Below are 56,828 nucleotides of genomic sequence, written 5' to 3'. Positions count from 1 at the left end.
CCGTATTCTCCGCGACCCGCCGCTGTGGTTACAAGGAAGATATCACCCGCTGGGGCCAGCTCGGTATGACCGGTGCCTGGGCATCGCGTGACATGACGCTCTACAGCCGTAATGCTGTATCCGGTACCTACGGTTATTTCAAGAAACATGCCCTGTGTGATGGTGATTACAAGGCTTCCATCAATGAACAGCCGGGCTCAGCATCTGTTGTGCAGGGTGTGACCGAGTCCCTGAACGGTATCGGCTATTCCGGCATCGGTTATATCACTTCCGGTGTGCGTGCAGTGCCGCTTGCAGAGAAAGACGGTAACCCCGCCTATGGAGCGACTCCGGAAAATGCAGCCAACGGCAAGTACCCGCTGGCCCGCATGCTGTATGTGTATGTCAACAAGAAACCCGGTCAGCCGTTGCCGCCGTTGGAGCGTGAGTTCTTCAAGATGGTGCTCTCCAAGCAGGGTCAGGAAACCGTGATTCGTGACGGTTATATCCCGCTGCCGGCTGCTGTTGCGGAACGCGAGCGTAAAAAGCTCGGAATCGAGTAACGCGATTGCTAAACAACCATCCCGCCGCGCGGGAGGGTTGTTAGCCAAAACTCTACGAGCCAAGTATAAACAGGAGCACAAATCATGAATCCGTTAAGAGCAATTACGCTCATTACCGTTATCGCCGTGGCGGCACTGTCCAGCAGCGCATGCGTGAGCCAGGAAGGCAACAAGGCAGAGACGTCGGCCACTACAGCAAAAGCCGCCGAGAAGTCCGGAGTGCGGGAACTTTTCACCGTATTTCACAAGGATGGTCGATTCTATGCTTTCGGTGATCGCAAGATATACAACAACTTTCTCAACCATATGGAACCGGCCTATATCCTGACCCGGATCGGTGCGGGACCGCAACGCCAGACGCTGACCTTCGGCATGACCAAGGCCGACACCAAAATGAAGGTTGACGAAGTCGATTATATCAACCTTTATACAGGTAAGGCCCAGCCCGCCGACAGTTTCTATGGTGAGGTGGTCAGGGATGGCCGTTTTTATGTGTTCGATGACTGGCATGATATGCAGGAATACATCAAGACAGGCGAGGCACCCTATATCTTCACTTATATCGGTAAGGGGCCGGAAGGGGCGACAGTCACCGTCGTGCGCAACAAAAAGACCAAGGGCGACAAGGCCAAGGTTGATGCGCTGATGGAGCGCTTTCGCGAAGTACATGGAATTTAAGAGAAAAATCTGACAGAGCCGCTCCGGCGGCTCTTGTCATTTTAGTGTCATATTTCGGTAATATATTCACCCCGCGAATTCCAGATTTTACACGCCACGCATAACAACGAGGTGACGGCACATGCAAGACCCCACCACGCAGCCTTTGCCGGCTGACTCCGCAGCCCCTGATCTGCTGCCGAGCAAGGAACGCCGTCTGCGACTGCGCCGCTGGCGCAACCTGAAGGACGGCCTATCCCGTTACAGCGTGGGGATCGGCGGTGGCGGCGTCGTGTTCGCCCTGGCGCTGATGTTTATCTATCTTTTCAGTGAAGTGGCACCAATGTTCAGCGGCGCTGATATTGAGCTGCGCAAGGAACTCAATATTTCCGGTCTCACCGGTGCCGCCCCCGCCGATATCGGGTATGCCGCCGTTGAGCGCTATGAAGAGGTCGGCGTGGTATATGGCCTCAACGGCAAGGCGACGCTGGTTGACATGGTCAATGCGCGCACGCGTAGCCATATCGACCTGCCTCTGCCGACGGATACCACGATTACGAGTTTTGCCGCCGGCGAGCCCCGCAGTAATGTGGTCGCATATGGTCTGTCCGATGGTTCGGCATTGATTGCCGAACATGCTTTTGGACTTGAGTTCGAGGGCGATGTGCGCCATATCAACGGTGAAATCGAGTATCCCCTGGGCAAAGAGCCTGTTGTCGTTGATGACAAGGGCTATGCCCTGACATATCTCGCAGTGCAAAAAAGTGATACGGGTTATGCCATCGCTGCCAGGACCGCCGACGGTCGATTGCTCATGAAAGTACTGGAAACCTCATCGAATTTTATGACCGGTGAGGTCGAGGTCACGCCCTATGACGTCAAGCTTTCTCTCCCGCCGGGTGAAATCGCCCACATGCTGGTGGACAATCGCCTGCTCAGTCTGTTTGTGTTCGACAAGCAGGGCCAGATGCACTATTACGATGTCAGCGAGCGCGATCCGGCACCGTTGGTCGAATCAGTCCGCGTGGTTCCGGAAGGAGAGCAGGTAACGGCAGCCGAGTTTCTGGTTGGTACGGTGTCCCTGATTGTCGGCGGCTCCGATGGCAGTGTGTCTCAGTGGTTTCTGATCCGTGATGACAAGAATATTTATCATCCGACCTTCGTACGCGATTTTCCGGCGCATTCGGCCGCGATAACCGCGATTGGGCCTGAACATCCGCGCAAAGGTTTTGCTACCGGCGATGCCAACGGCAACCTGGCCATTCATTTTGCGACATCCGAGAACACGGTGTTGGAACGCAAGTTGTTTGATGAGCCGATCCGGCATATTAGCTTTACGCCGCCGAACAAGGCGATGCTGGTCGTCGATGATCACGGCAAGGCCGAGTTCTACTCGGTGGATAATGAGCATCCCGACGTGTCATGGAGCGTACTATGGGAGAAGGTATGGTATGAGGGGCGATCCGAACCCGAGTATATCTGGCAGGCTTCGTCAGGGACGGATGAATTTGAACCAAAATACAGCCTGGTCCCCTTGTCGCTGGGGACTTTGAAGGCGGCGTTTTACGCCATGTTGTTTGCCATGCCGCTGGCGATCCTTGCCGCGATCTACACGGCCTATTTTATGAGTCCGAAACTGCGCGGTTACGTCAAACCTACGATTGAGGTGATGGAGGCGCTACCGACGGTGATTCTGGGCTTCCTCGCCGGGCTGTGGCTGGCGCCCTACATGGAGAACAATCTGCCCGCGATATTCAGTATTCTAATCCTGATGCCCTTGGCCTTTCTGATCATTGCCGGACTTTGGCAGCATATGCCGGTGCTGGTACGACGTACTTTTCCGCCGGGCTGGGAAGCCGTCGCCCTTATTCCGATTATTTTTCTGGTCGGTTGGGTGTGTGTAGTGATGAGCCCCTACGTCGAATTATGGTTTTTCGATGGCAGCATGCGGCAATGGCTGACTGATGTGGGTATCACCTATGACCAGCGTAACGCCATGGTTGTGGGTGTGGCGATGGGTTTCGCGGTGATACCAACCATTTACTCGATAGCCGAGGATGCGATATTCAGCGTACCCAAACATCTCACCCAGGGCTCGCTCGCGCTCGGTGCCACACCCATGCAGACTGTCGTTGGCGTGGTGCTGCCGACCGCCAGTCCCGGCATTTTCTCCGCGCTCATGATCGGCTTTGGTCGCGCCATCGGCGAGACGATGATCGTATTAATGGCGACGGGTAACAGCCCGATCATGAACTTCAATATTTTCGAGGGTATGCGTACCCTGTCGGCAAACATTGCCGTGGAGTTGCCGGAGACCGCCGTGCATAGCAGTCACTATCGAATCCTGTTTCTCGCGGCGCTGGTGCTGTTTATATTTACTTTTATTATCAATACGGTTGCCGAAGTCGTGCGGCAACGGTTACGCCGCCGCTATGCGTCGCTTTAATGGCTCGGGGGAAATCAGGTTATGAAAAATTGGTTTAAAAGCGATACGCCCTGGGTATGGCTCAATGCCGGTGCGCTGAGCCTGAGTATCGTTATGGTGGTTGGACTGCTCGGATTGATTGCCGTGAATGGCTTTGCTCATTTCTGGGCATCACCAGTCATCGAGACGAACTGGAGCGAACCCGGTGGCAAGGTGCAGCGCGTGCTTGGCGAGGTAGCTGATGAGGAGGTACTGACTGCCGCGGCAGCGAAGTCGGCGGGTATCCCTGTTGCGGAAGATAAAAAATTTGTCCGCCGCTATCTGTTCAAACAGGGAAATCGCGATATAGCAGGGCGTGACTTTGTCTGGTACCTGGAATCCCGGCTGGATCCCGAGTGGAAGACACCCGACAACGTGATCATGCTGGAACGCCGCGAATGGGGTAATTTCTACGGATATCCTGTCGAGCTACTCGAGGCCGGTCAGAGCGTTGCGCAGGGCGAGGCAGTCTGGACGGAACTGCTGGAGCGACTGGAGCGTAGTAATGATTTGTTTGCACGTATTCGTGAGATCGAACGTGATGACATCGGCGATATAAATTACCGTCAGGAACAATTGCGTCTGGAAGAGCGGCGAGTCGAATTGAATAACGCACTGTCAGATCAGGAAAAACGCGAACTCAAGGCGGAGATTGAAGCGAAACGCAAGCCGCTTACTGAACAGTACGATGCTTTACGTGCTGAACTTGCCGAATTGGATAAGAAAGTCTCTCGCGATGTCCTGGTGGCGGAAGTCATGGATGGTAACCAGGTCAAAATACCGCTGAAAAATATCGTGCGTGCGACACAGCCCAATGCTATGAGCCTGTTTGACAAGATTGGGTATTACATAGAGCGTTTTGTTGAATTCATCACTGATGAGCCGCGTGAGGCCAATACCGAGGGCGGAATTTTTCCCGCCATCTTTGGTACGGTGACGATGGTCTTGCTGATGACCGTATTTGTGACCCCCTTCGGCATATTGGCCGCGCTGTATCTGCGCGAGTACGCCAAACAGGGGCCGATACTGCGGATCATCCGCATCTCGGTCTATAATCTCGCGGGTGTGCCATCGATTGTCTTTGGCGTATTCGGCGTGGGATTTTTTGTTTACTTTCTCGGGGGGAATATTGACCAACTGTTCTTCCCCGAAGCCCTGCCGGCGCCCACTTTCGGGACCCCGGGGCTGTTCTGGGTATCGTTGACTCTTGCGCTGTTGACCTTGCCGGTCGTTATCGTGGCAACGGAAGAGGGGCTGGCACGTATTCCGCGTACCCTGCGCGAGGGCAGTTTTGCACTCGGGGCCACCAAGGCGGAGACGCTCTGGAAGGTCGTGGTGCCATTGGCTACGCCGGCGATGATGACCGGGATGATTCTCGCAGTGGCGCGTGCGGCTGGTGAGGTGGCGCCTCTGATGCTGGTGGGTGTCGTCAAGCTGGCACCCAGCCTGCCGGTCGACAGTTATGCGCCGTTCGTCCACCTGGAACGCAAGATAATGCACCTGGGCTTCCATATTTATGACGTCGGATTCCAGAGTCCGAACGTGGAGGCCGCCCGGCCGCTGGTTTATGCTACAGCGCTGATATTGGTCATGCTGATCCTGGTACTGAACCTGACTGCGATTGGCATCCGTAACCATCTGCGTGAAAAATACAAGAGCGCGAATGATTAAACCGAAACGATACTGACGCAATGACTATGAGAAATGCTGATATGAATGACAACACTACCGCTCAGGATGAAGATCAAACCAGGACCCATGGTCTCGGTACTGATTTGTTTACGAACGAGGCAGACGAGAGGCTCAGTTTTGATGATGAAGAAATCATCATTAACGTCAGGGACCTGAACCTGTTTTACAGCCAGGAACAGGCACTCAAGGATATCAATCTGCGCCTGCCGAAGAATCGGGTCACTGCATTTATCGGGCCCTCCGGTTGTGGAAAATCCACGCTGCTACGATGCTTTAATCGTATGAATGATCTGATCGATAACTGTCGTATCGAGGGGAATATTACTCTTGATGGGAAAGATATTAATGACAAGCTGACGGATGTGGCTGAATTGCGCCGACGGGTTGGTATGGTGTTTCAGAAGCCCAACCCGTTCCCCAAATCCATTTACGAAAATATCGCATACGGTCTGCGTCTGCAGGGTGTTAATAATCGGCGTGTGCTTGATGAAGTGGTCGAGCGTTCTCTCAAGAGTGCGGCACTATGGGACGAAGTCAAGGATCGACTGGACCAGAATGCCTTCGGACTGTCAGGTGGCCAGCAGCAACGTCTGGTTATTGCCCGGGCAATTGCCATCCAGCCCGAAGTCATCCTGCTTGATGAGCCGGCCTCGGCGCTGGACCCCATCGCCACGCTGAAGATCGAAGAGCTGATTTACGAGTTGAAGGAAAAATATACTATTCTGATTGTTACGCATAATATGCAACAGGCGGCGCGTATCTCCGATTATACCGCCTTTATGTATCTGGGTGAGATGCTCGAGTTTGACGACACCAATACGCTGTTTACAAATCCTTCGGTGAAGAAGACCGAGGATTACATTACCGGACGTTACGGTTAGCATGCGGGCCCGGTCTCACCTTATGGGCAGTGTTTTTGCAACTTTATGCCGCGCGCGGGAATATTACAGAGGATTCTAACATGGATAAAGCTGATCTAGGTCATCATATTTCACACCAGTTTGACGAAGAGCTGGAAGATATACGCAACCTCGTCATGCAAATGGGCGGCATCGTCGAGCAGCAACTCGGTGATGCCATCAAGGCTCTGACGGATCGGGATGAAGCACTGGCCGAACTCGTTGTTACCAGCGATTACAAGGTCAATGCCCTCGAAGTCCAGATTGACGAGGAATGTACCCGGATTATCGCCAAGCGCCAGCCTGCTGCCAGCGATCTGCGTCTGGTCATCGCGGTTATCAAGACTATTACCGACCTGGAACGCATCGGTGATGAAGCCGAACGCATCGGCCGCATGGCAATGCACTTTGCCGAATCCGGCAGTGATAATAAAATGATTACGGGTCTCATCCATATGGGTGAACGGGTGCACAAGATGCTGCATGACTCGCTGGATACCTTCGCCCGCATGGATGCGGATATGGCCATTGATGTTGCGCGCCAGGATCTCAAGATTGACAAACAGTACGAGAGCATTCTGCGCGAGCTGATGACCTACATGATGGAAGATCCCCGTTCCATCCCCGAGGTCATCAACATGATGTGGTCCGCCCGCGCCCTGGAGCGCATCGGCGACCGCGCCCGGAACATCTGTGAATACGTCATTTACCTGGTCAAGGGCAAGGATGTGCGTCACATCAGCCTGGAGCAGGTCGAGCGGGATGCGAGAAAAAAATAAGTTGGCAGAAGACAGTTGGCAGATGGCAGAAGCAGGGTGTGTTCCACGCACAGCCTCGTCACTCGGCCCTCGTAACTCGTCCCTGTTCCGGGAGTAGGCCGGACAAAGCGCCGCGGTGTCCGGCATCCGCCGGGGACATAACCCGGCTTGAGGATCGGCGCCTGCTATCGGTTTTCACCGTTCTGGTGGGAGAAGTAGAGTAGGTCAGGTTGCGCGCAGCGCTACCTGACATTCTCTGTATCGGTGAGGTGTCACGCAGGCTAACGCCAGCGTGAGCTACGCGTTTATTCTGCCTCGTTGCCCGGCCCTCGTAACTTGTCCCTGTTCTATACGGGAAAGACGACCATGTGATCCAGCGCCAGATCGACGGTGACGTTTTCACCGACGGCGAAGTCATGATGACTGGGGAACAGCGATAACACCTCGGTGTCGTCTTCCAGCTTTAAGGTATAAAGGATCTCGGCGCCCTTGAAAGCCCGTTGCAGGACCTTGCCCTGTAACGGACCCTCCGGGTCATAGACGATATCATCCGGACGCAGTAGCAATTCCACCTCCGTGCCGGGATCCCATTCATAGGCGCGATCGCCGCTGATTGTCCCCAGGGTGGTTTTGACCGTATCCGGGCTCACCAGGGTGCCCCGAACAAACACCCCCTGGCCGATAAAATCGGCCACGAAACGATTGGCCGGGGAGTGATAGAGGTTATAGGCCGTATCCCGTTGCAGGATGTGCCCCTCGCTCATCACGCCGATCTGATCGCCCATGGCAAAGGCTTCATGTTGATCATGGGTGACGAGAATGCCACTGATGCCCTGTTGCTTGAGAATCTCACGCACCTCGTTGCTCAGACGCTCACGCATATCGATGTCCAGGTTGGAAAACGGCTCATCCATCAGGATTAGCTCGGGGTGGGGTGCGAGAGCGCGGGCCAGGGCGACCCGTTGCTGCTGTCCGCCGGACAGTTCATGGATGTAGCGATGGCCCATGCCGCCCAGACCGACCACCTCCAGCATTTCATCGGTGATGCGCTTGCATTCACTCTTGCTCAGGTTGCGCAGCCCGAAGGTAATATTGCCGCAGACGTCCAGATGCGGGAACAGGGCGTAGTCCTGAAACACCATGCCGATGCGGCGCTTTTCCGGGGAGAGCGTATAGCCTGGATAGGAGATACGCTGATCCCGTAGCCGGATTTCCCCGGCATGCAGCGGTTGAAAGCCGGCGATGGCGCGCAGTACCGTGGTTTTGCCACAGCCGCTGGGTCCCAGCAGACAGACCAGATCCCCCTGATTGACGTGCAGATTCAGATTTTCGACTGCGGCAACGCCGCGATGCCGGCATTCAATCTGTTTGAGTTCGAGCAGGGGATGTCCCACGCAACACCTTGATATGCAATCGATTCAGGTCTGAATCATATCAGATTCGCCGCGGAGCGTAAGCCTCCGTCTGCGCATGCGGGGCTTTTGTCCGCCAATGGTCACAAAAACTTCACCGACTTTTAACGTTACTGTAAGACACCACGCACAAACTCGCCTTTGTCATTTTGCACACAACACGTGTTGCGTTGTTACCACAAACTTTTTGGGGAAGAGATATGAAAAAGAAACTGATTGCACTGGCCGTTACAGGCGCATTGATGACTCCGATGCTGGCTCAGGCCGCACCGACCGTTTACGGTAAAGTTCACCTGTCCTATGGTAACGTTGAAGATGGTACTGCTGGTGGTAACGACAACTGGCAGTTGCGCAGTCACGCTTCTCGCGTCGGCGTCAAGGGTGATCGTGATCTGGGCAATGGCCTGTCAGCCATCTACAAGTTCGAATGGCAGGTGGATTATGAACAGGGCACGGATGCCGGCTTTGATCGCCGTAACATGTATGCCGGTCTGAAGGGCGGCTGGGGCGAAGTTCGTTTTGGTCGTCATGACACGCCGCTGAAAATGGCCCAGGGCAAGTTCGACCAGTTCGGTGATACCGATGCGGATCTGAAGAACGCCGGTGACGAAGACGGTGAAAATCGTCTGGATAATGTCCTGGCCTATCTCGGCAAATCCGGTAATATCAAGTATGCCATTGCGCTGATCCCGGGTGAAGGCGACGGCACAACCGCTGGCGACGGTCCGGCTGATAGCATTTCAGCTTCTATCGCCTATGAATCCGGCCCGCTGTATGTGGCTCTGGCGCAGGATTCCTACGATGATACCGGTGCTGTTGCCGGCTCTGAGAACAGTATTACTCGCGTGGTTGGTACCTACAAGATGGGTAACATGCAGCTGGGTCTGCTGTATCAGACTGGTGTTGAAGGCGTATCTCCGTCTACTGACGAAGAAGACTGGCTGGGACTTAGCTTTAGCACCAAGTTCGGTGGTAAGAACAAGTTCAAGGCTCAGTACATCACGACTGAAGATAACCAAGCGTCAGCGGTGGAAAGTACTCTGATGGCCATCGGTGTCGATCACAAATTCGACAAGAAGACCAGTGGTTATCTGATGTACTCCAACCTGGACGAAGAACAGGGCGGTGCCACTATCACGGATGACACCTTCCTCGGCGCCGGCCTGGTTCTGAAATTCTAAAGCGGATTCAACAGAATAAAAGAGCAGGGAAAGTCGGCAACAGGGACGTTGTCGCCCGCTCCGAGAGTTGTTATGTGTGCTTAAGTACCCTGACGTCTGAGAGCGTCAGGGTTTTTTTGTGTCTGTTTTTCATAAAAAGAGAAAAACGCTGAGGCGTTTATGCCCGTTGTCTGGGTGCAAAGGGTCGCTATCGTCTTCCTGACTCACGTGACACTAGTACATCCCTGTACGTCGCGCAGAGGACCGCAGAGAATGAAAATTAATCCGTCCGATCATGAAGATTATGCAGTGGTAGGCCGGACATAGCAACGCGGTGTCCGGCAATCGGCGGTGTTGCCCGATGCCGCTTCGCTTTATCGGGCCTACGACTGCCTTTGGCGGCGAGACACAAAGCGGCTCTGCCGTTGCGGCGTGCTTTGTTAGAAAATGGTTTTTTATGAATTGGCGGGTTTCATAAGGGGGCGGCAATGTTGAGTGTGGCAAAATCGGATAGGGTGCGTTCTATGCACCGATCTTCTGCCTCGGAGCGGGTAATGGTGCGTAGAACGCACCCTGCATAGCTTTTCATGTAAATAATTCTACTTTGCGTTCTCCGCGCCTTTGCGCCCTCTGAGGTATTTCCAGTGCGGTTAATAAATGGTTTAACCCTATCGCCGTTGCGGCTCCAGCTCGGTCGGCACGGCCAGCAGATATTCGAGTAGTGCCTTTTGACTGTGCAGGCGGTTTCCCGCCTCTTCCCAGACTACGCTGTTGGGGTCGTCGATGATCTCGGTGGTGACTTCCTCCCCACGATGTGCGGGCAGGCAGTGCATGAAAAGTGCATCCTTGTTGGCCAGTGACATCAGTTGGGCATTGACCTGAAAGGCGGCGAACTGTTGCATGCGCAGTTCCTGTTCCTCTTCCTGACCCATACTGGCCCAGACGTCGGTGGTGATCAGATCCGCCCCACGCGCGGCGGCTTCGGGATCGTTACTCACAGTAATCCGATCGCCTGCCGCGGCGACGATCTCCGGCTCCGGTTCGTAACCGGGCGGGGTGGCGATCTGCAGCTGAAAATCGAACTGGCGCGCGGCATTGATATAGGAATGGCACATGTTGTTGCCGTCCCCGATCCAGGCCACGGTCTTGCCCTTGATGGCCCCGCGATGCTCGCGAAACGTCTGCATGTCCGCCAGCAGCTGGCAGGGGTGATAGAGATCGGTCAGGGCGTTGATCACCGGCACCCGCGAATATTCGGCGAAGCGTTGTACCGTGTCATGGGCAAAGGTGCGGATCATGATGATATCCACCATGCGCGACAGTACCCGGGCGCTGTCCTGCACCGGCTCGCCACGGCCGAGCTGGGTATCCCGGGGCGACAAAAAGATCGCATGCCCGCCAAACTGGACCATACCGGTTTCAAAGGAGACACGAGTGCGGGTGGAAGACTTGTCAAAAATCATCCCCAGTACCTTGTTCTTCAGCGGCTCATAAATCGCGCCGCGCTGCTGCATCTGTTTGAGTTCGATGGCTCGATCGATCAGTTGATCGAGGACATGTGCTTCGAAGTCCAGCAGCGTCAGAAAATGTTTTACCATGTTCGAATTCCTCTTTGGGAACCTCAGGCAAGAAAGGCCTGAATCAGTTCGCTAACGTCGGTGACAATCTGTTCGGCCTGTTCATCGCTGAGAATCAACGGGGGCAGCAGGCGCACCGTGTTACCGGCGGTGACATTGATCAGCAGCCCCTGGTCGAGCGCCCGGGTCATCAGTTCGCCGCAGGGCCGATCCAGCTCTACCGCCAGCATCAGCCCCTTGCCGCGGCATTCCACCACCCCGTCGGTATTCGCCAGGTTGTGATAGAGGCCGTTGAGCATGTGCTGGCCCAGCCAGCCGGCGCGGGCGGCCAGTTGCTCCTGTTCCAGGGTGTCGATCACCGCCAGGGCGGCGGCACAGACCAGCGGATTGCCGCCGTAGGTGCTGCCGTGCTGACCGGGCTGGAACAGCCCGGCCGCCTTGCCGCGCGCCAGGCAGGCGCCGATGGGCACGCCGTTGCCCAGCCCCTTGGCCAGGGTGATGATATCCGGCTGGATGTCGCTGTGTTCAAAGGCGAACCAGCGGCCGGTGCGGCACATGCCGGTCTGGATCTCGTCGACGATCAGCAACCAGTCCTGTGCATCGCACAACCGGCGCAACTGTGGCAGGTAGTCGTCGGCGGGAATGCGGATGCCGCCTTCGCCGGTGATCGGCTCGACCATCACCGCGACAATGTCGTCCCGCAGGGCGGCCAGCTGTTCGATCGCGTCCACATCGTCATAGGCGACATGCACAAAACCGGGAACCAGCGGCTCGAAGCCGGCCTGGATTTTCGGGTTGCCGGTCGCGCTCAGGGTGGCCAGGGTGCGGCCGTGGAAGCTGCCGTCCATGACCACAATGGTCGGATTCGCGATCTGTTTTTGCCGACCGTGCAGGCGCGCCAGCTTGATCGCCGCCTCGTTGGCCTCGGCGCCGGAATTGCAGAAAAAGGCCCTGTCCATCCCGGCCAGATCGGTCAGCCGCGCGGCCAGGGTTTCCTGCCTGGCGATGTGGTACCAGTTGGAGGTATGTACCAGGGTGCGCGCCTGCTCGGCGAGGGCCTCGGCGACCGCCGGATGGGCGTGGCCCAGGCCGCAGACCGCCACCCCGCTCAGGGCGTCGAGATAACGCTTTTCGTCGGTATCCCACAACCAGGGCCCCTCGCCACGGACAAAAGTCACGGGCAGCGGCGCATAATTGTGCATCAAATGATCGGCCATGTTTCAGGTTCCGCTAATTTACCGGTCCAGGAAAATAAAACGGCAGCCCTGCGCGGACTGCCGGAAAACCGTTAATTCTAGCCCCCCACGGCCCGAAGTCAACAAAACCGTTGACTTCGGGAGGGCCGGGGGACGAGGTACGAGTGACGAGGCGGGTTTGCCGCGGCCGGGATTTAAATAAAAACGGCCCGGTTGTCAGGGACAACCGGGCCGTTTTGTTTTGCTGTCAGGTTCAGTCAGGAAAGAGAGGAAAGAGTGGGAGGGGTGGAAGCTGTTTGCCTCGTCCCTCGTCCCTCGTCCCTGTGTTTTAGAACGGCATCCCGTGCATATGCCCTGTCATGCCGAGGATCATCGGAATGGACAGCAGGGTGTTGGTGCGCGAGGCCATCAGGGCGATGAACTTGGCCTTGGCTTTTTCGGCGTCGGAGGCTTCCACCAGGCCCAGTACCTTCTTCTGGTTCGGCCAGATCAGGACCCAGACATTGAACAGCATGATGGTGCCCAGCCAGGCGCCCATGCCGATAACCTGGTAACCCTGCTGGAAGGTAAACGCGGCAACAAAGCCGGAGCCGTCCGCCGTGTGCAGGGCTTCCAGCGCCAGCGCACCGGTGATCCAGGTGGCAACGGCCGCCCAGCGGAACCAGAGCAGCGCGAGCGGTGCGACATACTTGCCAATGGCCGCCGGTCCGGGGCCGTCAGAGTCCGCGGTGGCAACGGCCTGTGCCGGAACCTGAACGAAGTTAAAGTAATAGAGCAGACCAATCCAGGCGATCCCGACGAGGACGTGGACCCAGACCCAGAATTCCAATGGATTGACGGCACCGCCGCGTCCCATCACAAAGATGATGATGATCGACAGGATGATGCCCGAGACGATCGTTCCGGTAATCGACTTGAGTGGATTCATAACGGTTTTTTCCCCTCTGATATTGATGTGTGTTGGTTAGATTGTTCTGCGGATCTTATTTTGAGTATTTTACTATAGTATTCTCCTGGCGGTCACCCCTGTTTAAGGCCGCTTCCGGTCAGGATTCGCCGTGGGTGCTACAATCGCCAACTTGCGAAATAGGGTAGTGTGTTTCATGGATGCTGTCGACCTGAGTATTTTTTCCAGCCGACTGGATGCGGTATGCGACGAAATGGGCGCCGTGCTGCAGCGTGCCGCCTTTTCACCCAACATTCGGGATCGGCTCGATTTCTCCTGTGCCATCTTCGATGCTGGCGGCCAGCTCTGTGCCCAGGCGGCGCATATCCCGGTGCACCTGGGTAGCATGGCCTATGCCATGGCGGATATTGTGCGGCAGATCGACTGGCAGCCGGGCGATATGGTGATCGTTAACGATCCTTATCTGGGCGGTACCCACCTCCCCGACGTGACCGTGATCGCGCCCCTGTTTGTGGCCGGCGAATGTCTCGGCTATGTTGCCAATCGCGCCCATCATGCCGACATCGGTGCCGAGTCCCCCGGTTCCATGCCCATCTCCTCAACCCTGGAAGAAGAAGGGCTGGTACTGCCCCCCACCAAACTGGTGGTGGCCGGCGAGCTGGACAGCGCCTTGCTGGAGCGGATTGTCGGCCAGGTGCGCAGCGGTGCCACCGGGCGCGGCGACTTTGCCGCGCAGATGAGCGCCAATCGTGCCGGCCTCGGTCGCCTGGCGGAACTGATCGCGCCGTTGGGCAAGGCGGCCTTTGTCAGCGGCCTGGTACAACTGAATGCCTATGCCGAGCGTCTGGCTTGCAGTGCCCTGGCGGCGATTCCCGAGGGGGACTACGCCTTTGTCGATTATCTGGATGATGACGGCCTGGACCACACCGATCTGGCTATCGCGGTGAATCTGCAGGTGCGGGCGGGCCAGGTGAGCGTGGATTTTCAGGGCACCGCAGCGCAGACGCCCGGTAATGTGAACTGCCCGTTGTCGGTGGCGGCTGCCGCGGTCTATTACGTCTTCCGCTGCCTGATGCCGTCGCAGACCCCGGCCTGTGCCGGCAGTTTTCGGCCCATTACCCTGCAGGCGCCCGAAGGTTGTCTGGTGAATGCCCGGCGTCCGGCGGCGGTGGCCGCCGGTAACGTGGAGACCAGTAGCCGCATCGTTGATGCGGTCATGGGTGCCCTGGCGCAAGCCATTCCCGAGCGCATTCCCGCCGCCAGCCACGGCAGCATGAACAACCTGGCTATGGGATATGCGGGGGGCCATGCCGGGGAGCACGAAACGCCGGCCTGGGATTATTACGAGACCGTCGGCGGCGGCATGGGCGCCGGCCACGCTGGCGGCGGGCTCGACGGTGTGCAGACCCACATGACCAATACCCGCAACACGCCGCTGGAAGTCCTCGAGTCCAACTACCCGGTGCGCCTGCGCCGCTACGCCCTGCGCACCGGCTCCGGCGGTGCCGGACAACGCCGCGGCGGCGACGGCCTGATCCGCGAATTCGAATTCCTCGCCCCCGCCTCGGTCACACTCCTCACCGAACGGCGCACCCACGCCCCCTGGGGCCTCGAAGGCGGCGAGCCCGGGCAGCCGGGCATCAATCGCCTCAACGGACAGTCGTTGCCTGGCAAGATCAATATCAGCGTCAAGACTGGAGATATTCTCACCATTGAGACGGCCGGCGGGGGTGGATATGGGCAACGAAGGGACGAGGGACGAGTAACGAGTGACGAGGAAAAACATTAACCATTAAGACGCGAAGACACGAAGGAAAACAAATCGTTCTCTATATCCACGAGCTTTCGGATTTTCTGATCATGTGTGAGCAGAAGAGACATACTGTTATTCTGGCAGATGGTCTTTGGGAAGCGTCTCTGATAAAAAGATATTGATTTTAATTGAGGGTCGGGAATGTGGTGTTTCCTCGTCACTCGTCCCTCGTAACTCGGACCTGTTTTTGAGGGACGAGGTAAAGTATTAACCACCAAGTCACGAAGACACGAAGAATAACAAGCTTTTTGAAACTTTGTGGAATGGTACGATGCGCAGCTTCGTGCCGTGTTAGTCTCTGGCAGTTGTTTATGGTGACAAGGCACTGACTTTAATTTGAGCAGGGCGTGAATGAGTTTTCCTCGTCACTCGTCCCTCGTAACTCGGACCTGTTTTTATATGTGTGGCATTTGCGGCGAATTAAGACTCGACGGTCGACCGGCGCAACCGGCGACGGTCAAGCGGATGCTGCCGGCATTGGCGCGGCGGGGGCCGGATTTTGAGGACAGCTGGTCGAATGATCAAATCGCGCTGGGGCATCGGCGGCTGGCGATCATCGATCTCTCCGAACGCTCCAATCAACCGCTGGTGGATCGCGAACTGGGTCTGGTGCTGGTGTTCAACGGTGCCATCTATAATTACCGTGAGCTGCGCGCTGACTTTATCCGTGAAGGGTATTCATTTTCTTCCGACGGTGATTCGGAAGTCATCCTCAAGGCGTATCACAAGTGGGGCGAACGCTGTCCCGAGTATCTGCACGGCATGTTCGCCTTCGCTATCTGGGATTTGAATCACCGGACGTTGTTCCTGGCCCGGGATCGCATGGGCATCAAACCGCTCTATTATTCGCTGGATAATCACCGCCTGTTGTTTGCCTCGAACCTGCAGGCGGTTCTGGCGGCCGGTGGCGTGGATACCGATGTGGATCCGGTCGCGCTGCATCACCAGTTTACCCTGCACGGCGTGGTCCCGGCGCCGCATACTATTTTAAAGGGTGTGCGCAAGCTGGTGCCCGGCACTTCCATCACCTTCGCCCATGGCGAATCACCACGCGAGCGCCGTTACTGGCATCTGCCGGCGCAGCGGCCGGCGCAAGCGTTGAGCGAAGCCGAGTGGACCGGTGTGATTCACGATGCGCTGCGCGATGCCGTACGCAAGCGGCTGGATGTGGCCGATGTCCCGGTCGGGGTGTTGCTCTCCGGCGGGCTGGATTCCAGTTTGCTGGTGGCGCTGCTGGACGAGGCGGGGGTGAAGGATCTGCGCACCTTTTCGATCGGCTTCGAGGATCAACCCGAAGAGAAAGGCAGCGAGTTTGAATACTCGGATCAGGTGGTGGAACGCTACCGGACCCGGCACAAGCAATATCATATTCCCAACGAAGAGGTCCTGCCGCGCCTGCCCGAGGCGGTGGCGCAAATGGCCGAGCCGATGTTCGGCCAGGATGCGGTAGCTTTTTACCTGCTCGGCGAGCGGGTCTCGCAGGAGGTCAAGGTGGTACAGAGCGGCCAGGGTGCGGACGAGGTGTTCGCCGGCTACTTCTGGTATGGGCAGATGCAGCAGGATACGGAAGGCACGGACGTGGAGCGCTTTGCCCGCTACTACTTCGATCGACCGCACAGCGAGTTCAACGAGATGGTCACCGAGCCCTGTCGCGGGGCGGATGTTACCTCGCAGACCATTGCCGCGTTGCTGGGCGAGCCCCAGGCCGACGAGTTCATCGATCGGGTACTGCGCATGGATGTCACCACCCTGATCGTCGACGATCCGGTCAAACGGGTGGACAATATGACCATGGCCTGGGGCCTGGAGGCGCGGGTGCCGTTCCTCGATCATCAGCTGGTGGAACTGGCCGCGCAAATGCCACCCGAGCTCAAACTGGGCAATGGCCCCGGCGGCGAGGGGCCCAAGCACATTCTCAAGCGGGTCGCCCGCGGACTGGTGCCGGATGCCGTGATCGATCGGCCCAAGGGCTATTTCCCCATGCCGGCACTCAAATACGTGCGTGGCGAGTTTCTCGATTTTATGCGGGATTGGGTCAATTCCGACGCCTGCCGGGCGCGGGGAATCTACCAGCGGGAGTACGTGGACAAGCTGCTGGCCGCGCCGGATCAACACTTTACGGCCCTGCGCGGCAGCAAGCTCTGGCATATGGCCCTGCTGGAACTGTGGTTTCAGACCCACGTCGATCCCTTGAAAAACGGCTGAGCCGGCAGCATTTACAAGAATACAGCGCCCCTTTTATACCAGAGTATTTTGCTATGGTATTTGCCTGGCAAACCGGGTATATTAGGTATTACTGATTTTAGTGGCGCGTCCCAGGCGGCGTGGCCGACCACAAACGCCAATATCGAGGTGCGAGTAATGGATGCATTGGAACGAATCGACGACATTGTCAAAAAGAACCCGGTTGTGATCTTTATGAAAGGTACACCCACCATGCCCCAGTGCGGCTTCTCCAGCCGGGCGGCCCAGGCGCTGATGGAATGCGGCAAGGAATTCGCCCACGTCAACATCCTGACCGATCCCGAAATCATGGAAAACCTGCCCAAGTACCAGAACTGGCCGACCTTCCCGCAGATCTACATCAACGGCGAACTGATCGGCGGCTGCGACATCACCCTGGAAATGTACCAGAAGGGTGACCTGCAGAAGGCGGTGGGTGAAGCCGCACAGTAAACGGCAAGCGCCTTGCGCACGACCCGAAACCCGGCCCAGGCCGGGTTTTTTGTGCCTTTTTCTTATGCTCTGGGAAACAACGCGGAGGACGCGGAGGCGCGGAGACGCAGAGTTCGCAAAGATATAATGTTGAATGTTGAATTTTAAATTTTGAGTTGCAGAGCCGGGCCCATTCAAAATTCAACATTCAACATTCAAAATTATTACTTTCTCCGCGCCTCTGCGCCTCCGCGTCCTCCGCGTTTATTTAGATAGTCTCTCTACTATTTTCAGCCTGATTTCAGCTTGACCGCCTAGACTGTGTCCCCAGAGTCAGGAGGTGGTTATGATGAAGACAGAGAAAGAAGTCCGGGTCTGGGACATTTTTGTACGGTTTTTTCACTGGGCGCTGGTGCTGAGCTTTACACTGGCCTACCTCAGCAGCGAGGATGAATGGCTGGGAGTGCATACCTTCGCCGGTTATAGCGTGCTGCTGCTGATCAGTTTGCGGCTGATCTGGGGCCTGATCGGCACGCGCCATGCCCGCTTCAGTGATTTTGTCAAACGCCCCGCCGAGATCAAGCAGTATCTCAAAGAGGTGTTCCTGTTGCGACCCAAACGTTATCTGGGCCACAACCCGGTTGGCGGTGCCATGATTGTGCTGATGTTGATCGCATTGCTGGTGACAACATTGAGCGGACTGGCAACCTATGCGGTGGAAGAGGGCGCGGGGCCGCTGGCCGGCTGGATCGCGCAGGAAGCCGCGGCCTGGGAAGTGGTCGAGGATGTCCATGAGTTTTTCGCCAACTTTACCCTGTTGCTGGCGTTGATCCATGTGGCGGGCGTACTGCTGGAAAGTCTGCTGCATCGGGAGAATCTGGTGCGCGCGATGTTCACCGGCAAAAAATCATTACATAGTGAACAATAGAGAAGGAGAGAAATGATGCGTTATAAATCAGTACTGTTCAGCCTGTTGGCGGCCGGTGGTATCGGCATCCTCGCAAGTCAGGGGATTGATGTGATGGACTCCGCCCGGGCGGATGATAAACTGGATTACCGGGAGGCCCGGGAATTGCGTCAGCAGGGTAAAATCCTTTCCCTGCAGGAAATTTTGAAGCAAGTCGAAAAAGACTATCCCGGCCAGGTCATCGAGACCGAGCTGGAGCGTGAAGACGGCAGCTATATCTATGAGCTGGAGATTCTGACCGACAAGGATCGGGTCATGAAACTGGAAGTGGATGCCGCCAGCGGCAAGATTCTGGAAATCGAGGAAGAGGACTGAGACTTGCGACTGCTACTGGTCGAGGATGAAACGCAACTGGCCGAATCGCTCAAGGCGAAACTGGTCGACGCCGGGTATGTCGTCGACCTGGCCCATGACGGGGTCGAGGGTGAATACCTGGGCCGGGAGTTTGAGTACGACACCATCATCCTCGATCTGGGTCTGCCGCAGCGCAGCGGTCTGGACGTCTTGCAAAACTGGCGCGAGGCCAGAATCAGCACGCCGGTGTTGATCCTGACCGCGCGGGACAGCTGGCAGGACAAGGTGACCGGACTGCAGAGCGGTGCGGATGATTATCTGACCAAGCCGTTTCACAGCGAAGAGTTACTGGCCCGGGTACAGGCCCTGATCCGCCGGCGCTATCAGTCGGCTGGCAGTCAACTCGAAGGCCGGGGCTGGCTGCTGGATGAAGAGACCCAGACCGTGAGTAACGGTGAACAAAGCTTCCAGCTAACCGGTACCGAATACCGCTTGCTACGTTATTTCATGCTCAATCCGGGCAAGGTGCTGTCCAAGACGCGACTCACCGAACACGTGTATGAAATGGATACGGATCGGGACAGCAATGTCATCGAGGTTTATGTCCGTCGCCTGCGGGATCGACTGGGCAAGGACATTATTCAGACCCGGCGTGGTCAGGGCTATATCTTCGCGCCATGATATTCCGTTCCCTGCGCGCCAATCTCAATCTCGGTCTGCTGGTGACCATCATTGTGCTGGCTGTTGTGCTCTGGGCCCTGATTGGTCTCGCGGCCGAAAAGATCACCGGTGAATATATCCAGAGCCGGCTGGAACATGATGCCGAGAGCCTGCTGGTTGCCGCTAATTTCGATAACGACGGGCAACTGGTACTGGATGAGAAAAAAATCCAGAATATCTATCATCGGCCCTTTTCCGGCCACTATTTCATCATTCAGGCCGGCAATAACACGCACTATTCCCGTTCGCTGTGGGATGAAACATTAACCGTCCCGGATATCGGTAATACGAACAAGGTGGCAATCAGTCAGCAGAGCGGTCCACGTAATCAATCATTGCTCGTTCGCCAGCAGCGTTATGAAAAACAGGGTCAGGATTTATTGATTGTGACCGCCGAGGATGTCTCGCACATCTACGCGGAAATACACGGGTTTCAGAAACAGTTCGGTGCCTCGATTCTGCTGATTATTATCGTCTTGCTTGCGGCACAGAGCGCGATTATCCATTTTGCCATGCGACCGGTTCGCCAGGCGCAACAGGCCATTGGCCAGCTCGAATCCGGGCAGGCCAGCCAGCTGCCCGAGAATGTCCCCTCCGAAGTGTTGCCGCTGGTCAGGGAAGTCAACCGGCTGTTGCAGCGTCAGCAACAGCGACTGGAACGTTCCCGGCATGCCATGGGCGATGTGGCGCATGCCATCAAAACACCCCTGGCCCTGATTCATCAGTGGTATGAATCCCTCGATGATTCGGAACAACAACGCCATGCACGGGTGTTGCAGCAGATCCGGCAAATCCAGCAACGGGTCGACAGCGAACTCAAACGGGCCCGTCTGGCCGGTGACAGGCGCAGCCACAAACGATTTGATCTGCAACAGGATCTGCCACCGCTCCTCGATACGCTGCAGCGCCTGTATCAGGACAAACCGGTCGAACTCGAGCTACAGAACGCCGAGGATGCTCTGCTGCCGCTGGAGAAGGAAGATGCCACCGAACTGCTGGGTAACCTGCTGGACAATGCCTGGAAATGGACCCATAGCCGTATTCGTCTTGAATTTTCCGAACAGGATGACAACCTGCGTATCAGCGTCGAAGACGACGGCCCCGGCATCGATCCGCAACAGGCCGCCACCCTGCTGCAACGCGGACAACGCCAGGACGAAACCGTCAGCGGCCACGGCATCGGCCTGTCCATCGTCAAACAGGTCGTCGAAAGCTACCACGGCACCCTGCAACTGGATCATAGCGAACAGCTCGGCGGCCTGCGAGTAGTAGTAGAACTACCTTTATCCAATGAAGTGAATGGTTAACCGCAGAGACGCAAAGAGCGCGGAGCTAAAATAATTTTGAATTTTGAATTTTGAATTACAAGTTCATTACGAATTTAACATTCAAAATTCATCATTCAACATTATCAAGTCCTCTGCGTCTCTGCGGTGAAAGCTTTAATATTATTCAGACGTGTTCATGTCATCCCAGCGGTTGACGATGTCGCAGAACAGCTCGGCGGTGCGTTCGGCATCGTAGACGGCGGAGTGGGCTTCGTTGTTGTCCCATTCGATCCCGGCGGCTTTGGCGGCGCGGGCCAGGACGGTCTGGCCGAAGGCGAGTCCGCCCAGGGTGGCGGTGTCGAAGGTGCTGAACTGGTGAAAGGGGATTTTCTTGAAACCCTGGCGGTTGGCGGCCGCCTTGATGAAGCCGAGATCGAAAAACGGGTTGTGCCCGACCAGAATCGCCCGGCTGCATTGCTGAACCCGGACTATCTCGGCGATCGGCTCAAAGATCAGTTCCAGCGCCTCGGCTTCCGGTTTGGCCATGCGAAACGGATGGTAGGGATCGATACCGGTGAACTCCAGCGCCCTGGGGTCCAGCTGTGCGCCTTCAAAGGGCTCAACATGACAGGCGATGGTTTCGGCCGGTTTGACCTTGCCCTTACCATTCATAATGATGGGCACGGCGGCGATTTCAAGCAGGGCATGGCTGTGACAATCGAACCCGGCGGTTTCCACGTCGACTACGACGGGCAGAAAACCACGAAAGCGTTTGGAAATACGGGACATCGGACAGCCTTGAACATTGCAGGGTAATAGCGGCAGTGCGTATTATCACAGTTTCGTTGCAGCCAGGAAAGAGACGGGGCGGGTTTTTCATGAAACAGGTCTATTTCGGTATTTCGCGTATTGTTACGGCGGCTATGCTGTTGTTGGCACTTGGTGTTGCTCAGGCCGGGGAACAGCAGGGTATATTGTGGGAAATCGCTCCCGAATCGGGCCAGGCGAGCTATCTGCTTGGCACCATTCACAGCGAGGATCCCCGGGTAACCCGGTTACCTCCACCGGTACAGAAGCGTTTTGATCAGTCGGACATCTTTTGTGCCGAAATGCAACTGGATCCGGCAACCCAGATCCAGATGAGCCAGGGGATGATGTATCTCAATGGTCAGAAACTGGATCAGCAGATCGGCCCCGAGCTTTATCAACAAACCGTCACATTGATCGCCGATTACGGTATTCCCGAACAGCTGGTACCCATGTTCAAACCCTGGGCGGCCGGTTTGCTGCTGAGTGTTCCCAAACCCGAATCGGGCATGTTTCTCGATTATGTGTTGTATCAAACCGCGCAGGAACAGGGTAAGCAATTGTGTGGTCTGGAAACCCCGGAAGACGTCATTGAGTTATTCGATAACACGCCGCTGAAAACCCAGATCAACCTGTTGCGGGTCGCGGTTCGCGAACACCGCCATCTGGAAGAAATGGTCGAGGAAATGCTGCAGATTTACCTGGCGCGCGATCTCGATGGCCTGCTGGCATTCAGCGAACGGGAACTGGAAAAATCGGGTAAGGATGTCAGTGCGCTGGTCAACGACAGTCTGATCGAACAACGTAACCGCAACATGCTGGAAACCATGCAGGCGCAGCTGGCAAAAGGTAATGCCTTTATCGCCGTCGGCGCCCTGCATCTGCCCGGCGACGTCGGCCTGTTACGCATGCTGGAAGAACAGGGCTATCGGGTCAAAGCCGTCTATTAACCCGGGCCCTTCGGGCAGGGCCCAGGGACGAGGTACGAGTGACGAGGTGCAGCTGTAGGTCAGGTTGCGCGTAGCGCTACCTGACATTCTCTTGACCCCGGTTCCGGTTTTTAACGGTTGGTGGGAGCGCCCCACGGGCGCGATTGCCGGGCGATGGTGGGGTCGCGGTCGTCGTCGCTCCCGGCGTCCTGCCTACCGCGACATTAGCACTTCCCTGTGCGTCGCCCGCTCCCACAGGTAAAGGCAGTTCTTGGTACTTAGTACTTAGAACTCAGCACTCAGCACTAATCTTTCATTCGCCAGTGAACAACCTCGCCGGCACGCAGCGGAATCAGCTCTTCCTCGCCAAACTTCATGCCGCTGGCCACTGTCCAGTCTTCGCGGATCAGGGTGATGCGATCGCTGTTGCGCGGCAGGCCGTAAAAATCGGCGCCGTAGTGGCTGGCGAAGCCTTCCAGTTTGTCCAGTGCACCGGCCTCGTCGAAGGCTTCGGCATACAGCTCCAGCGCGGCATGGGCGGAGTAAATCCCGGCACAACCGCAACCCGACTCCTTGGCGTGGCGCGGATGCGGGGCGCTGTCGGTGCCGAGAAAGAACTTGCCCGTGTCACTGATCGCCGCCTTGAGCAGCGCCTGGCGATGTTGTTCCCGCTTGAGGATCGGCAGGCAGAAGTGGTGTGGATTCATGCCGCCGCGGAACATGGCATTGCGGTTCATCAGCAGATGATGCGGGGTGATGGTCGCGCCCAGGTTATCGGGGCCGGCATGGACGAACTCGGCGGCCTGACGGGTGGTGATGTGTTCCAGCACGACCTTGAGCGGCGGGAACCGTTCGAGTAACGGCCGCAGGGTGCGGTCGATATACACCGCCTCGCGATCGAAAATATCGATCTCCGGTTCGGTGGCCTCACCATGAATCAGTAACGGCAGGCCGGCCTGGGCCATCGCCTCGATGGCGTCCCAGGTTTTCTCGATTGCCGTGACACCCGCCGCCGAGTTGGTGGTGGCGCCGGCGGGATAGAGTTTCACGGCATGCACGTGCGGATGCGCCGCCGCCTTGCGGATTTCCTCCGCCGTGGTGTCATCGGTGAGGTACAGGGTCATCAGGGGATTGAACGACGTCCCCTCCGGCAGCGCGGCCAGAATCCGTTGCCGGTAAGCCAGGGCCTGCTCCACGGTGGTCACCGGGGGTTTGAGATTGGGCATGATGATCGCCCGGGCGAAGCGTCGGGCAGTATCGCCCAGCACGTCAGCTAAAACCGCGCCGTCGCGCACATGCAGGTGCCAGTCGTCCGGGCGGGTAAGGGTAATCTGATCCATGACGGTATTATGCATCTTATCCGGTTGGTGTTCTAGCGAAAGGCAGGTCGGGGTAACGAGGACATTCAAACCCTTTATTCCCCGGTCCGTAGGAGCGGCTCAGCCGCGATAGCCCTATCCGTGCGACAAGGCCTGTCGCGCCGGAGGCGCTCCTACCTTTCATGCGTTCCGGGAAGCAGTGCGCAGGACGTCGAGACGCCGGGTTAAAAGGGAAGAGATCATCTCATGGTGCAACGACTGAATACGCCGGCGTTTTCCCGGGTTCAGGCTGTCGGATCGGACTCGATGGTTCCCCCGGCCCGGACCCAGTCGTTTTCCTGCTGCTCGACTTCATAGCGCGCCCAGTAGGCGAATTCTTCCCGAGTCGCGGTGCCGGTAGTGTAACGGTTGTGACCGCTGACGATCTTGTAGATCACCTTGTCACGGGTCGGCTCTTCGTGCGGGGATTCGTCGATGATCTGTCGCACCTGCCAGAGGCTGCCATACAGCCCGTTGCTGTAATAGTGGCCGAGCTTGATGTCTTCCGGTTGCAGGTGCCTGGTTTCGGAATACTTTGAAGCCAGTGAATAGAGCTGCACCAGGTCGTCAGCGGTCATATCCACCAGCAGATCCATTTTACGCATTGCGTAATCGAGATCGTCCTGGGACAGTCTCGGAATATTGTATTCCTGTTTTTGCGTCGGGCCGCCTTTTGAAACAGATTTCATCAGACTGGCCGGGTAGCGCCGCCAGGGGAACAGGTAGTTAAAGCCGATGGCGACCAGGAAAATGATAAAGGCATTGAGCAATACTGGCGTAAGAACATATTGATAACCCAGGGCATGGATGGCGTCGCCGCCAATCACCGCAGCCAGCGCGGAAGCACCGCCCGGTGGATGAATGCAGGACATGTAATGCATCAGGGTAATTGCGATACCCACCGCCAGGCCGGCGGCAAGAAATACATCGGGAACATACAGGTAACAGGTCATTCCGACTACGGCGGAAATACCATTACCGCCCAGTACGTTCCAGGGCTGGGACAACTTGCCGTGTGGTACCGCGAAGACCAGCACCGCCGAGGCACCCATGGACGGTACGATCATGGCGGCGCCTTCGAAGCCGGTGAAATAGTAGCTGACGACCGCGATCAGAAAGATACCGACAAAGCCGCCGGCGCCGGAGGCGAGTCGTTCGGCATGACTGACCTGTTCAGGTGAATAACCAAAAAAATCTCTGATACTCATCCATCAATTCCCCAATTTTTTAACCTGGGTGTGACGATAACAGGTGGTAATGTGATCGTTGACCATTCCCGCCGCCTGCATATAGGCGTAACAAATGGTCGGGCCGACAAAACAAAAACCATGTTTTTTTAAATCACGACTCATGGCTTCTGATCGTTTTGTCGAGGCCGGTACCTGTCGATCGTCCTTCCAGTAGTTTTGAATCGGTCGTCCATCAACGAATTGCCAGATGTAGTCACTAAAGCTGTCGTATTGTTCGCGTAACAGCAAAAACGCCCGGGCATTGTCGACCGCTGATTCGATTTTGAGTCGGTTGCGGATGATAGCGGAATTTTGCAGTAATTGCTCTATTTTGGTGCGAGAGAAACGGACGATCTTTTCCGCGTTAAAATTGTGGAAAGCCTCGCGATAGGCGTCGCGTTTTTTCAAAATGGTGATCCAGCTCAGCCCCGCCTGCGCGCCTTCGAGGATCAAAAACTCGAACAGCAAGCGGTCATCGTAAACCGGCACGCCCCATTCCTGGTCGTGGTAGTCGATATAGATCGGATCGGGCCCGGCCCAGCCGCAGCGGTGTGGCATGGTGTTGTTCCATAGAGAATAATTTTCAAGCTAAAAACTCTCGCAGAGACGCTAAGGCGCAGAGCATTATCAAACTGATTTTTTGCCAATCAAATTGGTATTCCGTCGTTATCTGACTTTGCGAGCTCTGCGACTCTGCGAGAGTCACGTAGACGTTGTCAACGTGACCTACCGGTGATCGAGTGACGGATCCAGCAGGTCAGGTTGTGCGCAGCGCTACCTGATACTTCCAACTGTGTCTCTCTGTGTCCTCTGTGATGAACAGAGGTTTACTCAGTCGTGGATCCCGCCCCGGGTCAGCGCGGCCGGGTCCAGCAGTTTCTTCAGTTCATCCTCGCTCAGATCGGTCATTTCCATGGCGACCTCGATCACCGGGCGGTTCTCGGCGTAGGCGCGTTTGGCGATCGCCGCGCCTTTTTCGTAACCGATGACCGGGTTGAGGGCGGTGACCAGGATCGGGTTGCGATCCAGCGCGCTTTTAATCTGTTGTTCGTTGACCTTGAAGCCGGCAATGGCGCGATCGGCCAGCAGGCGGGCGGTGTTGCCCAGCAGCTGGATACTCTGTAACAGGTTGTAGGCGATCACCGGCAGCATGACATTCAGCTGAAAATTACCGGACTGGCCCGCGACGGTGATGGTGGTGTCGTTGCCGATCACCTGGGCGCTGACCATGGCGGCGGACTCGGGGATCACCGGATTGATCTTGCCCGGCATGATGGAGCTGCCCGGTTGTAATGCCGGTAATTCGATCTCGCCCAGCCCCGCCAGCGGGCCGCTATTCATCCAGCGCAGATCGTTGGCGATCTTCATGATGCTGACGGCGACGGTCTTGAGCTGGCCGCTGACTTCCACGGCCGTGTCCTGACTGGCCAGTCCGACAAAGGCATTGGGCATGGCGCAAAAATCAATGCCGGTCTGTTGTTTCAACGCGTTGGCCACGCCCTTGCCAAAATCGGCGTGGGCGTTGACCCCGGTACCCACGGCCGTGCCGCCCTGGGGCAGCGCCTGCAGACGTGGCAAGGTGGATTCGAAGCGCGCAATGCCATCGCGAATCTGATCCCGCCAGGCATGGAGCTCCTGTTGCAGGGTAATCGGCATGGCATCCATCAGGTGGGTGCGGCCGGTCTTGACCACGTCCTTGAGTTCGTTGCCCTTGTGATCGATCGTCTGGGCCAGGTGCTGTAACGCCGGCAACAGTTGCTCGTGAAGTTCCAGCGCGGCACTGACCTGCAGGGCCGTGGGGATCACATCGTTGGAGCTCTGGCTCATGTTGACGTGATCGTTGGGATGTACCGTCAGCGTGCCATCACTGGCCAGGTGCGCGATCACCTCGTTGGCGTTCATGTTTGTGCTGGTGCCCGAACCGGTCTGAAAGACATCGATGGGAAACTGATCGTCAAACTCGCCGGCGGCGACCTGCAGGGCCGCTTTTTTTATGGCCTCGGCCCGGGCGCTGTCCAGCAAGCCGAGTTGCCGGTTGGCTTCGGCGCAGGCATGTTTGATCAGCCCCAGTGCGCGGATAAAGGCGCGCGGCATGACCAGTCCGCTGACGGGGAAGTTATCCACCGCGCGCTGGGTCTGCGCGCCGTACAGGGCATCGGCCGGGACCCGCAGTTCACCCAGGCTGTCTTTTTCGGTTCGGTAGTCTTGGCTCATCGATTTTCCTGTCAGGCTGATTCGCGAACTTCCCAGTCGCGGATTTTCTCTTCCACGACACGCCATTTTTCATCCGGCTCCAGCTCCAGCATGATGTCCTTGTTCAACACCACCGATTTGCCATTGCGGGCGGACAGGGTTTCCTCGACCTCGAAAGCGAGTCGGCGCAGGGCCTGGGTCTTGATTCTAACCACTTTATAGCTAAGGCGGGCGAGCAGGTCGTGCTCGAATTCGTTTTTGCGCCGCTGGCACCAGCCGTCATAGTCGATGGTCTCGTGGCCGGGCACGCCATAGACCCGGACATAGGGCGAGACCAGGGCCATATGTTTTTCCAGATCCTGCAAGGCCACGGATTTGCTCATGTTGTCGAGCCACTGATAGATCGCTTGTTCCTGAGACATGCTAAAACCCGATTTGTCTGACTGTGTGACTGTCTGCCCGGGTCGGGTCTATCCCCTTGCGGGATGCCAACCGGTCCACAGTTTTTAATTTTAGTTGCTGATTTTAAAGAATAATTATGCCTTTGTAATCCGTCCGCCGACGGGATTTTTCTTGACCTTGTCGCGTAAAACGTCGATCATACGCGGCTTTAAATTGGGGGATGGGGTAGAATACCCGTAACATCTTCATTTAGCTGCAAAAATATAGACAAGGATCCCTATGAAAGACGCGGACAAAAAACGCCTGTTGCGGGAAATGATGTTCTTCCGCCGCTTCGAGGATCGCACGTTCGAAGCCTATATGGAACGCAAGGTCGGTGGCTTTTTGCATCTCTACTCGGGCCAGGAAGCCGTGGCCACCGGGGTACTGGAGATGGCCAATGTCGGCAAGGGCCAGGAAAACGATTACGTCATCACCGGCTATCGCGACCATGTTCATGCCATCAAGACCGGCGCCCAGCCGCGTGAAGTCATGGCGGAGCTCTACGGCAAGGAGACCGGTTCCTCGAAGGGCCGCGGCGGCTCCATGCACATCTTCGATGCCAGTCAGAATTTCATGGGCGGTTACGCCCTGGTCGGTCAGCCGTTTCCGCTGGCCGCCGGCCTGGCGCTGGCCGCCAAGCACAAGGGCACCAAACAGATCGCGATTTGTTTTCTGGGTGACGGCGCCAACAACCAGGGCACCTTCCACGAGACCCTGAACATGGCCTCGGTCTGGGAACTGCCGGTGCTGTTCGTGTGCGAGAACAACCTCTACGCCATCGGCACCCACATCGATCGTTCCACCGCCGTGCGCGATCAGTACAAGCGCATCTGCGCCTATGACATGAAGGCCAGCCAGCACGACGGCATGGACATCGACACCGTGATGGACGCGGCCAAAGAAGCGGTCGATTACGTGCGCAAGGAACAAAAACCCTATTTCATTGAATTTATGACCTACCGCTATCGCGGCCACTCCATGTCCGACGCCAAGGGCTATCGCACCAGGGACGAGGAAGAAGAGTGGATGCAGCGCGATCCCATCCGCCTCTACAGTGAGCGGCTGATCGAGGCCGGCGTCGTTACCGATGATGAGATCAAGGCGATGGACAAGGCGATCGATGACGAAATCGAAAACGACATCATCAAGTTTGCCGAAGAGAGTCCGGAACCGAAGGTCGAGGATCTGAACAAATACGTACTGGACGATAACCCGGATCCGCGCTGGGTCGGGCCACTGCATAAATAAGAGGATTGACAACAATGGCAGAAACGGCATATTGGGAAGCGATCCGCCGGGCCCACGATGAAGAGATGGCGAACGATCCGATGGTCATCGCCATGGGCGAGGACATCGGCGTCGTTGGCGGCACCTACAAGGCCACCTACGGCCTGTACGACAAGTATGGTCCGCAGCGCATCATCGACACCCCCATTTCCGAGAACTCCTATACCGGGATCGGTATCGGCGCTTCCATGGCCGGCATGCGCCCGGTGATCGAGATCATGTCCATCAACTTCGCGTTGCTGGCGCTGGATACCCTGATCAACGCGGCCGCGAAAATTCGTTACATGTCCGGCGGCCAGATCGCCTGCCCGATCGTCATGCGCACCCCGGGCGGCACCGCGCATCAGCTGGCGGCCCAGCACTCGGCCCGCCTGGCGCGCATGTTCATGTCCACTTCCGGCCTGCGCGTGGTCACCCCGCGCGGCCCGCTGGACGCCTACGGCATGCTCAAATCGGCGATTCGCTCCAACGACCCGGTGATCATCATCGAGCACGAGCAGATGTATAACCTCAAGGAAGACATTCCGGATGAGGAATTCTTCCGTCCGCTGGAAGGCGCCGAGGTCGTGCGCGAGGGCAGTGATATCACCTTAATCGGTTACAACTTCAGCGTGCACCTGTGCCTGGAAGCGGCCAAGCGCCTGGAAGCCGACGGCATCAGCGCCGAGGTCGTCGACCTGCGCGCCCTCAAGCCGATCGATCGCGAAACCATCCGCACCTCGGTGGAGAAGACCCACCGCGCGGTGGTGGCCGAGGAAGACGAAGCCCCGGTCGGCGTCGGTTCGGAGATCATCACCGGCATCATCGAGGACTGCTTCTTCGCCCTCGATTCCCAGCCCGTGCGGATCCACGCCGCCGACGTCCCGGTGCCGTATAACGCCAAACTGGAAAAAGCCGCGATCCCGAGCGCCGACGACGTCTACCACGGCGCCCTCAAGGCCCTCGGCAAGATCTAATAAAAAAGGGCCGAGGGACGAGGGACGAGTGCCGAGGAAAAGACCTGTGTTAATGCACAAGCCGGTCGTTTCTGACAGACTCCATCGTGCCGTTCCTCGTCCCTCGTTACTCGTTACTAGGAACTAGTGGTTATGGCTGAAGCTTATACGATTAAAATGCCCCAGCTCTCCGACACCATGACCGAAGGCGTGGTGGTCAGCTGGGAGAAGAACATCGGCGACAAGGTCGAGCGCGGCGATATCGTCGCCACGGTCGAGACCGACAAGGCCATCATGGACGTGGAAGTGTTCCGCGCGGGTTACCTGTCCGGGCCGCTGCAGCCGGTGGATGCCACCATCCCGGTCGGTGAGGCGATGGGTTACCTGGTCGCCAGTGCCGACGAGGTGCACTCCGAAGGCGACGCCCCGGTCGCCAGTAGCGGTGGCGAAGCCGCCCCGGCCGGGGAAGCCGCCGCCCCCGAGGCCGAACAGGCCGCCGCGCCCGCCGAAGCTGCGAATGTTGAAGTGGCCCCGGCCGAGGACGCCCACACCATTAAAATGCCCCAGCTCTCCGACACCATGACCGAGGGCGTCATGGTCAGCTGGGAGAAAGCCATCGGCGACAAGATCGCCCGTGGCGACGTGGTCGCCCAGGTCGAGACCGACAAGGCGATCATGGACGTGGAAGTGTTCCGCGACGGCTACCTGTCCGGCCCCATGGCCGAGACCGACGCCACCATCCCGGTGGGCGAGGCGATCGCCTACCTGGTCAACGAACCGGACCAGGTCGTCGACAGCAAGAAAGCCGCCAGCAGTGCCGCCCCGGCGGCCGCCGCGGCCGCGAGACCCAAATCCGAGCCGGCCGGCACCGCCAAGGCCAAGACCCGCATCGCGGCCCAGCCGCACGGCGCCACCCCGGCGCCGCGGCCGAGCAACAAGAACGCGACCCCGTACGCCCGCCAGCTGGCCGGCGCCCACGGCATCGATCTCAACAGCGTGCCGGGCAGCGGCCCGGGCGGCGCCATCGTCGCCGCCGACGTGCTCAACAGCAACATCCAGAAGTCCACCACCCAGCGCATCTACCAGGTGCCGGGCGAAGGGCGGCCGATGACCGCGATGGAAAAGGCCGTGGCGCACAACATGGAATATTCGGTTTCCATGCCGCTGTTCCGCGTCACCAGCCACATCGATCCGAGCGCGCTGAAGACCACCTCCAAGGCCAAGGGCTTCTCGCTGACCGTGACCCTGGCCAAGGCCGCCGCGCTGGCCATCGACAAGCACCCGGTGATCAACGCCGTCTACCAGCATGAAGATCGCATCGTCGAGCGCGAGCAGATCGACATCGGCCTGGCGGTGGAAACCGAAGGCATGGGCCTGGTGGTACCGGTGCTGCGCGATGCCGGCAACCGCGAGGTGGCCGACCTGGCCGCCGGCTGGAAGGATCTGGTGGACCGCGCCCGCGCCCGCCGCCTCAAGCCGGACGAATACTCCAACCCGACCTTCACCATCTCCAACATGGGGATGCTGGGCGTCAGCCAGTTCGACGCGATTCCCTCGCCGGGCACCTCGGCGATCTTCGCGATTGCCACCGTCGGCCCGCAGGGCATGCCGGTGACCATCACCGCCGATCACCGCATCGTCAACGGCGCCGACGCCGCCAAGTTCCTCGGCACCTTCAAGGAACTGGTCGAGAACCCGACCTGGCTGGATGCCGCCGCCGCGCCGGCAGCGGGTATGGCGGCCAGTACCGGCAGCGCCAGCACGACCGCCGCCGCCCCGGCCAGTGAACCGAGCTTCAAGCTGCCCGAGGGCGACTGGGATTACGACGTGGTCGTCATCGGCGGCGGCCCCGGCGGCGAGGACTGCGCCCGGGATCTGAAAGACCACGGCTACAAGGTCGCCATGATCAACGACTCGCCGTTCCCCGGCGGCGAATGCCTGTGGCGCGGCTGCATTCCCTCCAAGGCGTGGCGCGCGGCGGCGGACAAGATCCGCGATCGCGCCCACGACAAGCTGCTCGGCATCAAGGGCACCGCCAAACCCGAGCTGGATTTCCCCAGCCTGGAAAAACACCGTCGCGGCGTGCTCGAAGAGCGCGGCAAGATGGCGCTCAACACCGACAAGGGTGTGAAGATCGACGTCATCCAGGGCTTCGCCCGCTTCGAGGACGATCACACCGTCAGCGTCGACACCGGCGGCAACCAGAAAGACCCGCACACCCGCGCCCCGATGGGCGACGGCAAGAACACCAAGAAGATCACCTTCGGCGCGGCGGTCATCGCCACCGGCGCCCCGCCGTTCGTGCCGCCAATCCCCGGCGCCGACACCGGCGTGGACAATGGCGGTGTGCTCACCTCCGACACCGTCTGGGGCCTCAAAGACGCGCCCAAACGCCTGGGCGTGATCGGCGGCGGCGCCATCGGCGTCGAGATGGCGCAGATCTTCCAGGACTTCGGCGCCAAAGTGCTGCTGCTCGAAGGCAACGACCGCATCCTGGCCGAAGTCGAGTCGGAAGTGGCCAAAAACCTCACCGCCGTATTGAATGACGACCCGCGCCTGAGCATCGAGACTTCCGTCAAGGTCAAGGAACTCAAGGGCGAGCCGGGCAAGATGAAGATCGTCTACGAAGGCAGTGACGGCAAGGACCACACCTACAGCTGCGACTACGTGATCATGGCCACCGGCAAGCGCCCGGTGCTGGATCCGCTGCAGCTGGACAGGGCCGGCGTCGAAACGGACAAAGGTGTCATCAGCGCCGATGCCCAGTGCCGCACGAATGTGCCGCACATCTTCGCCGTCGGCGATGTCATCGGTGGGTTAATGCTCGCTCACACCGCCGGCCAGCAGGGCCGCGTCGCCGCCATGACGATGGCGGGTGAATCTGCTGCCTACGACCAGGCCAGGGACTCGGGCGTCATCTTCACCCGCCCCCAGGCCGCGTTCGTCGGGCTGTCGTCGGACCAGGCCAAAGAGCAGGGCATCGACGCCGCCGAGATCAAGGTGCCGATGAGCGTCGACGCCAAGGCCATGATCACCGGCGAGACCCAGGGGCTGATCAAAATCGTCGCCGAGAAGACCAGCCACCGGGTCATCGGCGTGCACTTCCTGGCCGATCACGCCGACACCCTGATCGGCGAGGGCGTGATGATGGTCGCCGGCGACCTGACCCTGGAACAGGTCGGCCAGGCCATCCACCCGCACCCGACCCAGACCGAGCTGTTCGGGGACCTGGCGCGGCGGCTGTCTTCACGGCTCAAGCGGGCTGAGAAAAGGGCGGCGAAGAAGAAATAGTCCTCTCCTGATCCCTCTCCCGAAAATATATCCCCCTCCCTCAGGGAGGGGGCCAGGGGGAGGGGGTAGGAGAGGGGATATTCAACCCCCCACACACCTGCAGTACAGAGGGACGCTTTGGCGTCCCTTTTGTTTTTGTGTCTCCGTCATTCCGGCGCAGGCCGGAATCTATTCCTCGAAATCCCGCAAATTTTGTCTAGTATTAGGGAATACCCTGATTTTCTTCGTGGATTGGGTGGGGTAGGGTTTGGTGAGGGAAGAGAAGAGAAGAGCGTATCTGATAGTAGTGTAAAACCTCGTTGTTATTCACTCCTGTAAATAATTTTACTCTGACACCAAGTGTCGCAACCTTAAAGCAAACAGATAGATAAAAGATAGAAAAATGACATCATCAATTAGCCATTCAATCAATGCTGCTGTTGTATATGATTTTGATGGAACTCTAGCTAAAGGGAATTGTGCTGAACATGGATTAATGAATGAGCTTGGAATAACGAATGCCAAAAAATTCTGGGAAAAAGTCTCGGATGAGACGGAAGACAGAGATGCGAGGGTGTTCAAAACTCTGTGTCACCGAAGCACTTATAGCTCAATATGTTTTTCCAGCCTGCCCTCAAAATGGATCGCCAGTTGCGAGAGGGTCAGGTTCCAGTTTTTCACCGGGTGCGTCCAGCGCTCGGACGCCTTGAGTATACCGGCATAGAGTAATTTGAGTAAGCTGTTTTCATTGGCGAACCCGCCCTTGGTTTTGGTCAGCTTGCGGAACTGACGATGCACGGCTTCGACGGCATTGGTGGTGTAAATGGCGGTGCGCACGTAGTCCGGATATTTGAAATAGGCCGATAGCGTAGGCCATTTACTGCGCCAGGACTGGATCACCATGGGGTACTTGTCACCCCATTTGGCTTCCAGTTCATCCAGGGCTGTCTCGGCGGCATTGAGGGTGGCGGCTTTATAGACGGTTTTGAGATCGGCCATGAAGGCTTTGTGATTTTTCGAGCCGACGTACTTTAGCGAGTTTCGGATCTGGTGAATGATGCAGTGCTGGATCTCGGTATCGGGGTAGAGGCTTTCGATGGCCTCGGGAAAGCCCTTGAGGCCGTCCACGCAGGCGATCAGAATGTCCTTGACACCCCGGTTATGCAGATCGGTGAGCACGCTCAGCCAGTGGTGGGCGCCTTCGGTGTCCGACAGATACAGGCCCAGCAGCTCTTTTTTGCCGTCGATGTTCAGGCCCAGGATGGTGTAGATGGCCTTGCTAACATACCGGCCGTTCTCCTTGATTTTGTAATGGATGGCGTCGAGCCAGACAATCGGATAGATGGCCTCCAGGTCCCGTTCCCGCCAGGCGGCCAGCTCGGGCAGGAGCTTGTCGGTGACGGCATTGAGGGTGCCATTGGACAGCGCGATGCCGTACATGTCACCAATGTGGTCGCGGATGTCCTGATAGCTCATACCCAGAGCAAACAACGCAATGACCTTGCGTTCGAGCTCATCGGTCAGATGTGTCTGGTGCTTTTTGACCAGCTGCGGCTCAAAGGTCCCGGCCCGGTCGCGAGGGGTGTCCAACTCAAATGGCCCGGCGGCGCTTTTCATGGTTTTTGAGGTGCTGCCATTTTTGCGATTGGGCGTCTCTTGGGCGTCCAGATGCGTCTCCAGCTCGGCTTGCATGGCCGCTTCGGTGAGCTGCTTGATCAGCGGGGTGAGGACCCCGTCCTTGCCACTGAGGTCCTGGCCTTCACGCAACGCCTTGAGCGCCGCATCCATGTCGAAGTTGATTTGTTTTTTCATGTGTCATACCTTTTATAGACAGTTTAATGGAATGACACAGAATTCTGAACACTACCAGAGATGCTGACGGGATTTTAACCTATCTTGGAATGCTTGCTCTTCAAGCAAGAATTGTCAAAAAACGAGAAGAGTTAATGCCTGAAAAGCTGAAGCTTCACGGAGCTAAAATCCCGCTTTTCCCTGGAGTAGAAGAATGGTTTGAACGTATAAATCGCTATGCAAGTACACAGAATATACTTCTAGAACATTATATTGTTTCTAGTGGAATTGAAGAGATGATATTGGGTACGTCAATTGCTAAACACTTTAGACATATATTCGGGTGTAAATATCATTATGATCCTAAAAGTAGATATGCAAAATGGCCTGCTGTAGCTATTAATTATACAACGAAGACTCAGTTCATATTTCGTATCAATAAGGGGGTGCTTAACTGTTATAACGATGCGTCAGTGAATGAGTATGTAGAACGCGAGAGGAGACCCGTCCCTTTTGATCGTATGATATATGTGGGGGATGGCGATACTGATATACCATGTATGAGGTTAGTAAAAGAGCAAGGTGGATGTAGTATTGCAGTGTTTGATGTGGATAATTGGTATCAAGCTAGTAGTCAGGACAAAATTGAAAAATTAATAGCTGAAGATCGTGTAAATTATGCAGTGCCTGGGGATTATCAAAAAAATAGCCAGCTTGATGTAATGGTGAAAGGTGTATTAAGGAAGATTTCCCGCAAGGCTAGCGGATAGATGGTTAGGATAATATATATTTGATAATGAAATGGGTCGATCAAACATGGTGACACAAATATACACCGTGTATTATCGGTCTCTTTGAAAGTAGAGAAACTCGATGCAAGAACTAATAAATTCAATAAAAATTCATCTTTATGAAAGAACAACGAGACTGTAAATTAAATTGTGTAACTGCTCAAAGTCCCATACCCTTGATAATAAAGGAGAAGACACATGAGCAGAAGAACAAAAACCAAAACCGATCTCGACCCGCAGCTTGAAGAACTGGTCAAGGCAGTCAAAACGCCAGAACAGCTTGCCGCATTGACCCAGCAGCTTCAGCAAAAAGCCTTTGAGGCCATGCTCGAAGGCGAGATGACTGACCATCTCGGCTATCCCAAGCACGCCACAGCCGGCCACAACACCGGCAACAGCCGTAACGGGTATAGCGCCAAAACCCTCAAAGGCGAACAGGGCGCACTGACCCTCGATGTGCCTCGAGACCGTAACGGCGAGTTTGAGCCGCTCATTATTCCCAAGGGGCAGACGCGTCTGCCGATGTTCAACGATAAAATCCTGGCGCTCTACAGTCGGGGCATGAGTACCCGCGATATCGTTGCCATGCTACTAGAGCTCTACGGCGTCGAGGTTTCCCCTACGCTCATCTCCCAGGTCACCGCGCAGGTGATTGAGGAAGTGCAGCAGTGGCAGTGCCGACCGCTGGACGAGATCTATCCCATCGTCTATCTGGACTGCATCCACATCAAGATCCGCCAGGACAAGCGGGTCAGCAACAAGGCCATCTATCTGGCGCTGGGTATCAACCTGGACGGCCAGAAAGAACTGCTGGGGCTCTGGCTCAATGAGAACGAGGGGGCTAAGTTCTGGTTGTCCGTGTTGACCGAACTCCAGCAGCGGGGTGTCCGGGATATCTTTATCGCCGCCGTGGACGGTCTGACCGGCTTCCCCGAGGCGATCAATACCGTCTACCCCAAAACAAAAATCCAGCTGTGTATCGTCCACATGGTGCGCAACTCGCTGAAGTTCGTGGCCTGGAAACAGCGCAAGGCGGTCGCCGCGGATTTGAAAAAGATCTACACCTCCCTGACGGTGGCCGAAGCCGAGCAGGAGCTCGACGCCTTTGCGGCTCGCTGGGATGATCAGTTCCCGTCGATCAGTGCCAGCTGGCGGCGACACTGGCCCAACCTGATTACCCTGTTCGACTATCCGGATGACATCCGTCGGGTGATCTACACGACCAACGCCATCGAATCACTGAACAGCGTGATCCGCAAGGCGGTCAAAAATCGCAAGGTTTTCCCTAACGATGAATCCGCCCTCAAGGTCGTCTACCTGGCCATCCAGGCGGCATCGAAAAAATGGACCATGCCCATTCACCATTGGAAGAACGCGCTCAATCGCTTTATGATTGAATTCCCGGACAGAATGCCGGAGCAGTTCTAAGCGGGCAGTTACACAGAATTATTTACAGTCTCAGAACAACAAGTCCGTTATTCGGCACATTTGCGGTTTCTTGGGTGATTTGGAATTATAAATTTTTGGTCACAATATTCTCATCTTTAAGGGTGGATGAGAAATTTACTTATATATCAACATTTTTGTATCCAGATATCTATAAATGCTTATTGATTGGCGCTATCTATCCATTAGTCACGGCGATTGCTTTTATATTTATTTATCCGTATCCAGCTAAGCTTGTATATAGTTTTGCCAGAGAAAGACAAAAAGAATTAAAAGAGATAAAACAAAGAATAGAAGATGAGACACCTTTGACTCATGAGGAGTCGAGAAAAATCCGCAGAAAGATGGCGGTTCTAGAAATTGAGCATGAGAATGAGATAGAAAGAAAAAATGCAGAAATACAAAGATTAAAAGATCTGGCTGATGAGCTAAGCAGGGATAATGAGTCAGAGCCTAGAAGTGATAGCAAATTGTCTAGCGACAGTAAAATAGATGACATACCTATTGATTCACTAAATGAAGAGCAGTTGAGGTTGCTTGAACTTGTTTCAATAAATGACAAACCTTGGGATCGAAGGGGGTCGGTGACACATGGTAGTACGAATAATTCTCGTTTGTCACCGACCCCTTTTACGCCGTGAGCAGAGTGTTGCGCAAGAATCGTTAATCTATCGTAGAGAAAAAAGGGGCGTGCATGTGGAGTAAACAGATAATTATAGTATTACTGCTTTTTGCAAAGAGTCTATCCGCAGCAGAGTTCTTTATAACTAAGACTGATTCTGAGGCGCTGGAAATTGAAATGCAAGGAAATATTAGTGCGGGAGATTATGACCGTTTTATGAGTTTGGTTAGAAATAGTCCAGCAACATTCGTAAAGGCTGGAACTATAGTTTTAAATTCCAAAGGGGGCTCAGTATCTGAAGCATTACGCATAGCAAGGGTTGTTAATAAAGCATCTTTAATAACAATGGTAGATAAAGATGCGGTATGCGCAAGTTCGTGTTTTTTGATTTTTGTCGCTGGGTCGATTCGATATGGATCTGGAGATATTCTTATTCATAGGCCGTATCCGGAAAAAAAGGCATACGAAAACAACATCTTCTCAGATATATCCAAATCACATCAGTCAGCTATAGAGAATGTCAGGGAGTACTTGATAAATAATTCGGTGCCAACAAAAATAATAGATAAAATGATATCAAAATCATCAGTTGATTCATATCGCTTAACAATAAATGACAAGAAAGATATAGGGATAATGAGTCCAATGTTTGAGGAGGCGTCTATCGCGCAGTGCGGCTTATCTTCTAAATCGGTATTAAATCACGAAGGGACAAATAAACAATTTGTTTGTACACATAATATTAGCACAAAGTCGAGAATAGAGTTTGTTGAGAAAATAGTGGGCGAAAAGAGGTTGCGCGAAGAGCTCCGTCAATTATTGTTATCAGATGAATAAATAAAAGGGGTCGGTGACACATGGTAGTACGAATGATTCTCGTTTGTCACCGACCCCTTTAATATCGCCCGGATCCAGGACGATGGGATCAAACATTCACGCGGAGGCAGTAACGATGAAACATCGCAAAAAATCGAAGTATGTCCATGAAGGCCAGTATGTGGCCGAGGTTGATGTTGAATTGCTGGAAGACGACACGGGGTGGTCGCCGTATCTTAGCGTTGAAGATGCCTGCAAACTGGACGATGTGCGGGATGCCCTGCGACACGGGGATTTGGAATCAGCCGCCAAATATGGACGGATTTATGAACTCCGGCCGGTCGCGCATCAATAACACAAAGAACTGGACATGGGCTGAAAAATTCCGGGATAGATGTGATGAAGAAAATTGTGATCGGTATTATGCCGCAGGAAAAAATCCGCCAGAGAATGCTGGCAATCGCCAAGGGTGAATACAAGCCTAAAAAAAGCGAACCCAAAGTCTGGTTTACCTCGATGAAGTCAATGGCGGAAGTGCTGAGTGATAAAAATCGGAATCTGCTGCATGTGATTGCAAATCTGAAACCGGAGTCGATGCAGGACCTGGCAAAGGCAACTAATCGCCAACCGAGTAATCTGTCGCGCACGCTCAGGACACTGGAAAGCTATGGGTTTGTTGAGTTGAAAAAGAAAGACAAGCGGATTGTGCCGATAGCGAGGGCGACGGAGTTTGAGATTCATGCGGGCTGATGGGGATGAGGGTGATTAAATTGTAATCCCGAGGAGACTGTAAATAATTCTGTGTAACTGCCCGCTTAGAACTGCTCCGGCATTCTGTCCGGGAATTCAATCATAAAGCGATTGAGCGCGTTCTTCCAATGGTGAATGGGCATGGTCCATTTTTTCGATGCCGCCTGGATGGCCAGGTAGACGACCTTGAGGGCGGATTCATCGTTAGGGAAAACCTTGCGATTTTTGACCGCCTTGCGGATCACGCTGTTCAGTGATTCGATGGCGTTGGTCGTGTAGATCACCCGACGGATGTCATCCGGATAGTCGAACAGGGTAATCAGGTTGGGCCAGTGTCGCCGCCAGCTGGCACTGATCGACGGGAACTGATCATCCCAGCGAGCCGCAAAGGCGTCGAGCTCCTGCTCGGCTTCGGCCACCGTCAGGGAGGTGTAGATCTTTTTCAAATCCGCGGCGACCGCCTTGCGCTGTTTCCAGGCCACGAACTTCAGCGAGTTGCGCACCATGTGGACGATACACAGCTGGATTTTTGTTTTGGGGTAGACGGTATTGATCGCCTCGGGGAAGCCGGTCAGACCGTCCACGGCGGCGATAAAGATATCCCGGACACCCCGCTGCTGGAGTTCGGTCAACACGGACAACCAGAACTTAGCCCCCTCGTTCTCATTGAGCCAGAGCCCCAGCAGTTCTTTCTGGCCGTCCAGGTTGATACCCAGCGCCAGATAGATGGCCTTGTTGCTGACCCGCTTGTCCTGGCGGATCTTGATGTGGATGCAGTCCAGATAGACGATGGGATAGATCTCGTCCAGCGGTCGGCACTGCCACTGCTGCACTTCCTCAATCACCTGCGCGGTGACCTGGGAGATGAGCGTAGGGGAAACCTCGACGCCGTAGAGCTCTAGTAGCATGGCAACGATATCGCGGGTACTCATGCCCCGACTGTAGAGCGCCAGGATTTTATCGTTGAACATCGGCAGACGCGTCTGCCCCTTGGGAATAATGAGCGGCTCAAACTCGCCGTTACGGTCTCGAGGCACATCGAGGGTCAGTGCGCCCTGTTCGCCTTTGAGGGTTTTGGCGCTATACCCGTTACGGCTGTTGCCGGTGTTGTGGCCGGCTGTGGCGTGCTTGGGATAGCCGAGATGGTCAGTCATCTCGCCTTCGAGCATGGCCTCAAAGGCTTTTTGCTGAAGCTGCTGGGTCAATGCGGCAAGCTGTTCTGGCGTTTTGACTGCCTTGACCAGTTCTTCAAGCTGCGGGTCGAGATCGGTTTTGGTTTTTGTTCTTCTGCTCATGTGTCTTCTCCTTTATTATCAAGGGTATGGGACTTTGAGCAGTTACACAATTTAATTTACAGTCTCATCCCGAGCCGCTTTCAAATATGGGGTGCTACAATGCGATTCATTATTTTTCTGGTCTTGTCTGTATTAGTGGCTGGTATTGCTCATGCCGACGTTTTCTATTACCAAGCTCAATACCAAGGTGAAGGTAACAAACCTACCGACGTACGACAAATCATGCGCTTGGATGTCGAGGGGGCGAAGTTCACAATATTTCAAGGCAAACCCGATCCAAATGGGAAGCATGTCTTTCATCAATTCCAATAAAAGGGGTCGGTGACACATAGTAGTACGAATGATTCTCGTTTGTCACTGAAAATCATAAGTCGTCGCCTCCCCTGCGGAGGCATCCAGAGATAAACTCCGTGGGCTTACGCTCACAACAGAGGAGGCGCGACGATGACACTGTACTGCGGAATCGATTTGCATAGCAATAACAGCCTGGTCTCCTTAATTGATAATGATGATCGGGTTATTCGTGAACAGCGGCTGCCCAATGAGCTCGATACGGTCGTTGACCTGCTTGGACCCTATCAGTCCGATATCCAGGGCGTGGTGGTGGAGTCCACCTACAACTGGTACTGGCTGGTGGACGGGCTGATGGAGCAGGGCTATCCGGTCCACCTGGCCAATACCCTGGCCATCCAGCAATACAACGGCATCAAGTACACCAACGATGCCACCGATGCCCGCTATCTGGCCCAGCTGTTACGCCTGGGGATTCTGCCCACCGGTTATATCTATCCCAAAGCGATGCGCGCGATACGTGACTTGCTGCGCCGCCGGCTGCTGATGGTCAAGCAGCGCACCGCGCAAATCCTGAGCCTGCAAAGCCAGATCGGCCGCCACACGGGCCAGCGGCTGTCGGCGCTGCGCATCAAGCAACTGCAGCGCGCGGACCTGGCCGGCTATTTCACCGAGCCGGCGGCGTTACTGGCCGCGCAACAGGCCCTTCAGCTGAAACAACAGCTCGACAGTCAGATCGACGCGATCGAAACGCAGGTCCTGGCGGACTGTGCACACCAGGCCGACTATGCCCGGCTCACCAGCGCGCCCGGGATCGGCAAGATCCTGGGGCTCACCATCCTGCTGGAGACCGGACCCATCGAACGCTTTGCCCAGGTCGGCCACTACAATAAAAGGGGTCGGTGACACATGGTAGTACGAATGATTCTCGTTTGTCACCGACCCCTTTCTTGAATGATTCTCGTTTGTCACCGACCCCTTTCTTGGAGCCCGATTTTCTGAAAATATTATTTCTCCGGTAAGCCGTTTCTCTGGCCTGTACTAGTCCGAAATATACTTCTAACCTTGGTGTTAGCCCCTGCCTGTTAATGCAACCCGAAAAGACGCGTTCGGGTCGTGACGCTTCCAGGTGGTTTTCTGTGCGACGCAATACTTAATCGACAAGGAAATGACAATGGAAACCGAAACACTTCACACGAAGTCCCCCCAGTTCCCGCAATTGAACAAGCCGGCCCCCGATTTTGAGGCGAAGACCACGCATGGAGTAAGGAAACTGTCCGACTACAAGGGAAAATGGCTGGTGTTGTTTTCCCATCCGGCGGACTTTACCCCGGTTTGTACTACCGAATTCATTGCTTTTGCCAATCACTACGATGAGTTTAAGGCGGTAAATGCGGAACTGTTGGGGCTGTCCATCGACAGTTACTATAGCCACGTTGCCTGGGTGCGTAACATCAAGGAGAAGTTCGGCGTCGAGATTCAGTTCCCCATTATCGAGGATCTGTCCATGACCGTTGCCAATGCCTACGGCATGATTCATCCGGGTGCGGCGGATACCTCGGCGGTGCGCGCCACTTTCATTATCGATCCGGAAGGGGTTCTGCGGGCCATGGTCTACTATCCCATGACCAATGGTCGCTCGATCCCCGAGTTCCTGCGCGTAATCAAAGCTCTGCAGGCCTCCGACAAGAATAAGATTGCGACCCCCGAGGGTTGGCAACCGGGCGACAAGGTTATCGTGCCACCACCCCAGGATGCCAAAGCGGCAGAAGCGCGTATGAATGAAGGTTATGAATGCACTGACTGGTATTTCTGCAAGAAAGATCTGTAAGCCATAGCAGTCCGCTTCCAGTCTTTTTCCTGGCTGGTTAAAATAAGGCAGGCAAGATTAGCGGGGACCCCCCGGTAACCTTGTTAAATAAAATGGTTGACCGAACATGGATGAATTGCACAGAAATCAAGGTGTCAGATCACTTGAAACTATGAACTAGTCGCTGTTCAAGTACTCTGACCCCTTGGAGACCGAAGGATATCCGTGCCGCCTGGCAGACGGGGACGCCGCTGGGCAATGTCTATTTCAAGGAAAAGATTGAGCGTAAATTGAAGACCAAAGTGGGGCAGGCGCGGCGCGGACGACCAAAAAGGGCTTTGACTCTGAGGGATCCCCACAAAATCACGCATAACATTGCACCTCAAATTGCTCCTGAAGTGCCCATAGCGCCTGCTTGAAGTCCGTATCTCGAAATTCTTGCCTCTCTTTCTGTAACACACGACAACCCAGATAAAAGATGGACAAAACGCTGCGTGATTTCACGGTATTGGCCTGATAATGTTGGTGCTGTTTTTTCATTTCAGCCAGTTTGCCGACCAGCCAGACGGCAAAGGTCGCTAACGCACCGACCAGTAATAGGTTTTCATAACGATACGAGGCATAGGCTCGCGCCTCATCCAGACTGAATCCCCAGCGACTGTTTTTAAAATCTCTAAATCCTTCTTCGATCTGCATTCGGGTTTTATACAAATTCATTATGCGCTTTGTCATTTTTTCACCGCCATCAAGCGAGGTGACGATCAGCCAGGGTGTCCGTTCTCGGTGAGCATTTTTCTCGCTGTATTTCGCAGTGCTGCGTTGCCCGTAAACAGTTTTCTTGACTCTTCCACGTTTCTTTTTCTTCACCAGATAGGCGTGACAGGCCAGAGGTACATTTTTTACCAGATCAATATAACCAAGATACTTTGGGCGAGTCGTGGCTGTCTCGAAAACCTGTTCTACGCGGACCCAGTCCGCGTCACCCTGCGTGCTAATCAGGGGACGTCCACCGACTCGGCCTACAAAGTTCCAACCCATTGCCAATACGGCACGGAACCAAGGATTGCGGAAGCCAGAATCCGTAACGACAATCGGACAACAATACTCGGGCAATAACGTTTTCAAGGTTTTTAAAAACCGCTTTTCCACACCTGGGTTCCCTAGCTTGGCTATCGGGTGTACCTCGTCATACAGTGTCAAGGCGCGACCACCTACCGGCAGCGAAGCCCGCAGCATATGATAATGCCGATCTGCACCCAGATCCGACCAGTCGACCAGAATAACCGGCTGGGGAGACTGGCCAATAATCCATCTGGCAAGCGCACGGTAAATCAGGCCTCGTTCCTGATTTAAGGCCGGGTTACCAATCAAGCGGTCCGCTCGTTTGATGTTGTGTTTTTCGAATACGGCATTTTTGATCGCACGGCCCAGGCCCGTGACGGAAAGTTTTTTGCCATGTACACAGGCCTGAACGACATCCATCAGTACAGTCATTCGCTTTTTGTGGATCCCTTGACACATCTTCGATAAATGTTTATGTAGTAAATGGGTGGCATGCATTGATGGATCTCCTGTTGCGTTTGGTCACCAACAAGAAGATCAAAATCATTAATGCATGTCTACCCAATCATTTTTATACCTAAATCATTGTTTTTGATCGCAATTTTGTGGGGATACCTCAGGCTTTGACTCCTTAAAAAGTGATTCTAAATAGTAGATAAAACTTTTCTTTGATCAGGGTTTTTACCTATTTTTCTAACCAAGATTCGGCCTGCTCTCTATCTTTGACAGGAAAATGCTTTACCTCGGCACTGGTGAAATGGTTGCCGATAGAGGGCAGTAAAGAGAGGACATTGTCATCGGTGACGACCGCGACTTTCTTTACTTTCTCGTGATGGTCTTCAATAAACTGAAAGTGTGAAACCATGGATGCCATATCTTCCCAGCCTGAAAAATCAGTGGCATAGACCATCAGGCCATTCAGGTTGCCTTGCTCCTGAATATACGGATCAACCAGATTCGCCAGTTGTTCGAAATCGACTTTTTCAAGCTTGCCCTCCGGCTGGACTATTACAATTCCTTTATCACGCATGAGCTCTGGTTGGATCACGTTTGCCTCCCATTTATCCATGCTTCATGGTGATTATGCCGCTATCTGGCAGGATAGCATTGAGATTTCTCAACGCCGCGGGCTGTTCCCTGTGCCATTCTATAGTTGAATTATGGAGGCTGACCTGTCTGGTGTCGAATAGATATGGCATACGATGTGACAACATATATATGGCTAATCGGTATCCCGATTATATTCATCGGGATTGTGGTTTATGTCTATCGCCCCGGCGCCAGGAAACGTTACAAGCAGGATGCGAAGATACCGGTCAATCAGGCGGGTGAGACTCGACAAAATTCATCACCCGGGAAGGAGGAAAAATGACAACACCGAGTACCGTTTTTGGGCAAGAGCTCTACTTTGCCAGTCAGGAAGTCCGGGAGCATCGTGGCTGGTTCCGGTTTCTCGGTATCGTGATGGTACTGACTGGAATTGGTGCGTTGCTGTTTCCGTTTGTTGCCACCCTGGCAGGCACGCTCGCACTGGGTGCCATACTGCTGGTAGCGGGTCTGTTTGGCATTGTTCATGCCCTGCGCGTCAGACCCTGGAAAGGTTTCTGGATTGGTTTGCTGATTTCGCTGTTAACGCTGGTAATCGGGGTCCTGCTGCTCGGATTTCCCATGGAAGGCATCATGACCGTGACCCTGTTGATTACGGCCCTGTTCCTGGTTTCCGGGGCATTTCGTACGATCCTGGCTTTTCAGCTCAAACCCTATGATTCTTGGGGCTGGATCCTCGCCAGCGGCATCCTTGCGCTGTTGCTGAGTGTTCTGGTCATTACCCAGTTGCCAGAAGCGGCGTTGTGGCTGATCGGGATTCTGGTCGGTGTTGATTTCCTGTTCTCGGGCTGGTGGTTGCTGTCCCTGACCATGACCAGCCGAAAACAGACCGCCCCTGGTGGATAGTTCTATATTCTGGGGCTGGTTTGGTGAGAAAATTTATCATGACTGTTGCGGGAAATACGTAAAAGGGTCGGTAAAAGCGGTAGGTTCACACCGACCCTTTTTCCTATCCCTTTTCCTGCTTATTTTCGATTAGCCGGTTTTCCCCCTTTGGTCCGCGCCATCGCGCGGGTTAACCAGAAACCGGCGCCCAGCAGCATTCCTCCGCCGAGGATCATGCCGGGGGCCGGCACCTCGCCGAAAATCAGATAGCCCAGGAAGGTTGCCACGACCGGCGAAACAATGATGTCGACCAATGCATAGGTATTGGCCCGGAGCCGCTTGAGCACGATCGCGATGCCGAAATAGGCGAAGCCGGTGGAGACAAGTCCAAGGCATGCCGCCCATAGCATCACCGGCAGTGCCATCCCCAGTTCCTGATAGAAAATGGTCCCGGTTAGCGCTCCTGGCCCGGTGAGAACCAGTGCCGGCGATAGCACGATCGCCCCCGTCAGCATGGACCAGGGGATGTCGCTGCGGCTTTCGGTTTTTCCCTCATGGCGCATGTAGGTGACCATGGCTGCGTAGACGGCACCATCGCCTAATGCCACCAGGTTGCCCGCCATGTGTCCACCGGCCAAGGGTTTGGCAATCACCAGGCCGACCAGGGCCAGGGCAAAGATCCCGAGATAACTCCAGCGAGCCCGCTCATCCAGGAAGAGCCATGAGAAGATGAAGGTGAAAAACGGGGCCACCGACCAGAAGATTACTACGTTGGCGATGGGCGCCAGAGTCATGGCGAAGTTGAACACGCTGATCTGGGCGGCGATGAGTAACCCGATAATAATCGTATCGGTGAGATTGCCCCGGGGGAAGCGCAGCGCTCGTCCCGTTGCCAGCGGCATGGCCACCATCAGGAAGACGGCCGCGAAGGCCAGAGCGTAGAAGTTCAGGGTCTGGATGGGGATGCGGCCGTCGGTGAGCTTCACGAACACGCCGATCGTGGCCTCGGACAAGGTGATCAACAAAAGTAGCAGTAAAGTCTTGATCATCGGTCAGGTCCTTGCCGTGGGGGTTGATGTCGGGCCTCGTTGACCCGGTCGGCGGCAAGCCGGAAATAAAAGGGGTCGCCCATAAGTCGTCGCCTGTCAAGTGGGCGAGCGGAAAATCAAGGTGTCAGATCACTTGAAACTATGAACTAGTCGCTGTTCAAGTACTCTGACCCCTTGGAGACCCTGGTATGAAGCGTCAGGTATTGGGAAGAAGGAATTTAAGATCAAACGGTATGTAAGGTAGAGAGCATGGAACATTATACCGAACATCGATTTGTAATCTGTATTCGCAATGACGAATACCCCGCCTCGCTGGAAACGCGAAAAATCTACGAGGCGATTCCTGATCAGGAAGCCGAGAAACATCATCAACTGCGCATTATTGACGAGTCCGGTGAGGATTACTTCTATCCGGAGGAGTATTTTGTCCATATTGAATTATCAAAAGCTGCGGAAGAGGCTCTGGTAAAAGCCGCATAGTTGAATCAAAAGAACAGGGTATACGCATTGTGCCAATCGCCAGGACAACGGAGTTTGAGATTCATGCGGCCTGAGTGTTTCGTCGTTTCTATCGTAGGCAAAAGGCAAGACCTGACCCCGTTCGCTTTAGTATCAAGCTGGGGCAAGCAAAACGGGGCAGGCCGAAGAAAAAGAAAGACGAGGACGTTGGTTAAAAAATAATCCCTCCGTCCCCTTTTTTCCATCCCTCCGTCCCCTTTTTTCCTAAAAATAATCCCTCCGTCCCCTTTTTTCCTTGATCTCACTCATAAAATTTTGCTCCGCGCGGTTTATTCCGCGTTTATTTGATCACCAGCACCGCGCAACTGGCGTGACCAATAACCCGCTCGGCGACACTGCCCATCAGCAGGCGCGCCAGGCCGGTACGGCCATGACTGCCAACCACGATCAAATCCGCGCCATGCTTCGTAGCGGCATCCACGATCACGTCTTCCGGGCGGCCTTCGACCACGCTGCACACCGCCTCAATGGACTGCGCCTTGAGTCTGTCCCCCAACTGCTGCACGGCCGTTTTGGCCTCGGCCCGGCGTGCCTCGCTGTGTCCCGGTAAAGTCGCTGACACCACATATAAAGGTAATTGACAGGTCCGGGCCAGATAACCCGCTGCCAGGGCGGCGGCATTCCCCCGTTCGGATCCATCGGTCCCGGCCACGATGCCCCTGGCAGGCATTTGCGCGGCACGCGGCACGACAAACACATGACAGGGAGCATGTCCAATCACCCGGGCCGTGGAATCCCCGACCATCAGGCGCGTCAGATCACTTTGCGTGCGCCGGCCGATCACCATCATGTCTGCATTGCGCTCCCCGGCCAGATCCGCGACCTCCATGTATGGATCGGCGCCATGGCGAATAATGCCTTCGCATTCAACGCCGTTGGCTTGCGCCCGGGAAACCAGTTCATCCAGAGCCTCGCGCGCGGCCAGCGCATCTTTTTCAACCCGTTCCGGCGCCAGCGCCTCGTATTCGGGATTTGTCAGCACGACCCGCACGGCCAGCAATCGGGCGCCGCATTTGGCGGCCATATCCAGTGCGGCAGATTCAGCGCCGGCACTGTATTCAGTGCCGTCGGTCGCCAGTAGAAGGGTCTCGAAGCCTGCAATGGGTGAATCCATGTCTGCCATAATTCAACTCTCCCTCTTGAGATTGGTCACGCTTGTGACATCCCGCCTAGTGGCCGATCACCAGAATACCGGAAGCGGCCAGCAGCAACACCAGCACCGTCACGCCGGCAATGATCGTGTAGGCTCTGTCACCATCGCGCAAAAAGATCGGAATCACGCGCAAATAACAGACGATCGTCACAGCGGATAAAAAGACGATGCCGACAAAGTTCATGAAATCGCCCTTGTGGGCCAGCGCCAGCCAGCCCCAGCCGGTCGGGACCTGTGCGGCGTCAAGGTAGTCATTGGCGGACATGCTCCAGTATTCCGGCAGTTTTTCCACCGGCACATACGGTTCAAACACACCGAACAGGTAGCCTGCAAATGACGCCACCAGAATCATAAATCCGATGCGCATGCCCCAGTCCAGCCAGATGGCATAGACTTGCTGCTCTTCACTGGCATATCTGTGTTGTTGATTGTCAGTCATGATGCTCTCCTTATTCCCAGATGCCCAGGCCCTTGAGCAATGCCCGGGAGCCGGCCAGTGTCAGGATGATAATCACAATCTTGCGAATCATCGCGGCCCGGGTCCGCTTGAGAAGACGCACACCAACGAGGGATCCGAGCATAATCCCGATAATCGACGGCACCGCAATCATCGCCAGCACCGCGCCCTGATTGATATATACCCAGGCCGCCGAAGTATCGACGATGGACAACAGAAATTTACTGGAGGCGACCGATACCTTGAGCGGCGCGCCCATCAACAGGTTCAGCACCGGCACGTTGGCCCAGCCGGCCCCGAGGCCAAACATTCCGGCCAGCATGCCGATAAAAAAGAACATTACCAGCCCCAGCGGGGTGCGGTGCACTTTCCAGTCGATATCCTGTCCGGAATGGGGCTCGTTATAAATGCCGGTAATACGCAGGGAGGAGGACAACCGATCGGCGACGGGCACATTCGGATACTCGGATTTCTTGGCCAGCCACATCAGCACCACGATGGCCAGGATAGTCACACCCAGCAGGGTTTGCACCAGATTGGTCGGCAGCGCCAACCCCACCATGGCCCCGACAATGGCCGAGGCCGAGGCGATCACCGCCAACGGCAACACCAGGCGCAGACTCGCCAGCCCCCCGCGCAGCAATCCGGGGCCCGCCGCAAGCGCCCCGGCCAGGGCCACCAGCAGGCCGGCACCACGCACAAAATCGAGATGAAACGGGAAAAAGCCGCCGACGATCGGCACGAACAGCACGCCACCACCCACGCCACCCAAAACCGCGACAATCCCAAGGAAGAAAGTCACAATGAACAGCAATAACGGCCAGCCCCACCAGGGCATTTCACTCGTCTCGTTCATCGGTATTTCCGCCCACAGCGGGCCAACCGCGGCCAGACCCAGCATTCCCAGAATCACAAGGCTTGTTTTCCACCACCGGGATAACATGACAGGCTTTTCTCCAGTTTAGTGATTAATACACCCAGACCGACGACCCGGCCCCACATCGGGTATCACAACAAGCACCCGAACCACCCTACCGATACCCATGACCTGATACGAAATCAGTACCGGGATAAAGCCGGCAATCATACCGACGCCGACCAGACATGGCAACGCGCCGTGCTGCCGGGGTGGATTGCGGGAACCGCGAGTCGGTCCCGGAGGTGGGTTGGGTTGCCTGGGACAAAACAGTGTGGCCAGGTCATAACAATCAGGACTGAAACGACCACATTGTCCGCATTTCTCCTCAAAAGTCACCAATTTACGTGTTTTTTGTCACAAACGCGCAGATTCTGACTTTAACCCGCAAGAAAAGTCATGCTATAAAGGTTAATTAATGACCAACCAAACACGACGGATTGTATGGGACGACTGATTCTGATTATTCTGGTGCTGTTTTCAGTGACCGCCATCTACAGCGAAGCCAGCGCTGTCGAGGAAAGGTATGCTCAGGTGGAAGGCAACGCACTGGCATGGCAGGACAATATAGTTTGCCGTCCCGGCGCGGCCTGGGGACTGGGGACGCCACCCACCGGCAACAATTAACGACTGAGAGTAATTTCCACCCGGCGGTTTTTGCTGCGTCCTTCTTCCGTCCGGTTACTGAATTTGGCTACACTCTCATCGTAAGCCCGGGTCTTGATGAGCTTGCTATCCACACCCTGCTCTATCAGATAGGCCCGCACCGCGTCGATACGTTGATGGGCAACCACCAGGTTCACCCAGCTCAAACCGATACTATCCGTATAACCCTCGATAACCACCTGACGGATATCCCTGTCCTGGCTCGCATCAAAAAAGGCGACGACTTATGGGCGTCTCCTTTTAGTTCGTCTCCTTTTAGTTAAACTGAAGAAGAAAGACAAGCGGATCGTGCCAGTTGCGAAGGCGACGGAGTTTGAGATTCATGCTGGCTGAGATCCGCCAGGGCCAGAGAACAATTGTTGCTAATATTTGAGAAAACTGTTCTTTGAGCCCGATTTTTTCTGCCCCCGGATTTTGCCGGTTTTTTTGTGCAGGGGTTTTCGGCTAAGCTCTTAACAGGTGGGACGCCCGTCAGGATACGGAGAGAGCATGTTGCGAAATCTTGTTGAAACATATCCGGAGCTGGCGGCTGTTCTGGTACTCATACTGGGTGTGATTGTCGGCAAGCTGGCAGAGCTGGCTGTCCGGCGATTGTTCCTTCTCGGCGACAGGATGATCAGCCGGTTTTCCGGTCGCAGCCACTATGTGGTTTCTCCGCTTTTTCAGCAGGGTTTAGCCTTGCTGGTCTTTGCCACGGTGCTGGTGCTGGCGGCGGTGATTGCCGTGCGGTTGCTGAATATTCCCCAGCTTACGGCCTGGCTGGACATGTTGTTTGATTATCTGCCGCGTTTTGTCCTGGGTCTGGTGATCATTGGCATGGGGAATGTCGTCGGTGCCCTGTTGCGCAACCTTACCGCCGGGATGATCGCCCAGGGTGACGGCAATGCCCTGTTGCCTCGGCTGGTACATGCCGCTGTCGTGGCGGTGGCGGTGATTACCGGCCTGCAGCAACTGGGCATTGATATTTCGTTTATTACCCAGCTTTCATTGATCATCCTGGCTTCGCTGCTGGGCGGCCTGTCAATCGCCTTTGCCCTGGGTGCACGGCAATATGTCGCGAACCTGGTGGCCCAGCCGGAAATGACCCGTTATGCCAGCGGTGACCGCCTGCGCATCGACGATGACGAAGGCGTGATTGTCGAGATTTACCGGACCGGGCTGATACTGGAGACGGATGAAGGCCTGGTCTCCATTCCCGCTGCCCGCCTGGCCCGCGGCCGGGTCGTCCGGATTACCCCCCGATCGGCGTCACAAAGCTGAGATCATGACCACGACTCACCCATTGAAACTGGCCTATGCACGCGACTACCCGGGCGAACTGGCGACCTTTCTCGCCACCCGGGGCACCGAGGCCGTATTGCAGACACTGGATGATCTGCCAGCGGAAACGGCCGCGCCGCTGGTGGCCATGCTGCCCCATCGCCAGGCGCTGGCGGTGCTGGGCAAACAGGATGATGAAACCCTGATCCGCTGGCTGAACGCGGCGGGGGTCGATCATGCCCTCAGCCTGCTGCTGCACATTGAGGAATCCCGACGAGCGCGAATACTGCAGGGGCTCCCGAGCCGGCGCATGCGGCGCACACTGGAAAAGCTGGTCATTTACCCGCCGGACAAGGTCGGCGCGCTGGCGGACCCGTCCGCCATGCAACTGAACGCGGGCATGCTGGTGCCCGACGCCGTGGTCCTGTTACACGAGCATGCCCCCGACCCGGAGCAACCGGTCTGGCTGGTGGATGACGGCGGCGGTTATCTCGGCCGGCTGGATCTCGGCGGCGTATTGATGGCCCGGAGCGAGACCGCGACATTGTCCGCGTTCCTGATGCCGGTCGAGGCGCTGCGGGCGGAAACCCGCCTCGCCAACGCCCGTGATTTCCCGGAGTGGCTCCGACACACGACGCTGCCGGTCACCGATCATCTTAACCACCTGCTCGGCAGCCTGTCCCGGGAAGCGCTGATGGTGGCGCTGGCTGGCGGCAACGCCGCCGAAAACAGCCTTGGCCAAAGTATGAACGAGCTGACCGGGCAGTACTTTCGCGTGATGGGGATCTGTCTCGGGGCGCTGTTCGGTTCACGAGGGAAATGACCATGGCGGCGTCCCCCGATATCGAAAACAGCATCCCGAACGAATACCTGCGCCGCCACCCGGTCGCCGCCGCCGGACAGATAGAAGATCTGCCGGACAGGGCGCTTGGCGACGTGCTGCTCGGCGTGGACAGCGCGGCCCTGGCCGTGACCATGGAATACCTCAGCCCGGTCAAGGCGTTGACGGTGTTCTCCCTGTTGCCCCGTTCGCAGCAACTCGATGTGCTCGACCGGGCCCCGCCCCGACTCGCTGTCACCCTGCTGATCCAGTTACCGGAAGCGGATCGCGACAGTCTGCTCGCGGAACTGCGCCCGGTCAGCCGCGACGACCTGAAACGGTTGCTGTCGTTTCCCGAAGACTCCGCCGGTCGGCTGATGAGCACCGCCTTTGTGGCGGCCCAGGCTGAGATGACGGTCGGGCAGGCGCTGAAACGGCTGCAGCAATCGGCCATCCGCGGCGCCCGGTCCCTGTTCGTGGTCACCGGCGACGGCCGACTCGATGGCCGGGTGGACATTCAGGACCTGGCACTGGCCGCCCCGGAACAGACCCTTGCCACCCTGGTGGCGCCGGTCCATGAAGCCGTCGATACCCGGACCAGCCGGGAGGAACTGGTGGCGCTGCTGGATCGATCCCGCCAGGATTCGGTCCCCGTGGTGGATGCCGATGGACGCTTGATGGGCGTGGTCCGTTATCGCAGTTTGTTTCATGCCATTGAGGATGTCGCCACCGCCGATTTGCAGAAAATGGTCGGTGTCAGCCCGGAAGAGCGCGCCCTGTCGACACCCGGTTTCGCCATTCGTCGCCGATTACCCTGGTTGCATATCAATTTGCTGACCGCCTTTCTTGCGGCCGCCGTAGTCGGCCTGTTCGAGAACCTCATTGCCCAGTTCACTGCCCTGGCGGTGCTTTTGCCGGTGGTCGCCGGTCAGTCCGGCAATGCCGGCGCCCAGGCGTTGGCGGTCACCATGCGCGGGCTGTTTCTGCGGGAGGTGGGAATACGCCAATGGCGCTCCGTTTTGGGCAAGGAAGTGATGGTCGGCTTGATCAACGGCCTGGTACTGGCCATCACCTGCGGCCTGGCTGTCTTCGTCTGGAGCAGCAGTGTCGGCCTGGCGCTGGTGATCGGCGTCGCCATGGTCATGTCCATGCTCGCCGCCGGCATCGCCGGCTCGCTGGTGCCGATCATCCTCACCCGCCTCGGTCAGGATCCGGCCACGGCCTCCTCGATCATTCTCACCACCATTACTGATGTCGCCGGCTTCTTCTCCTTCCTGGGTACTGCCTTGTTGCTTTCGTTTATGCTTTAGCCGGCCCCATGCCGATATTCAGGGTCAGAGTAAAACCCCGGGAAAAGGGACGTAGAAATTAAATTTTGACCAGGAGAGAGAAGGGAGAAAGGCGAGGGAGTCAGTCAACGAAAAGAGCTTTGACTCCTTAAAACATTCCCCGGCCCCTTTTCCCGTTAACTTTCGTTTTCGTTGCCCGGGTTTGGCAGGCCAGCCAGCTTGGATAATTTTTGTATTGGTCCGTGGGGAAACATGTCGTAAAGAAATAAAAAGGCTAGAACGAGTAGTTAAATAATTCAACATCGCGTAAATACAGATATTCTATCCTTTCAATAAGTTCCTGGGAGTGATAAAACTCTTTATAATCCTGGTTTTTTCCCGAAGAATTCTGTTTAGTTAGTTCCATTTTGACGCCTAGTATCTTGCAAATATTTGAGAAATCGTGATCAATATTTTCAAAATAACCAAGATAATCAACCTTCAAATTCAAGTCGTCATCACAAACAAATAAGTACTGTGGTCGCAGAAGAATATGTTCGTGAATTTTATATTCGTTTAGATATTCCATAACAAATTTTTCAAAGGTAATTCTATGCTCTTTAAAATACTGAGAAAATTTGAGATCACTGCTTTGATTCCCACCATTTGAAAGATAGTTATAGAGCGAGACAGCTCTATCCCAAGGGTTGCGGACGAAGGTGAATTTTGAGTAGTGGTAAAAGCGTCTCTTGTCTACCTGAAGGAAATGATGCCAAGAAGCGTGATCACGCGGTAGCGAACGACCAGCTAGCGATTTAATGATCGATGTTCCTGCTGCTTTTGGAATATGGATAAAAATAGCATCATGTCTATCCATATAGCGCCTATAAGGCCAACTTCCACGCGTTATTGTTTTTAATAATGACCTGGTTCTAAGTATCGAGCTCATAGAATGTCACCAATTATGAAAATATATGTCGTGAATTCAATTTGTATGTGCAACTCAACCGGCTTGGTAAGAGGGTAAGCTACGGTAGCCTATGCGGCTTCTCTCGCCGACCAAAGTCTGAGGAGCGCGCATGAAGCAATACATGCAGCTTGCCCAGGGGCAACAATACCAAATTCAGGCCTATATGAAAGCTGGTTTTAACCAAACTCAGACTGCCAATTTTATCTTAAAAAAAGGGGGGGGCGAAGTGAACCTCCCCCAGTTTAACGGACACTTTAAATCGGAGGCAGTCGTCTCGCAGAAGGAGTGTCCCAATGACCAAACAACGAAAGCCCTACAAGACCTATACTCGAGAGTTTAAACTGGAGCTCTGCGGCTGATGGAAGAGGGATTAGGGTCAGAACACTTAAATTCAAACCGGGCCAGATTTATTTTTGAAGCCTGACTGGCCGCCCCTATGTGGGCCGATATTCTTTGGCCAACATATTATGCGATGATCGTTTCACGGTAGGCGTGCCAGCTCGCGTAACCGAGAACCGGCACGATGAGCACGAAACCTATCAGTGCCGTCGCGAAACCTGCCGCCGTCAGTGCCAGAACCAGCATTGCCCAGATCGCCAAAGCCGACTTGTTTCGCCACACCGCATGGAGGCTTGTTGTGATTGCCGTCATGGCATCGGCATCCTGATCCAGAATCATCGGCAGGGCAAATGAACTGGCACAAAACAGCAAGCCGCCGAAAATAACGGCAATAATAAGGAACCCTGCATTAGACAGCGGCACCGCCGCAGAAGCCGCCGACTGCCCGGATATGGCAGCAATATTTATCACTATCGATATCACGATAAGCAGAAACATAAACATCAGGCTCAGCAACAGCGCCAGCATGAGTTCGTGTCCCATTTCATGCAAAGCCTTACTACGCTCGTGACGAAAACTCGGCTTGTGGTTTTGTTCGAGTTGCTGGCTTATATCGTAAAGACCGAATGCGAGTGCGGGCCCCACTACCAGCAGACAGATAAACAGAGCAACCAGTAAATAACTCTCACTGGTCCAGGATAAATAAACTAGCAGCCAACCGATTGCCGTGAATATCGCTCCGTAGATCAGGCTGTGCCAGGGCGCGCGGCGGAAGTCCTGCCAGCCTTTTTTTAGCCACTCAAATGGCGCATCGAACATGAGGTTGCGGCAAGGTGCATAGAGTGGGGAGTCATTTTTGACTGAATCTGTACTTTTCATACTACACCTCCTTATAAGAAGTATAGTACGCGTGATGACTTTTCACAGGTCCAAACTCGTCCCCTTGCGGGATGAAAAAAACATAAAGGGAATCAGGGCACTGTTAATACTAATATTAGCAGCAACAGGCGGGGCCAGACTTGGTTGAAGCGGCTGTTCCGGCCTGGTGGTCGGTTTTACAAAAACAAGCCTGACGCCGTCATCCGGTTGGCCGTGAGCAGGTTGGCGCGCTGGTCGCGCTTCTCCCGCCGCACCTGCAGTATACCGATGCGTGGTTCCAGAAGGCGCCCCAACCCGGCAACCGGGCCAGGTCACCCGGCGAACATCACGGCCTCAAAGCCGGGTGCTGCTGCACCTGTCGCTATCAGGACACGGGATCCGCAACTCCACAAGCAGGGGCAGATGGTCGGAGGCAACGCGTGTCAGTTCCGAACCGGGGATCTCGATCCCGCTTACCCGGATACCCGGTGCGACGAATACATGGTCGATACGC

At 55.7% G+C, this 56,828-nt stretch carries 56 protein-coding genes and 1 pseudogene (2 of these 57 running past the window's edge); 35 read left to right on the top strand and 22 right to left on the bottom strand.

The genetic code is table 11. The features are described from left to right. The 6 genes from U5J94_RS14755 to phoU all read left to right on the top strand — a co-directional run. Positions 1-542, top strand: the 3' portion of a protein-coding gene (locus U5J94_RS14755) for a phosphate ABC transporter substrate-binding protein (RefSeq protein WP_322566382.1). Its footprint begins 436 nt before the window's first position; only the last 542 of its 978 coding nucleotides appear in the window; the start codon falls outside the window, past its left edge; it ends in the stop codon at positions 540-542. An 84-nt stretch (positions 543-626) separates the two neighbouring features. Next, a complete protein-coding gene (locus tag U5J94_RS14750) occupies positions 627-1,220 on the top strand; it encodes a hypothetical protein (protein WP_322566381.1) in 594 nt (197 codons plus the stop codon). Positions 1,221-1,341: 121 nt separating this feature from the next. Beyond that, positions 1,342-3,645 (top strand): ABC transporter permease subunit, encoded by a 2,304-nt coding sequence (locus tag U5J94_RS14745; protein ID WP_322566380.1) that lies wholly within the window; start codon positions 1,342-1,344, stop codon positions 3,643-3,645. 21 nt (positions 3,646-3,666) lie between these two features. Then, entirely contained in the window at positions 3,667-5,334 is a 1,668-nt protein-coding gene (gene pstA / locus U5J94_RS14740; protein WP_322566379.1) for a phosphate ABC transporter permease PstA, read from the top strand. A 41-nt stretch (positions 5,335-5,375) separates the two neighbouring features. Beyond that, the gene (gene pstB, locus U5J94_RS14735; protein WP_322566378.1) at positions 5,376-6,236 is read left to right on the top strand and encodes a phosphate ABC transporter ATP-binding protein PstB; all 861 of its coding nucleotides are present in this window, start codon (positions 5,376-5,378) and stop codon (positions 6,234-6,236) included. A gap of 80 nt (positions 6,237-6,316) precedes the next feature. Then, positions 6,317-7,033, top strand: coding sequence for a phosphate signaling complex protein PhoU (gene phoU, locus U5J94_RS14730; RefSeq protein ID WP_322566377.1), 717 nt, complete (start codon positions 6,317-6,319; stop codon positions 7,031-7,033). 326 nt (positions 7,034-7,359) lie between these two features. Here the strand turns inward: phoU and U5J94_RS14725 are convergent, their stop codons facing one another. Beyond that, positions 7,360-8,406 carry an ABC transporter ATP-binding protein gene (locus U5J94_RS14725; protein ID WP_322566376.1) on the bottom strand — a complete coding sequence of 349 codons (1,047 nt, stop codon included), beginning with the start codon at positions 8,404-8,406 and terminating at the stop codon, positions 7,360-7,362. 218 nt (positions 8,407-8,624) lie between these two features. On the opposite strand from U5J94_RS14725, the gene U5J94_RS14720 reads away from it, so the two are divergent. After that, positions 8,625-9,605 (top strand): porin, encoded by a 981-nt coding sequence (locus tag U5J94_RS14720; RefSeq protein WP_322566375.1) that lies wholly within the window; start codon positions 8,625-8,627, stop codon positions 9,603-9,605. Positions 9,606-10,252: 647 nt separating this feature from the next. On the opposite strand, the gene argF is transcribed toward U5J94_RS14720, so the two are convergent. From argF to U5J94_RS14705, 3 genes are all read right to left on the bottom strand, one after another. Continuing rightward, positions 10,253-11,182: an ornithine carbamoyltransferase gene (argF, locus tag U5J94_RS14715; RefSeq protein WP_322566374.1), complete on the bottom strand. Its 930-nt coding sequence runs from the start codon at positions 11,180-11,182 to the stop codon at positions 10,253-10,255. Between the two features lie 23 nt (positions 11,183-11,205). Next, entirely contained in the window at positions 11,206-12,378 is a 1,173-nt protein-coding gene (locus tag U5J94_RS14710; RefSeq protein WP_322566373.1) for an acetylornithine transaminase, read from the bottom strand. 307 nt (positions 12,379-12,685) lie between these two features. Beyond that, positions 12,686-13,285 (bottom strand): urate hydroxylase PuuD, encoded by a 600-nt coding sequence (locus U5J94_RS14705; RefSeq protein WP_322566372.1) that lies wholly within the window; start codon positions 13,283-13,285, stop codon positions 12,686-12,688. A gap of 175 nt (positions 13,286-13,460) precedes the next feature. Here U5J94_RS14705 and U5J94_RS14700 point away from each other — a divergent pair, with 175 nt between their 5' ends. The 7 genes from U5J94_RS14700 (at position 13,461) to U5J94_RS14670 (ending at position 21,020) form a co-directional block, all read left to right on the top strand. Continuing rightward, positions 13,461-15,053, top strand: a complete 1,593-nt coding sequence (locus U5J94_RS14700) for a hydantoinase B/oxoprolinase family protein (protein ID WP_322566371.1) — start codon at positions 13,461-13,463, stop codon at positions 15,051-15,053. Between the two features lie 423 nt (positions 15,054-15,476). After that, positions 15,477-17,282 (top strand): N-acetylglutaminylglutamine amidotransferase, encoded by a 1,806-nt coding sequence (locus U5J94_RS14695; protein WP_322566370.1) that lies wholly within the window; start codon positions 15,477-15,479, stop codon positions 17,280-17,282. 156 nt (positions 17,283-17,438) lie between these two features. Continuing rightward, positions 17,439-17,753 (top strand): Grx4 family monothiol glutaredoxin, encoded by a 315-nt coding sequence (gene grxD, locus U5J94_RS14690; protein WP_322566369.1) that lies wholly within the window; start codon positions 17,439-17,441, stop codon positions 17,751-17,753. A gap of 325 nt (positions 17,754-18,078) precedes the next feature. Beyond that, a complete protein-coding gene (locus tag U5J94_RS14685) occupies positions 18,079-18,660 on the top strand; it encodes a cytochrome b/b6 domain-containing protein (protein WP_322566368.1) in 582 nt (193 codons plus the stop codon). A gap of 12 nt (positions 18,661-18,672) precedes the next feature. Then, positions 18,673-19,014, top strand: a complete 342-nt coding sequence (locus U5J94_RS14680) for a PepSY domain-containing protein (protein WP_322566367.1) — start codon at positions 18,673-18,675, stop codon at positions 19,012-19,014. Between the two features lie 3 nt (positions 19,015-19,017). Continuing rightward, positions 19,018-19,674 (top strand): response regulator transcription factor, encoded by a 657-nt coding sequence (locus U5J94_RS14675; RefSeq protein WP_322566366.1) that lies wholly within the window; start codon positions 19,018-19,020, stop codon positions 19,672-19,674. Beyond that, on the top strand, positions 19,671-21,020 hold the full coding sequence (locus tag U5J94_RS14670; RefSeq protein WP_322566365.1) for a sensor histidine kinase: 1,350 nt from the start codon (positions 19,671-19,673) through the stop codon (positions 21,018-21,020). Before U5J94_RS14675 ends, U5J94_RS14670 begins: the two co-directional genes overlap by 4 nt. Positions 21,021-21,161: 141 nt before the next feature. Here U5J94_RS14670 and rnt read toward each other — a convergent pair whose 3' ends face one another. Further along, the gene (gene rnt, locus U5J94_RS14665; protein ID WP_322566364.1) at positions 21,162-21,770 is read right to left on the bottom strand and encodes a ribonuclease T; all 609 of its coding nucleotides are present in this window, start codon (positions 21,768-21,770) and stop codon (positions 21,162-21,164) included. 89 nt (positions 21,771-21,859) lie between these two features. Here rnt and U5J94_RS14660 point away from each other — a divergent pair, with 89 nt between their 5' ends. Further along, positions 21,860-22,738: a TraB/GumN family protein gene (locus tag U5J94_RS14660; RefSeq protein ID WP_322566363.1), complete on the top strand. Its 879-nt coding sequence runs from the start codon at positions 21,860-21,862 to the stop codon at positions 22,736-22,738. Positions 22,739-23,022: 284 nt separating this feature from the next. Here U5J94_RS14660 and pyrC read toward each other — a convergent pair whose 3' ends face one another. The 5 genes from pyrC to U5J94_RS14635 form a co-directional block, all read right to left on the bottom strand. Further along, entirely contained in the window at positions 23,023-24,057 is a 1,035-nt protein-coding gene (gene pyrC, locus U5J94_RS14655) for a dihydroorotase (protein WP_416224016.1), read from the bottom strand. A gap of 263 nt (positions 24,058-24,320) precedes the next feature. Next, positions 24,321-25,283: an HPP family protein gene (locus U5J94_RS14650; protein ID WP_322566361.1), complete on the bottom strand. Its 963-nt coding sequence runs from the start codon at positions 25,281-25,283 to the stop codon at positions 24,321-24,323. Positions 25,284-25,286: 3 nt separating this feature from the next. Continuing rightward, positions 25,287-25,862 (bottom strand): DNA-3-methyladenine glycosylase I, encoded by a 576-nt coding sequence (locus U5J94_RS14645; RefSeq protein ID WP_322566360.1) that lies wholly within the window; start codon positions 25,860-25,862, stop codon positions 25,287-25,289. Positions 25,863-26,135: 273 nt separating this feature from the next. Continuing rightward, complete coding sequence (locus U5J94_RS14640; protein ID WP_322566359.1) at positions 26,136-27,518, bottom strand: class II fumarate hydratase; 1,383 nt, start codon at positions 27,516-27,518, stop codon at positions 26,136-26,138. An 11-nt stretch (positions 27,519-27,529) separates the two neighbouring features. Beyond that, a complete protein-coding gene (locus U5J94_RS14635; RefSeq protein WP_322566358.1) occupies positions 27,530-27,919 on the bottom strand; it encodes a hypothetical protein in 390 nt (129 codons plus the stop codon). A 259-nt stretch (positions 27,920-28,178) separates the two neighbouring features. Here U5J94_RS14635 and pdhA point away from each other — a divergent pair, with 259 nt between their 5' ends. From pdhA to U5J94_RS14620, 3 genes are all read left to right on the top strand, one after another. Further along, positions 28,179-29,189, top strand: a complete 1,011-nt coding sequence (pdhA, locus tag U5J94_RS14630) for a pyruvate dehydrogenase (acetyl-transferring) E1 component subunit alpha (RefSeq protein WP_322566357.1) — start codon at positions 28,179-28,181, stop codon at positions 29,187-29,189. A gap of 14 nt (positions 29,190-29,203) precedes the next feature. After that, entirely contained in the window at positions 29,204-30,184 is a 981-nt protein-coding gene (locus U5J94_RS14625; protein WP_322566356.1) for an alpha-ketoacid dehydrogenase subunit beta, read from the top strand. Positions 30,185-30,316: 132 nt separating this feature from the next. Continuing rightward, a complete protein-coding gene (locus tag U5J94_RS14620; protein ID WP_322566355.1) occupies positions 30,317-33,454 on the top strand; it encodes an FAD-dependent oxidoreductase in 3,138 nt (1,045 codons plus the stop codon). A gap of 582 nt (positions 33,455-34,036) precedes the next feature. On the opposite strand, the gene U5J94_RS14615 is transcribed toward U5J94_RS14620, so the two are convergent. Beyond that, positions 34,037-35,245: an IS256 family transposase gene (locus tag U5J94_RS14615; protein WP_322563898.1), complete on the bottom strand. Its 1,209-nt coding sequence runs from the start codon at positions 35,243-35,245 to the stop codon at positions 34,037-34,039. Between the two features lie 134 nt (positions 35,246-35,379). On the opposite strand from U5J94_RS14615, the gene U5J94_RS14610 reads away from it, so the two are divergent. From U5J94_RS14610 to U5J94_RS14585, 6 genes are all read left to right on the top strand, one after another. Then, positions 35,380-35,994 carry a haloacid dehalogenase-like hydrolase gene (locus U5J94_RS14610; protein ID WP_322566354.1) on the top strand — a complete coding sequence of 205 codons (615 nt, stop codon included), beginning with the start codon at positions 35,380-35,382 and terminating at the stop codon, positions 35,992-35,994. Between the two features lie 219 nt (positions 35,995-36,213). Further along, positions 36,214-37,443 carry an IS256 family transposase gene (locus tag U5J94_RS14605; protein ID WP_322563789.1) on the top strand — a complete coding sequence of 410 codons (1,230 nt, stop codon included), beginning with the start codon at positions 36,214-36,216 and terminating at the stop codon, positions 37,441-37,443. 74 nt (positions 37,444-37,517) lie between these two features. Next, a complete protein-coding gene (locus U5J94_RS14600) occupies positions 37,518-38,102 on the top strand; it encodes a hypothetical protein (RefSeq protein ID WP_322566353.1) in 585 nt (194 codons plus the stop codon). Between the two features lie 53 nt (positions 38,103-38,155). Beyond that, positions 38,156-38,920 carry a hypothetical protein gene (locus U5J94_RS14595; protein ID WP_322566352.1) on the top strand — a complete coding sequence of 255 codons (765 nt, stop codon included), beginning with the start codon at positions 38,156-38,158 and terminating at the stop codon, positions 38,918-38,920. A gap of 115 nt (positions 38,921-39,035) precedes the next feature. Continuing rightward, complete coding sequence (locus tag U5J94_RS14590; protein ID WP_322566351.1) at positions 39,036-39,254, top strand: hypothetical protein; 219 nt, start codon at positions 39,036-39,038, stop codon at positions 39,252-39,254. 44 nt (positions 39,255-39,298) lie between these two features. Next, a complete protein-coding gene (locus U5J94_RS14585) occupies positions 39,299-39,649 on the top strand; it encodes a MarR family transcriptional regulator (RefSeq protein WP_322566350.1) in 351 nt (116 codons plus the stop codon). 65 nt (positions 39,650-39,714) lie between these two features. On the opposite strand, the gene U5J94_RS14580 is transcribed toward U5J94_RS14585, so the two are convergent. Then, positions 39,715-40,944, bottom strand: coding sequence for an IS256 family transposase (locus tag U5J94_RS14580; RefSeq protein ID WP_322563789.1), 1,230 nt, complete (start codon positions 40,942-40,944; stop codon positions 39,715-39,717). 99 nt (positions 40,945-41,043) lie between these two features. Here U5J94_RS14580 and U5J94_RS14575 point away from each other — a divergent pair, with 99 nt between their 5' ends. The 3 genes from U5J94_RS14575 to U5J94_RS14565 all read left to right on the top strand — a co-directional run bounded on the left by U5J94_RS14575 (position 41,044) and on the right by U5J94_RS14565 (position 43,066). Then, positions 41,044-41,256 carry a hypothetical protein gene (locus tag U5J94_RS14575; protein ID WP_322566349.1) on the top strand — a complete coding sequence of 71 codons (213 nt, stop codon included), beginning with the start codon at positions 41,044-41,046 and terminating at the stop codon, positions 41,254-41,256. A 132-nt stretch (positions 41,257-41,388) separates the two neighbouring features. Next, positions 41,389-42,141 (top strand): IS110 family transposase, encoded by a 753-nt coding sequence (locus U5J94_RS14570; RefSeq protein ID WP_322566348.1) that lies wholly within the window; start codon positions 41,389-41,391, stop codon positions 42,139-42,141. Between the two features lie 268 nt (positions 42,142-42,409). Continuing rightward, positions 42,410-43,066, top strand: a complete 657-nt coding sequence (locus U5J94_RS14565) for a peroxiredoxin (RefSeq protein ID WP_322566347.1) — start codon at positions 42,410-42,412, stop codon at positions 43,064-43,066. A 342-nt stretch (positions 43,067-43,408) separates the two neighbouring features. Here U5J94_RS14565 and U5J94_RS14560 read toward each other — a convergent pair whose 3' ends face one another. Continuing rightward, a complete protein-coding gene (locus U5J94_RS14560; protein ID WP_322564288.1) occupies positions 43,409-44,605 on the bottom strand; it encodes an IS4 family transposase in 1,197 nt (398 codons plus the stop codon). A gap of 187 nt (positions 44,606-44,792) precedes the next feature. Further along, on the bottom strand, positions 44,793-45,176 hold the full coding sequence (locus U5J94_RS14555) for an STAS/SEC14 domain-containing protein (protein ID WP_322566346.1): 384 nt from the start codon (positions 45,174-45,176) through the stop codon (positions 44,793-44,795). 123 nt (positions 45,177-45,299) lie between these two features. On the opposite strand from U5J94_RS14555, the gene U5J94_RS15365 reads away from it, so the two are divergent. Both U5J94_RS15365 and U5J94_RS14550 read left to right on the top strand, forming a co-directional pair. Continuing rightward, on the top strand, positions 45,300-45,479 hold the full coding sequence (locus U5J94_RS15365) for a CcoQ/FixQ family Cbb3-type cytochrome c oxidase assembly chaperone (RefSeq protein ID WP_416224182.1): 180 nt from the start codon (positions 45,300-45,302) through the stop codon (positions 45,477-45,479). After that, the gene (locus tag U5J94_RS14550) at positions 45,476-46,060 is read left to right on the top strand and encodes an HdeD family acid-resistance protein (protein ID WP_322566345.1); all 585 of its coding nucleotides are present in this window, start codon (positions 45,476-45,478) and stop codon (positions 46,058-46,060) included. Before U5J94_RS15365 ends, U5J94_RS14550 begins: the two co-directional genes overlap by 4 nt. Before the next feature lie 119 nt (positions 46,061-46,179). Here U5J94_RS14550 and U5J94_RS14545 read toward each other — a convergent pair whose 3' ends face one another. Then, positions 46,180-47,085, bottom strand: a complete 906-nt coding sequence (locus U5J94_RS14545) for a DMT family transporter (protein WP_416224234.1) — start codon at positions 47,083-47,085, stop codon at positions 46,180-46,182. A 252-nt stretch (positions 47,086-47,337) separates the two neighbouring features. Between U5J94_RS14545 and U5J94_RS14540 the strand changes: the two genes are divergently transcribed. After that, positions 47,338-47,568: a hypothetical protein gene (locus U5J94_RS14540; protein ID WP_322566343.1), complete on the top strand. Its 231-nt coding sequence runs from the start codon at positions 47,338-47,340 to the stop codon at positions 47,566-47,568. A gap of 319 nt (positions 47,569-47,887) precedes the next feature. Here the strand turns inward: U5J94_RS14540 and U5J94_RS14535 are convergent, their stop codons facing one another. The 3 genes from U5J94_RS14535 to U5J94_RS14525 are packed head-to-tail and all read right to left on the bottom strand — an operon-like array spanning position 47,888 to position 50,118. After that, on the bottom strand, positions 47,888-48,730 hold the full coding sequence (locus U5J94_RS14535; RefSeq protein WP_322566342.1) for a universal stress protein: 843 nt from the start codon (positions 48,728-48,730) through the stop codon (positions 47,888-47,890). A gap of 46 nt (positions 48,731-48,776) precedes the next feature. Continuing rightward, complete coding sequence (locus U5J94_RS14530) at positions 48,777-49,199, bottom strand: hypothetical protein (RefSeq protein WP_322566341.1); 423 nt, start codon at positions 49,197-49,199, stop codon at positions 48,777-48,779. Between the two features lie 10 nt (positions 49,200-49,209). Further along, complete coding sequence (locus U5J94_RS14525) at positions 49,210-50,118, bottom strand: sulfite exporter TauE/SafE family protein (RefSeq protein ID WP_416224233.1); 909 nt, start codon at positions 50,116-50,118, stop codon at positions 49,210-49,212. Positions 50,119-50,577: 459 nt separating this feature from the next. On the opposite strand from U5J94_RS14525, the gene U5J94_RS14520 reads away from it, so the two are divergent. Then, positions 50,578-50,760 carry a hypothetical protein gene (locus U5J94_RS14520; RefSeq protein WP_322566339.1) on the top strand — a complete coding sequence of 61 codons (183 nt, stop codon included), beginning with the start codon at positions 50,578-50,580 and terminating at the stop codon, positions 50,758-50,760. Here U5J94_RS14520 and U5J94_RS14515 read toward each other — a convergent pair. Then, positions 50,757-50,990, bottom strand: a pseudogene (locus U5J94_RS14515) (OmpA family protein); the annotation flags it as partial. The gene U5J94_RS14520 and the pseudogene U5J94_RS14515 overlap by 4 nt on opposite strands. A 298-nt stretch (positions 50,991-51,288) precedes the next feature. Here U5J94_RS14515 and U5J94_RS14510 point away from each other — a divergent pair. From U5J94_RS14510 to U5J94_RS14500, 3 genes are read left to right on the top strand one after another with little or no spacing between them, the layout of a single operon-like run. Continuing rightward, positions 51,289-52,059 carry a hypothetical protein gene (locus U5J94_RS14510; RefSeq protein ID WP_322566338.1) on the top strand — a complete coding sequence of 257 codons (771 nt, stop codon included), beginning with the start codon at positions 51,289-51,291 and terminating at the stop codon, positions 52,057-52,059. 4 nt (positions 52,060-52,063) lie between these two features. Continuing rightward, entirely contained in the window at positions 52,064-52,882 is an 819-nt protein-coding gene (locus U5J94_RS14505; protein ID WP_322566337.1) for a magnesium transporter MgtE N-terminal domain-containing protein, read from the top strand. 2 nt (positions 52,883-52,884) lie between these two features. Then, a complete protein-coding gene (locus tag U5J94_RS14500) occupies positions 52,885-54,189 on the top strand; it encodes a magnesium transporter (protein WP_322566336.1) in 1,305 nt (434 codons plus the stop codon). A 253-nt stretch (positions 54,190-54,442) separates the two neighbouring features. Here the strand turns inward: U5J94_RS14500 and U5J94_RS14495 are convergent, their stop codons facing one another. Next, positions 54,443-55,024, bottom strand: coding sequence for a sulfotransferase family 2 domain-containing protein (locus tag U5J94_RS14495; protein WP_322566335.1), 582 nt, complete (start codon positions 55,022-55,024; stop codon positions 54,443-54,445). A 202-nt stretch (positions 55,025-55,226) separates the two neighbouring features. Between U5J94_RS14495 and U5J94_RS14490 the strand changes: the two genes are divergently transcribed. Then, entirely contained in the window at positions 55,227-55,457 is a 231-nt protein-coding gene (locus tag U5J94_RS14490; RefSeq protein ID WP_322566334.1) for a hypothetical protein, read from the top strand. Between the two features lie 125 nt (positions 55,458-55,582). Here U5J94_RS14490 and U5J94_RS14485 read toward each other — a convergent pair whose 3' ends face one another. Then, a complete protein-coding gene (locus U5J94_RS14485; RefSeq protein ID WP_322566333.1) occupies positions 55,583-56,335 on the bottom strand; it encodes a DUF2189 domain-containing protein in 753 nt (250 codons plus the stop codon). Between the two features lie 333 nt (positions 56,336-56,668). Further along, positions 56,669-56,828: the final stretch of an endonuclease/exonuclease/phosphatase family protein gene (locus tag U5J94_RS14480; RefSeq protein ID WP_322566332.1), read on the bottom strand. 722 nt of this gene lie beyond the right edge of the window; only the last 160 of its 882 coding nucleotides appear in the window; the start codon falls outside the window, past its right edge; the stop codon is at positions 56,669-56,671.

This window comes from Thiohalophilus sp., from assembly GCF_034522235.1.
In the GTDB taxonomy this organism is placed as follows: domain Bacteria; phylum Pseudomonadota; class Gammaproteobacteria; order UBA6429; family Thiohalophilaceae; genus Thiohalophilus.
Note: the sequence above shows the minus strand (reverse complement) of the source record. Positions and strands in the feature narration are given on the sequence as shown.

What these genes read in the sequence shown, in the direction of transcription:
- U5J94_RS14550 (WP_322566345.1), top strand. Translation starts at nt 45,476, where the DNA reads ATGACAACACCGAGTACCGTTTTTGGGCAAGAGCTCTACTTTGCCAGT.
- rnt (WP_322566364.1), bottom strand. Translation starts at nt 21,770, where the DNA reads ATGTCCCGTATTTCCAAACGCTTTCGTGGTTTTCTGCCCGTCGTAGTC.
- U5J94_RS14595 (WP_322566352.1), top strand. Translation starts at nt 38,156, where the DNA reads ATGTGGAGTAAACAGATAATTATAGTATTACTGCTTTTTGCAAAGAGT.
- U5J94_RS14580 (WP_322563789.1), bottom strand. Translation starts at nt 40,944, where the DNA reads ATGAGCAGAAGAACAAAAACCAAAACCGATCTCGACCCGCAGCTTGAA.
- U5J94_RS14625 (WP_322566356.1), top strand. Translation starts at nt 29,204, where the DNA reads ATGGCAGAAACGGCATATTGGGAAGCGATCCGCCGGGCCCACGATGAA.
- pdhA (WP_322566357.1), top strand. Translation starts at nt 28,179, where the DNA reads ATGAAAGACGCGGACAAAAAACGCCTGTTGCGGGAAATGATGTTCTTC.
- U5J94_RS14685 (WP_322566368.1), top strand. Translation starts at nt 18,079, where the DNA reads ATGATGAAGACAGAGAAAGAAGTCCGGGTCTGGGACATTTTTGTACGG.
- pstB (WP_322566378.1), top strand. Translation starts at nt 5,376, where the DNA reads ATGAATGACAACACTACCGCTCAGGATGAAGATCAAACCAGGACCCAT.
- U5J94_RS14610 (WP_322566354.1), top strand. Translation starts at nt 35,380, where the DNA reads ATGCCTGAAAAGCTGAAGCTTCACGGAGCTAAAATCCCGCTTTTCCCT.
- U5J94_RS14505 (WP_322566337.1), top strand. Translation starts at nt 52,064, where the DNA reads ATGACCACGACTCACCCATTGAAACTGGCCTATGCACGCGACTACCCG.
- U5J94_RS14530 (WP_322566341.1), bottom strand. Translation starts at nt 49,199, where the DNA reads ATGACTGACAATCAACAACACAGATATGCCAGTGAAGAGCAGCAAGTC.
- U5J94_RS14555 (WP_322566346.1), bottom strand. Translation starts at nt 45,176, where the DNA reads ATGGATAAATGGGAGGCAAACGTGATCCAACCAGAGCTCATGCGTGAT.
- U5J94_RS14645 (WP_322566360.1), bottom strand. Translation starts at nt 25,862, where the DNA reads ATGCCACACCGCTGCGGCTGGGCCGGGCCCGATCCGATCTATATCGAC.
- pyrC (WP_416224016.1), bottom strand. Translation starts at nt 24,057, where the DNA reads ATGGATCAGATTACCCTTACCCGCCCGGACGACTGGCACCTGCATGTG.
- U5J94_RS14680 (WP_322566367.1), top strand. Translation starts at nt 18,673, where the DNA reads ATGATGCGTTATAAATCAGTACTGTTCAGCCTGTTGGCGGCCGGTGGT.
- U5J94_RS14700 (WP_322566371.1), top strand. Translation starts at nt 13,461, where the DNA reads ATGGATGCTGTCGACCTGAGTATTTTTTCCAGCCGACTGGATGCGGTA.
- U5J94_RS14710 (WP_322566373.1), bottom strand. Translation starts at nt 12,378, where the DNA reads ATGGCCGATCATTTGATGCACAATTATGCGCCGCTGCCCGTGACTTTT.
- U5J94_RS14615 (WP_322563898.1), bottom strand. Translation starts at nt 35,245, where the DNA reads ATGAAAAAACAAATCAACTTCGACATGGATGCGGCGCTCAAGGCGTTG.
- U5J94_RS14670 (WP_322566365.1), top strand. Translation starts at nt 19,671, where the DNA reads ATGATATTCCGTTCCCTGCGCGCCAATCTCAATCTCGGTCTGCTGGTG.
- U5J94_RS14570 (WP_322566348.1), top strand. Translation starts at nt 41,389, where the DNA reads ATGACACTGTACTGCGGAATCGATTTGCATAGCAATAACAGCCTGGTC.
- U5J94_RS14490 (WP_322566334.1), top strand. Translation starts at nt 55,227, where the DNA reads ATGAAGCAATACATGCAGCTTGCCCAGGGGCAACAATACCAAATTCAG.
- U5J94_RS14635 (WP_322566358.1), bottom strand. Translation starts at nt 27,919, where the DNA reads ATGTCTCAGGAACAAGCGATCTATCAGTGGCTCGACAACATGAGCAAA.
- U5J94_RS14590 (WP_322566351.1), top strand. Translation starts at nt 39,036, where the DNA reads ATGAAACATCGCAAAAAATCGAAGTATGTCCATGAAGGCCAGTATGTG.
- pstA (WP_322566379.1), top strand. Translation starts at nt 3,667, where the DNA reads ATGAAAAATTGGTTTAAAAGCGATACGCCCTGGGTATGGCTCAATGCC.
- U5J94_RS14485 (WP_322566333.1), bottom strand. Translation starts at nt 56,335, where the DNA reads ATGAAAAGTACAGATTCAGTCAAAAATGACTCCCCACTCTATGCACCT.
- U5J94_RS14560 (WP_322564288.1), bottom strand. Translation starts at nt 44,605, where the DNA reads ATGCATGCCACCCATTTACTACATAAACATTTATCGAAGATGTGTCAA.
- phoU (WP_322566377.1), top strand. Translation starts at nt 6,317, where the DNA reads ATGGATAAAGCTGATCTAGGTCATCATATTTCACACCAGTTTGACGAA.
- U5J94_RS14705 (WP_322566372.1), bottom strand. Translation starts at nt 13,285, where the DNA reads ATGAATCCACTCAAGTCGATTACCGGAACGATCGTCTCGGGCATCATC.
- U5J94_RS14565 (WP_322566347.1), top strand. Translation starts at nt 42,410, where the DNA reads ATGGAAACCGAAACACTTCACACGAAGTCCCCCCAGTTCCCGCAATTG.
- U5J94_RS14695 (WP_322566370.1), top strand. Translation starts at nt 15,477, where the DNA reads ATGTGTGGCATTTGCGGCGAATTAAGACTCGACGGTCGACCGGCGCAA.
- U5J94_RS14650 (WP_322566361.1), bottom strand. Translation starts at nt 25,283, where the DNA reads ATGAGTATCAGAGATTTTTTTGGTTATTCACCTGAACAGGTCAGTCAT.
- U5J94_RS14495 (WP_322566335.1), bottom strand. Translation starts at nt 55,024, where the DNA reads ATGGATAGACATGATGCTATTTTTATCCATATTCCAAAAGCAGCAGGA.
- U5J94_RS14500 (WP_322566336.1), top strand. Translation starts at nt 52,885, where the DNA reads ATGGCGGCGTCCCCCGATATCGAAAACAGCATCCCGAACGAATACCTG.
- U5J94_RS14535 (WP_322566342.1), bottom strand. Translation starts at nt 48,730, where the DNA reads ATGGCAGACATGGATTCACCCATTGCAGGCTTCGAGACCCTTCTACTG.
- argF (WP_322566374.1), bottom strand. Translation starts at nt 11,182, where the DNA reads ATGGTAAAACATTTTCTGACGCTGCTGGACTTCGAAGCACATGTCCTC.
- U5J94_RS14640 (WP_322566359.1), bottom strand. Translation starts at nt 27,518, where the DNA reads ATGAGCCAAGACTACCGAACCGAAAAAGACAGCCTGGGTGAACTGCGG.
- U5J94_RS14720 (WP_322566375.1), top strand. Translation starts at nt 8,625, where the DNA reads ATGAAAAAGAAACTGATTGCACTGGCCGTTACAGGCGCATTGATGACT.
- grxD (WP_322566369.1), top strand. Translation starts at nt 17,439, where the DNA reads ATGGATGCATTGGAACGAATCGACGACATTGTCAAAAAGAACCCGGTT.
- U5J94_RS14750 (WP_322566381.1), top strand. Translation starts at nt 627, where the DNA reads ATGAATCCGTTAAGAGCAATTACGCTCATTACCGTTATCGCCGTGGCG.
- U5J94_RS14520 (WP_322566339.1), top strand. Translation starts at nt 50,578, where the DNA reads ATGGGACGACTGATTCTGATTATTCTGGTGCTGTTTTCAGTGACCGCC.
- U5J94_RS15365 (WP_416224182.1), top strand. Translation starts at nt 45,300, where the DNA reads ATGGCATACGATGTGACAACATATATATGGCTAATCGGTATCCCGATT.
- U5J94_RS14510 (WP_322566338.1), top strand. Translation starts at nt 51,289, where the DNA reads ATGTTGCGAAATCTTGTTGAAACATATCCGGAGCTGGCGGCTGTTCTG.
- U5J94_RS14525 (WP_416224233.1), bottom strand. Translation starts at nt 50,118, where the DNA reads ATGCTGGGTCTGGCCGCGGTTGGCCCGCTGTGGGCGGAAATACCGATG.
- U5J94_RS14660 (WP_322566363.1), top strand. Translation starts at nt 21,860, where the DNA reads ATGAAACAGGTCTATTTCGGTATTTCGCGTATTGTTACGGCGGCTATG.
- U5J94_RS14575 (WP_322566349.1), top strand. Translation starts at nt 41,044, where the DNA reads ATGCGATTCATTATTTTTCTGGTCTTGTCTGTATTAGTGGCTGGTATT.
- U5J94_RS14745 (WP_322566380.1), top strand. Translation starts at nt 1,342, where the DNA reads ATGCAAGACCCCACCACGCAGCCTTTGCCGGCTGACTCCGCAGCCCCT.
- U5J94_RS14605 (WP_322563789.1), top strand. Translation starts at nt 36,214, where the DNA reads ATGAGCAGAAGAACAAAAACCAAAACCGATCTCGACCCGCAGCTTGAA.
- U5J94_RS14585 (WP_322566350.1), top strand. Translation starts at nt 39,299, where the DNA reads ATGAAGAAAATTGTGATCGGTATTATGCCGCAGGAAAAAATCCGCCAG.
- U5J94_RS14540 (WP_322566343.1), top strand. Translation starts at nt 47,338, where the DNA reads ATGGAACATTATACCGAACATCGATTTGTAATCTGTATTCGCAATGAC.
- U5J94_RS14620 (WP_322566355.1), top strand. Translation starts at nt 30,317, where the DNA reads ATGGCTGAAGCTTATACGATTAAAATGCCCCAGCTCTCCGACACCATG.